This window comes from Nonomuraea sp. NPDC048882 (assembly GCF_040649755.1).
GTDB lineage: Bacteria > Actinomycetota > Actinomycetes > Streptosporangiales > Streptosporangiaceae > Nonomuraea > Nonomuraea maheshkhaliensis.
Genome location: NZ_JBEZGB010000004.1, coordinates 282,017 through 339,687, shown reverse-complemented (window position 1 = coordinate 339,687; position 57,671 = coordinate 282,017). Strand labels below are relative to the sequence as shown.

At 71.7% G+C, this 57,671-nt stretch carries 44 protein-coding genes and 1 pseudogene (2 of these 45 running past the window's edge); 27 read left to right on the top strand and 18 right to left on the bottom strand.

Annotated features, from left to right (window positions below; genetic code table 11):
• The 6 genes from AB0C27_RS15910 to AB0C27_RS15885 form a co-directional block, all read left to right on the top strand.
• A protein-coding gene (locus tag AB0C27_RS15910; RefSeq protein ID WP_357843850.1) for an ABC transporter ATP-binding protein crosses the window boundary here: on the top strand, window positions 1-1,351 show its 3' portion. The gene continues 383 nt to the left of window position 1, outside the view; the window shows 1,351 of its 1,734 coding nt (coding positions 384-1,734); the start codon falls outside the window, past its left edge; the stop codon is at window positions 1,349-1,351.
• Window positions 1,352-1,466: 115 nt separating this feature from the next.
• A complete protein-coding gene (locus AB0C27_RS15905) occupies window positions 1,467-1,898 on the top strand; it encodes an Hsp20/alpha crystallin family protein (protein ID WP_357843847.1) in 432 nt (143 codons plus the stop codon).
• A 56-nt stretch (window positions 1,899-1,954) separates the two neighbouring features.
• Window positions 1,955-2,266, top strand: coding sequence for a MerR family transcriptional regulator (locus AB0C27_RS15900; protein ID WP_357843844.1), 312 nt, complete (start codon window positions 1,955-1,957; stop codon window positions 2,264-2,266).
• A gap of 130 nt (window positions 2,267-2,396) precedes the next feature.
• Window positions 2,397-3,938 carry a gamma-glutamyltransferase gene (locus AB0C27_RS15895; protein ID WP_357843841.1) on the top strand — a complete coding sequence of 514 codons (1,542 nt, stop codon included), beginning with the start codon at window positions 2,397-2,399 and terminating at the stop codon, window positions 3,936-3,938.
• Between the two features lie 23 nt (window positions 3,939-3,961).
• Window positions 3,962-4,495: a hemerythrin domain-containing protein gene (locus tag AB0C27_RS15890; RefSeq protein ID WP_357843838.1), complete on the top strand. Its 534-nt coding sequence runs from the start codon at window positions 3,962-3,964 to the stop codon at window positions 4,493-4,495.
• Between the two features lie 33 nt (window positions 4,496-4,528).
• Window positions 4,529-4,852 (top strand): DUF5709 domain-containing protein, encoded by a 324-nt coding sequence (locus AB0C27_RS15885; protein ID WP_357843835.1) that lies wholly within the window; start codon window positions 4,529-4,531, stop codon window positions 4,850-4,852.
• Here AB0C27_RS15885 and AB0C27_RS15880 read toward each other — a convergent pair.
• Window positions 4,845-5,495, bottom strand: coding sequence for an HAD family hydrolase (locus AB0C27_RS15880; protein ID WP_357843832.1), 651 nt, complete (start codon window positions 5,493-5,495; stop codon window positions 4,845-4,847). The two genes, AB0C27_RS15885 and AB0C27_RS15880, sit on opposite strands and share 8 nt — an antisense overlap.
• Window positions 5,496-5,661: 166 nt before the next feature.
• Between AB0C27_RS15880 and AB0C27_RS15875 the strand changes: the two genes are divergently transcribed.
• Complete coding sequence (locus AB0C27_RS15875; RefSeq protein ID WP_357843829.1) at window positions 5,662-6,255, top strand: Uma2 family endonuclease; 594 nt, start codon at window positions 5,662-5,664, stop codon at window positions 6,253-6,255.
• Here the strand turns inward: AB0C27_RS15875 and hrpA are convergent.
• Together hrpA and AB0C27_RS15865 are read right to left on the bottom strand one after the other, a co-directional pair.
• Window positions 6,245-10,117: an ATP-dependent RNA helicase HrpA gene (hrpA, locus tag AB0C27_RS15870; protein WP_357843826.1), complete on the bottom strand. Its 3,873-nt coding sequence runs from the start codon at window positions 10,115-10,117 to the stop codon at window positions 6,245-6,247. The two genes, AB0C27_RS15875 and hrpA, sit on opposite strands and share 11 nt — an antisense overlap.
• 93 nt (window positions 10,118-10,210) lie before the next feature.
• Window positions 10,211-10,579 (bottom strand): VOC family protein, encoded by a 369-nt coding sequence (locus AB0C27_RS15865; protein WP_357843824.1) that lies wholly within the window; start codon window positions 10,577-10,579, stop codon window positions 10,211-10,213.
• Window positions 10,580-10,638: 59 nt separating this feature from the next.
• Between AB0C27_RS15865 and AB0C27_RS15860 the strand changes: the two genes are divergently transcribed.
• Window positions 10,639-11,076, top strand: coding sequence for a MarR family transcriptional regulator (locus AB0C27_RS15860; RefSeq protein WP_357843821.1), 438 nt, complete (start codon window positions 10,639-10,641; stop codon window positions 11,074-11,076).
• 10 nt (window positions 11,077-11,086) lie between these two features.
• On the opposite strand, the gene ppgK is transcribed toward AB0C27_RS15860, so the two are convergent.
• Window positions 11,087-11,839 carry a polyphosphate--glucose phosphotransferase gene (gene ppgK / locus AB0C27_RS15855; RefSeq protein ID WP_357843818.1) on the bottom strand — a complete coding sequence of 251 codons (753 nt, stop codon included), beginning with the start codon at window positions 11,837-11,839 and terminating at the stop codon, window positions 11,087-11,089.
• A gap of 119 nt (window positions 11,840-11,958) precedes the next feature.
• Here ppgK and AB0C27_RS15850 point away from each other — a divergent pair, with 119 nt between their 5' ends.
• A complete protein-coding gene (locus tag AB0C27_RS15850; RefSeq protein ID WP_357843815.1) occupies window positions 11,959-13,119 on the top strand; it encodes a TIGR03118 family protein in 1,161 nt (386 codons plus the stop codon).
• 150 nt (window positions 13,120-13,269) lie between these two features.
• The gene (locus AB0C27_RS15845) at window positions 13,270-13,923 is read left to right on the top strand and encodes a TenA family protein (protein ID WP_357843812.1); all 654 of its coding nucleotides are present in this window, start codon (window positions 13,270-13,272) and stop codon (window positions 13,921-13,923) included.
• Between the two features lie 58 nt (window positions 13,924-13,981).
• On the opposite strand, the gene AB0C27_RS15840 is transcribed toward AB0C27_RS15845, so the two are convergent.
• Window positions 13,982-14,560 (bottom strand): HAD-IA family hydrolase, encoded by a 579-nt coding sequence (locus tag AB0C27_RS15840; RefSeq protein ID WP_357843809.1) that lies wholly within the window; start codon window positions 14,558-14,560, stop codon window positions 13,982-13,984.
• A 109-nt stretch (window positions 14,561-14,669) separates the two neighbouring features.
• On the opposite strand from AB0C27_RS15840, the gene AB0C27_RS15835 reads away from it, so the two are divergent.
• Window positions 14,670-15,488, top strand: coding sequence for a DUF4253 domain-containing protein (locus tag AB0C27_RS15835; protein ID WP_357843806.1), 819 nt, complete (start codon window positions 14,670-14,672; stop codon window positions 15,486-15,488).
• Between the two features lie 63 nt (window positions 15,489-15,551).
• Here the strand turns inward: AB0C27_RS15835 and AB0C27_RS15830 are convergent, their stop codons facing one another.
• Window positions 15,552-16,385, bottom strand: a complete 834-nt coding sequence (locus AB0C27_RS15830; protein WP_357843803.1) for an SAM-dependent methyltransferase — start codon at window positions 16,383-16,385, stop codon at window positions 15,552-15,554.
• A gap of 182 nt (window positions 16,386-16,567) precedes the next feature.
• Window positions 16,568-17,824: a Scr1 family TA system antitoxin-like transcriptional regulator gene (locus AB0C27_RS15825; RefSeq protein ID WP_357843800.1), complete on the bottom strand. Its 1,257-nt coding sequence runs from the start codon at window positions 17,822-17,824 to the stop codon at window positions 16,568-16,570.
• Between the two features lie 221 nt (window positions 17,825-18,045).
• Here AB0C27_RS15825 and AB0C27_RS15820 point away from each other — a divergent pair, with 221 nt between their 5' ends.
• The 6 genes from AB0C27_RS15820 to AB0C27_RS15795 all read left to right on the top strand — a co-directional run bounded on the left by AB0C27_RS15820 (window position 18,046) and on the right by AB0C27_RS15795 (window position 23,619).
• On the top strand, window positions 18,046-18,768 hold the full coding sequence (locus AB0C27_RS15820; protein WP_346114870.1) for a hypothetical protein: 723 nt from the start codon (window positions 18,046-18,048) through the stop codon (window positions 18,766-18,768).
• Between the two features lie 125 nt (window positions 18,769-18,893).
• Entirely contained in the window at window positions 18,894-19,553 is a 660-nt protein-coding gene (locus AB0C27_RS15815) for a hypothetical protein (protein WP_357843797.1), read from the top strand.
• On the top strand, window positions 19,550-19,765 hold the full coding sequence (locus tag AB0C27_RS15810) for a hypothetical protein (RefSeq protein ID WP_357843794.1): 216 nt from the start codon (window positions 19,550-19,552) through the stop codon (window positions 19,763-19,765). Before AB0C27_RS15815 ends, AB0C27_RS15810 begins: the two co-directional genes overlap by 4 nt.
• An 84-nt stretch (window positions 19,766-19,849) precedes the next feature.
• Window positions 19,850-20,611, top strand: coding sequence for a hypothetical protein (locus tag AB0C27_RS15805; RefSeq protein ID WP_357843791.1), 762 nt, complete (start codon window positions 19,850-19,852; stop codon window positions 20,609-20,611).
• A complete protein-coding gene (locus tag AB0C27_RS15800) occupies window positions 20,608-21,783 on the top strand; it encodes an NAD(P)/FAD-dependent oxidoreductase (protein ID WP_346114540.1) in 1,176 nt (391 codons plus the stop codon). Before AB0C27_RS15805 ends, AB0C27_RS15800 begins: the two co-directional genes overlap by 4 nt.
• A 51-nt stretch (window positions 21,784-21,834) precedes the next feature.
• The gene (locus AB0C27_RS15795) at window positions 21,835-23,619 is read left to right on the top strand and encodes a hypothetical protein (RefSeq protein WP_357843787.1); all 1,785 of its coding nucleotides are present in this window, start codon (window positions 21,835-21,837) and stop codon (window positions 23,617-23,619) included.
• A gap of 65 nt (window positions 23,620-23,684) precedes the next feature.
• On the opposite strand, the gene AB0C27_RS15790 is transcribed toward AB0C27_RS15795, so the two are convergent.
• Window positions 23,685-25,607, bottom strand: a complete 1,923-nt coding sequence (locus AB0C27_RS15790; RefSeq protein ID WP_357843784.1) for a Xaa-Pro dipeptidyl-peptidase — start codon at window positions 25,605-25,607, stop codon at window positions 23,685-23,687.
• 212 nt (window positions 25,608-25,819) lie between these two features.
• Here AB0C27_RS15790 and AB0C27_RS15785 point away from each other — a divergent pair, with 212 nt between their 5' ends.
• The 3 genes and pseudogenes from AB0C27_RS15785 to AB0C27_RS15775 all read left to right on the top strand — a co-directional run bounded on the left by AB0C27_RS15785 (window position 25,820) and on the right by AB0C27_RS15775 (window position 27,343).
• On the top strand, window positions 25,820-26,479 hold the full coding sequence (locus AB0C27_RS15785) for a FadR/GntR family transcriptional regulator (RefSeq protein ID WP_357843781.1): 660 nt from the start codon (window positions 25,820-25,822) through the stop codon (window positions 26,477-26,479).
• Between the two features lie 179 nt (window positions 26,480-26,658).
• A pseudogene (locus tag AB0C27_RS15780) lies at window positions 26,659-26,928 on the top strand (DNA-processing protein DprA); the annotation flags it as partial.
• Entirely contained in the window at window positions 26,834-27,343 is a 510-nt protein-coding gene (locus AB0C27_RS15775; RefSeq protein WP_357845273.1) for a DNA-processing protein DprA, read from the top strand. The pseudogene AB0C27_RS15780 and the gene AB0C27_RS15775, both read left to right, overlap by 95 nt.
• A 55-nt stretch (window positions 27,344-27,398) precedes the next feature.
• Here AB0C27_RS15775 and AB0C27_RS15770 read toward each other — a convergent pair whose 3' ends face one another.
• The gene (locus AB0C27_RS15770) at window positions 27,399-28,130 is read right to left on the bottom strand and encodes a hypothetical protein (RefSeq protein ID WP_357843778.1); all 732 of its coding nucleotides are present in this window, start codon (window positions 28,128-28,130) and stop codon (window positions 27,399-27,401) included.
• A gap of 212 nt (window positions 28,131-28,342) precedes the next feature.
• Between AB0C27_RS15770 and AB0C27_RS15765 the strand changes: the two genes are divergently transcribed.
• Complete coding sequence (locus AB0C27_RS15765) at window positions 28,343-28,588, top strand: hypothetical protein (RefSeq protein ID WP_357843775.1); 246 nt, start codon at window positions 28,343-28,345, stop codon at window positions 28,586-28,588.
• A 120-nt stretch (window positions 28,589-28,708) separates the two neighbouring features.
• Here AB0C27_RS15765 and AB0C27_RS15760 read toward each other — a convergent pair whose 3' ends face one another.
• The 6 genes from AB0C27_RS15760 to AB0C27_RS15735 all read right to left on the bottom strand — a co-directional run bounded on the left by AB0C27_RS15760 (window position 28,709) and on the right by AB0C27_RS15735 (window position 37,188).
• Window positions 28,709-29,230: a nuclear transport factor 2 family protein gene (locus AB0C27_RS15760; RefSeq protein WP_357843772.1), complete on the bottom strand. Its 522-nt coding sequence runs from the start codon at window positions 29,228-29,230 to the stop codon at window positions 28,709-28,711.
• Window positions 29,231-29,687: 457 nt separating this feature from the next.
• On the bottom strand, window positions 29,688-30,050 hold the full coding sequence (nirD, locus tag AB0C27_RS15755) for a nitrite reductase small subunit NirD (protein ID WP_357843769.1): 363 nt from the start codon (window positions 30,048-30,050) through the stop codon (window positions 29,688-29,690).
• Window positions 30,047-32,476 carry a nitrite reductase large subunit NirB gene (nirB, locus tag AB0C27_RS15750; RefSeq protein WP_357843766.1) on the bottom strand — a complete coding sequence of 810 codons (2,430 nt, stop codon included), beginning with the start codon at window positions 32,474-32,476 and terminating at the stop codon, window positions 30,047-30,049. Before nirB ends, nirD begins: the two co-directional genes overlap by 4 nt.
• On the bottom strand, window positions 32,473-33,867 hold the full coding sequence (locus AB0C27_RS15745; protein WP_357843763.1) for an FAD-dependent oxidoreductase: 1,395 nt from the start codon (window positions 33,865-33,867) through the stop codon (window positions 32,473-32,475). The genes nirB and AB0C27_RS15745 overlap by 4 nt, the downstream gene beginning before the upstream one ends.
• Window positions 33,864-35,876, bottom strand: a complete 2,013-nt coding sequence (locus AB0C27_RS15740) for a molybdopterin-dependent oxidoreductase (RefSeq protein WP_357843760.1) — start codon at window positions 35,874-35,876, stop codon at window positions 33,864-33,866. The genes AB0C27_RS15745 and AB0C27_RS15740 overlap by 4 nt, the downstream gene beginning before the upstream one ends.
• Window position 35,877: 1 nt before the next feature.
• Window positions 35,878-37,188, bottom strand: coding sequence for an MFS transporter (locus AB0C27_RS15735; protein ID WP_357843757.1), 1,311 nt, complete (start codon window positions 37,186-37,188; stop codon window positions 35,878-35,880).
• 203 nt (window positions 37,189-37,391) lie between these two features.
• Here AB0C27_RS15735 and AB0C27_RS15730 point away from each other — a divergent pair, with 203 nt between their 5' ends.
• Window positions 37,392-37,682, top strand: coding sequence for a hypothetical protein (locus AB0C27_RS15730; RefSeq protein WP_357843755.1), 291 nt, complete (start codon window positions 37,392-37,394; stop codon window positions 37,680-37,682).
• 65 nt (window positions 37,683-37,747) lie between these two features.
• On the opposite strand, the gene AB0C27_RS15725 is transcribed toward AB0C27_RS15730, so the two are convergent.
• Window positions 37,748-38,221, bottom strand: a complete 474-nt coding sequence (locus tag AB0C27_RS15725; protein WP_357843752.1) for a GNAT family N-acetyltransferase — start codon at window positions 38,219-38,221, stop codon at window positions 37,748-37,750.
• Between the two features lie 103 nt (window positions 38,222-38,324).
• Between AB0C27_RS15725 and AB0C27_RS15720 the strand changes: the two genes are divergently transcribed.
• The 4 genes from AB0C27_RS15720 (at window position 38,325) to AB0C27_RS15705 (ending at window position 43,275) form a co-directional block, all read left to right on the top strand.
• Entirely contained in the window at window positions 38,325-40,244 is a 1,920-nt protein-coding gene (locus AB0C27_RS15720; RefSeq protein WP_357843749.1) for a hypothetical protein, read from the top strand.
• A 106-nt stretch (window positions 40,245-40,350) separates the two neighbouring features.
• The gene (locus AB0C27_RS15715) at window positions 40,351-41,814 is read left to right on the top strand and encodes a PLP-dependent aminotransferase family protein (protein WP_357843745.1); all 1,464 of its coding nucleotides are present in this window, start codon (window positions 40,351-40,353) and stop codon (window positions 41,812-41,814) included.
• Between the two features lie 85 nt (window positions 41,815-41,899).
• Window positions 41,900-42,877 carry an aldo/keto reductase gene (locus tag AB0C27_RS15710; protein ID WP_357843742.1) on the top strand — a complete coding sequence of 326 codons (978 nt, stop codon included), beginning with the start codon at window positions 41,900-41,902 and terminating at the stop codon, window positions 42,875-42,877.
• Between the two features lie 83 nt (window positions 42,878-42,960).
• Window positions 42,961-43,275, top strand: a complete 315-nt coding sequence (locus AB0C27_RS15705; RefSeq protein WP_181306868.1) for a hypothetical protein — start codon at window positions 42,961-42,963, stop codon at window positions 43,273-43,275.
• A gap of 461 nt (window positions 43,276-43,736) precedes the next feature.
• Here the strand turns inward: AB0C27_RS15705 and AB0C27_RS15700 are convergent, their stop codons facing one another.
• Window positions 43,737-49,931, bottom strand: coding sequence for an RHS repeat-associated core domain-containing protein (locus AB0C27_RS15700; protein WP_357843739.1), 6,195 nt, complete (start codon window positions 49,929-49,931; stop codon window positions 43,737-43,739).
• A 2-nt stretch (window positions 49,932-49,933) separates the two neighbouring features.
• Window positions 49,934-54,004 carry a LamG-like jellyroll fold domain-containing protein gene (locus AB0C27_RS15695; RefSeq protein WP_357843736.1) on the bottom strand — a complete coding sequence of 1,357 codons (4,071 nt, stop codon included), beginning with the start codon at window positions 54,002-54,004 and terminating at the stop codon, window positions 49,934-49,936.
• Window positions 54,005-54,310: 306 nt separating this feature from the next.
• On the opposite strand from AB0C27_RS15695, the gene AB0C27_RS15690 reads away from it, so the two are divergent.
• Window positions 54,311-57,671, top strand: the 5' portion of a protein-coding gene (locus AB0C27_RS15690) for a hypothetical protein (protein ID WP_357843733.1). It continues 557 nt past the right edge of the window; the window shows 3,361 of its 3,918 coding nt (coding positions 1-3,361); it begins with the start codon at window positions 54,311-54,313; the stop codon falls past the right edge of the window.

Sequence of the window (57,671 nt, the reverse complement as noted above, 5' to 3'; positions counted from 1 at the left end):
CGGCGGCATGCAGGCGGTCGTCACCTCCACGGCCGCCTCCATCGTCTCCAACCTCACCACCGTGATCGCCACGATCGTGGCCATGGTCGCGCTCGACTGGCGGCTGACGGTGGTCTCGCTCGCGCTGCTGCCGGTGTTCGTGTGGATCAGCCGCAAGGTCGGCTCCGAGCGCAAGCGCATCACCGCCGAGCGGCAGCGCAAGCTGGCCGGCATCGCCTCCATGGTGCAGGAGTCGCTGTCGATCAGCGGGATCCTGCTGGGCCGGACGATGGGCCGCTCCGCCGAGCTGACCGAGCGCTTCGGCCGCGCCTCCGACGAGCTGGCCGAGCTGGGGGTGCGCACCAGCATGGCCGGGCGGTGGCGCCAGTCGTCGATCCAGCTCGTCATGGCCGCGATGCCGGCGATGATCTACTGGGCCGTCGGCCACACGGGCGCCATCTCCGTCGGCACGCTGGTGGCGTTCACGACGTTGCAGGCCGGGCTGTTCCGGCCGATGGTCTCGCTGCTGCGGCTCGGGGTCGAGGTGCAGACGTCTTTGGCGCTGTTCGGGCGGATCTTCGAGTATCTCGACCTGCCGGTGGACATCCGTCCCGGCACGCGCGAGCTGACCTCCGTACGCGGCGAGGTCCGGTTCGAGAAGGTCGACTTCTCCTACGGCGACGCCCCCACGCTCACCGGCGTCGACCTCACCGTTCCCGCGGGCTCCAGCCTGGCCGTCGTGGGCGAGACCGGCTCGGGCAAGACCACGCTGAGCTACCTGCCGCCCCGGCTGTACGACGCCACCGGCGGGCGGGTCACGATCGACGGGGTGGACGTGCGGGAGCTGACCTTCGACACGCTGAGCGACGCCGTCGGGGTGGTCTCGCAGGAGACGTACCTCTTCCACGCCTCGATCGCCGACAACCTGCGTTTCGCCCGGCCCTCCGCCACGGACGAGGAACTGGTGGCGGCGGCGCGGGCCGCGCGCATCCACGACCACATCGCCGCCCTGCCCGACGGCTACGACACCGTGGTGGGCGAGCGCGGCTACCGCTTCTCCGGGGGCGAGAAGCAGCGCCTGGCCATCGCCCGCACGCTGCTGCGCGACCCGCCGGTGCTGATCCTCGACGAGGCGACCAGCGCCCTGGACACGCAGACGGAGAAGGCCGTGCAGGAGGCGCTCGACGCGCTGGCCAGGGGGCGTACGACGATCACGATCGCCCATCGCCTGTCCACCGTCCGCGACGCGGACCAGATCGTGGTGCTCGATCACGGGCGGATCGTCGAACGCGGCACCCACGCCGAACTGATGGCCCGCGGCGGTCACTACGCGGCGCTGGTGAGCCGCGACCAGCCGCTCGAACTCGTCTGATCCTCCGTGCCCTTCCTCCTCCACAGAGAACTTGCCAGCGTTCCTAGACGGAGGTAACCTGTAACTGAAGTTGGAGGTTACCTCCACCAGAGTAGAGAACAAGGAGGGTGAAAAAATGCTGCTGACCTCGATCGATCCCTTCTTCCAGGAGTTCGAGCGGCAGTTCGACCGGCTGATCCGTCCGACGTTCGGCAACGGGTCCGCCCTGATGCCGATGGACGCGCTCCGGCGCGACGACGACGTGCTGCTGCGCTTCGACCTCCCCGGCATCGACCCCGACTCCATCGAGGTCACCATCGACCGCGGCGTCCTCACCGTCAGCGCCCGGCGCGAGGAGGAGATCACCGACGAGGAGCGGCCGTTCGTCCGCGAGCGCACGATGGGCTCCTTCACCCGTCGCGTCTACCTGTCCGAGCACCTCGACAGCGACAACGTCGACGCGGGTTACGCCAACGGCGTGCTCACCGTCCGCATCCCCGTCCTTGAGCGGGCCAAGCCGCGCAAGGTCGAGATCCAGCGCGGGGAGACCAAGGCCATCAAGGCCTGAGATACGGCCACGGGGGCGGGCGACGGCCCGCCCCCTCGCCATGAGGAGAGCACGACATGCCCGACCTGCCCATCGACAACGAGCACGCCCCCCTCTACTCCCTCGGGCAGGTGGCGGAGATGCTGCAGGTCCAGCACGCCTTCCTGCGACGGCTCGACCAGCACGACGTCATCAGGCCGAGCCGGTCGAGCGGCGGGCAGCGGCGTTACTCGCGCCGCGACATCGTCATCGTGCAGCACGTCTCCCGGATGGCCGAGGAGGGGATGACGCTCATCGCCATCCGCCGCATCCTGGAGCTGGAGCGGGAGGTGGCCTCGCTGCGCCGCCGGCTCGACGAGGCCCTCGCCAGGCTGGGCGAGCAGGAGTGACCCTGAGCCCGCGCCGATGCGCGGGCTCAGGCGCGTTCGCGGACCGATTCGGGCCGTACTCCCTCATAGAGGTGCGGGCGGCAGACGCGGGCGTCCGGGGACGGGCGTTCAGGCGCGTACGCTTCTGAGCGTGCACAACACCAGATACGCGCCCTCCGGCATGGTGTGCAGCGTCGACCACCTGGCCTCGGCGGCCGGGCTGTCGATGCTGGAGCGCGGAGGGTCGGCCGCGGACGCGGCCATCGCGGCGAACGCCGTCCTCACCGTCGTCGCCCCCCACATGTGCGGCCTGGGCGGCGACCTGTTCGCCCTCGTCCACGACGGCGGGGTGAGCGCGCTCAACGCCTCGGGCCGTGCGGGGTCGGGCGCCGATCCCGTCCGCCTGCGCGCCGAGGGCCACCGGCGCATGCCTCATCTGCACGACGTCAGATCGGTCCCGGTGCCCGGCTGCGTGGACGGCTGGGCCGCGCTGCACCAGCGGCACGCCCGCCTGCCCATGGCCGACCTGCTCGCCCCGGCGATCCGGCTGGCGGAGAGCGGCTTCCCCGCCTCGCCGCTGATGGTGGCGGGCGCGCTCAACGCGGCCAGGCGGCCGGGCGGCTCCGACTTCGCCGCTGTACGCGCCGCGGGCGACCGCCTGACCAGGCCCGGTGTGGCCCGCGCGCTGCGGGCGGTGGCCGAGCGCGGCCGTGACGGCTTCTACCTGGGCGAGTTCGGGCAGGGCCTGATCGACCTGGGCGCGGGCGAATACTCCGAGGCCGACCTGGCCGCGCCGGGCGCCGACTGGGTCGAGCCGCTGAAGACGCGCGCGTACGGTCACGACGTCTGGTCGATGCCGCCCAACTCCCAGGGCTACCTGCTGCTGATGTCGCTGGCCATCGCCGACGGCCTCGACCTGCCCGATTTCCCGCACCATCCCGCCTGGGCCCATCTGCTGGCCGAGGCCGCGAGGGTGGCCGGCCACGACCGGCTCGACCTGCTGCACGAGGGCGCCAAGGACCTGCTCGACCGCGACGAGATCGCGCGGCGGCGGGCGCTCATCGACCCCCGTTCCCGGCTGCGGCTGCGCGCTCCCGCCGAGCAGGGCGACACGACCTACCTGTGCGCGGTCGACGGTGACGGCATGGGCGTGTCCCTGATCCAGTCGAACGCGTCCGGGTTCGGCAGCATGGTGTTCGAGCCCCGTACCGGGATCAATCTCCACAACCGCGGCATCGGTTTCTCCCTCAAGCCCGGCCATCCCGCCGAGTACGGGCCGGGCCGGCGCCCGCCCCACACGCTCACCCCCGCGCTGATCACCCGCCGCGACGGCACGCTCAGGGCGGTCGCCGGCACGATGGGCGGCGACGCCCAGCCGCAGATCCTGCTGCAGGTCATCACCCGCCTGCTGCGGCACGGCGAGCAGCCTGGCCCGGCCCTGGCCGCCCCGCGCTGGCGGCTCGGCACCGGCGGCACCGGGTTCGACACCTGGGAGGCGCCCGACGACGCCGTGCTCGACCTGGAGGAGGGCGGGAGCTGGGCCGACGGCCTCGGGGCGCTCGGGCACCGGGTGGCGGCGCTGCCGTACGGGAGCTCGTTCGGCCACGCCCACGTGATCGACGTGCGCCCGGACGGCATGCTGGCCGGGGCCGCCGATCCCCGTTCGCTCGTCGGTTCCGCGATTGGACGATGAACGCCGGGGTAGCGAGCGACCCCATGGCTGACGTCATCACTCTCATCACGCAGGACCACAGGGTCGTGGAAGGCCTGTTCGACCGGCTGAAGAAGAAGGAGGGCGACCGGCACGCCTTGGTCGCCGAGCTGCGCGCCCTCCTGATCGCGCACGCGCGCGCCGAGGAGGACCGGGTCTATCCGGGCATCGACGCCCATCACAGCGTCGAGGAGCACAAGGAGGCCGAGATCCTGCTCGACTCCCTGGTCCGGGCCCGGCCCGGCACCGCGGAGTTCGACCAGGCGCTCGACGACCTCGTCGAGTCGATCAACCACCACGTCGAGGAGGAGGAGACCAAGCTCCTGCCCTCGCTGAAGAAGTCGGCCGACGCGGCGGAGCTGGAGCGGCTGGGCACCGCGTTCGAGCAGCGCAGGGCCGAGGAACTGGCCGCGCTCGGCTCCCCCGCCGAGCCCTCCAAGGCCGAGCTGTACGAGCAGGCGCGGCGGGCCGACATCCCCGGCCGGTCGCGGATGGACAAGGAAGAGCTGTCCGAGGCGCTGGGAGAGAACAAGTTCTAGGATTCCGGCCCGTACCCAGGGTAGGGGTCGCATATGACCGAACATCCTCCGGACCGGTACGGATTGAGCGACGAGCAGGAGATCGAGGTCGCGGAATGGACCGACGATCTCGGCCGACGCCACGAGATCGTCGAGGACGACCCCCAGCACCGGGACACCCTCGACGAACGACTGCGGCGTGAGGCCCCGGAAAGGCTGCGCGCGCCTCGCCCCAAGTACCGGCTGACCCAGCCGGACGAGGGGCTCGAACCGGACACGGAAGACGAGGAGATCGGGGAGGACGTGAACGGCGACGCCGACGACCTGTCGGCGGAGGAGCGCGCGATTCGCATCGACCCCGACGAAACCCTCACATGAGCCGCAAGGCGGGCAGGATCGCGTGCAGGTCATCGGCGATCACGTCGGCGGCCTGCGCCTGCGGGCGCTCGGCGTGCAGGAATCCCCAGGGGCCGCGGCGCAGCAGCGCGGTCCGCATGCCCGCCGCGGCGGCCGGGAGCACGTCGTTGTCGAGCCGGTCGCCCACGTAGAGGATCTCGGCCGGCTCGCGCCCCGCCACCGCCGCCACCTTGGCGAAGAAGCCGGGCTCTGGCTTGGCCACGCCCCATCCGTCGGAGGTGTGCACGGAGTCGACGGGCAGGTCCATGGCCACCAGCGCGTCGAAGGCCCGGCGCGGCTGGTTGCCGGCGATGATCACCTGGTATCCGGCCGCACGGATGGCGGCCAGCGCCTCGCGCACGTCGGGATAGAGGTCGTCGGCGTCGAAGTGGTTACGCAGCCCGTCGGGGTCGTCGCGCTCCCAGGCGGCCTCCTCGGCGACGAGGTCCACGCCGGGGCGGACGAGGTGGAAGGCGTCGCTGTGCGGGCGGTCGAGGGCGGCCATGCCGCCGAGCGCGCCCATCAGCAGGAAGTGGCTGACGCCGAGCCGCTCGGCCCAGCGTGACCAGATGCGTCCCTCGCTGATCAACGTCTCGCCGACGTCGAACACCACTGCCTTGACCATCGCTCCCCCTGATTCCTTCACCGGACAAGTCCGGCATTACCTCCAAGCAGGATCATTTCACGTGGTCGGAGCGCGATGCGAAGGCCGGTTCGAGTCGCACGATCCGGCTCTTGATGAAATACTTAGCGTGCCCGTTCGAACACGAAGGGATAGTTCGATGGTAGCCATGATGATCGAATCTCCGGCAATCCAGCCCGAGGAGAGCAGCGAGCACATGCCACAGACCGGAAGAGATTTGTTCGATGTCCTACCCCCCCTCCCCGGCTTCCGGGCCGAGGTCATCGAAGGGAACCTGCTAGTGAGCCCGGCCGGCAGCCCAGAGCACACCTTTGCCGCAGTGCACCTGTACAACGCCTTGTCGCCACTGTGTCGCGAGCGAGGCTGGCTCAGCGCGCCCGGTGGCCTCACCACATGTGTCGAAGGCACCCGAGACGCTTATGTGCCCGACTATCTGGTGGTGCCTGCCGACTGTCCGCGATGGGGGAATGAATACCTGTCATCCAAGGTGATCATGGCAGCCGAGATCGTCTCCCCCGGCAGCGTTTGTATCGACCGCCAGGAAAAGCCACGTCTCTACGCGTTCGGCGGAGTGCCGATCTATCTCCTGATCGATCCCATCGCGAAGACGCCGACGGCCACCGTCTACAGCAATATCACTGACGGCGTCTATCTCAGGATGGCCCCGGTGTCCTTGGGGAAGCCGCTCAAGCTGCCCTCCCCCATCGACTACGAGCTCGACACCTCGCTGTTCATGGGGTGAGCTTCTCCATCGCCTTCGCGATCCGCTTCTCCGACACGGGGGTCGGGGTGCCGAGCGTCTGGGCGAAGAAGCTCACCCGCAACTCCTCGATCATCCACCGGATCTCCACCACGTCCGGATCCGTACGCCGCGCCGGATGCAGTTTGCCCAGCACATCCTGATAGTCGTCCTCGACCTTGTGCACGCGGTCCATCCACTCCTGGTCCCGCCACGGCTCCTCGGGGAGCTTCGACAGGCGGCGGTCGATGGCCCGCAGATAGCGCAGGATGTCCGGCAGCCGGCGGCTGCCCGTGGCGGTGACGAAGCCCGCGAACACGAGCCTGCCGAGCTGGCCGCGTACGTCGTCGGTGGCCGCGCTCGGCCGCAGCGCGTCGAGGCGGGCGCCCGCCTCGTGCCAGACGCTGAGAATCTGCTCCACCCTGGCCAGCACGTCGCGTGCCGTGTCGTAGAGGTGGGCGCGCACGTGCTGGTAGAGGCGGTCGAAGCCGACCGGGTCCCAGGCGGGGCCGCCCACGTCGAGCATCAGCTTGTCGACCGCCGCGTTGACCACGTCGTCGAACAGCGCCACCGCGCCGCCGTGCGGGCTGCGTGACAGCGCCAGCTTGGCCTGGTTGGACAGCCCGCCGAGCAGGGACTTGGCGGGGTTGGTGACGTTGAGCATGAGCAGGCGGCGCACGCCGGGCCAGTGGGAGCGGCGCTGCTCGGCCTGGGTCTCGAAGATCTTGATGGAGACCGAGTCGCCCGCGTCCACCAGCGCCGGATAGCCCTTCATCCGGCCCTGTTCGAACACCTTGGGCAGGGTGCCGAAGCTCCACGTGTGCAGGCCGGTCTGCTCCAGGTCGTCGCCGGCCTGGGAGAGCGTCTGGCGCAGGCGCGGCGCGAGGCGGCGCTTGAGCGCGTCGAGGTCTTTGTCCTCGGCCACCGTGCGCTTGCGCTCGTCGATCACCCGGTAGGTGATCCGCAGGTGGTCGGGCACCTGGTCGAGCTGCCACGCCTCGCGCGGCACGCGGACGCCGGTGAGGCGCAGCAGCTCGCGCTCCACGGCCGCCAGCAGTGGCTCCCCGCCCTGCGCGACCCCCGCGAGCACCTGCTTGGCGTAGTTGGGGGCGGGGACGAAGTTGCGGCGCAGGTGTTTGGGCAGCGACCGGATGAGCGCGGTGATGAGCTCTTCGCGCAGCCCGGGGATCTGCCAGTCGAAGCCGTCGGAGTTGACCTGGTTGAGCACCTGGAGCGGCACGTGGACGGTGACGCCGTCGGCGTCGGCCCCGGGCTCGAACTGGTAGGTCAGCTTCATCCGCTGGCCGAGCTGTTTCCAGGTGTCGGGGTAGTCGCGGGCGCTGACGTCGGCGCCCTCGTTGACCAGCATCTCGGGCGAGAACGCGAGCAGGTCGGGCTGCTCCTTGCCGGCCTTCTTCCACCAGGAGTCGAAGTGGCGGGCGGAGACCACGTCGGCCGGCACCCGCTGGTCGTAGAAGTCGTAGAGCGCCTCGTCGTCGACCATGATGTCGCGGCGGCGGGCCCGGTTTTCCAGCTCCTCGACCTCGCCGAGCAGCCGGCGGTTGTCCTTGAGGAACTTGTGGTGGGTGTCCCAGTCGCCTTCGACCAGCGCGTGCCTGATGAACAGCTCACGCGACAGGTCGGGGTCGATGCGGCCGTAGTTGACCTTGCGCCCGACCACGAGCGGCACGCCGTAGAGGGTGACCTTCTCCAGGGCGATCACGGCGCCCTGGTTCTTCTCCCAGTGGGGCTCGGAGTAGCTGCGTTTGACCAGGTGTTGCGCCAGCGGCTCGACCCAGTCTGGCTCGATCTTGGCGTTGACCCTGGCCCAGAGGCGCGAGGTCTCGACCAGCTCGGCCGACATGAGCCACTGCGGCTGTTTCTTGGCCAGCGTGGAGCCGGGGAAGACGGCGAAGCGGGCGTTGCGGGCGCCGAGATACTCCTGGATCGGCCTGCGGCCGTCCTGGCCGCGCTGCTTGTCGATGACGTCCTTGACGCCGATGTGCGACAGCAGCCCGACGAGCAGGGACACGTGCACCTGGTACGGCGGCGCCGGCTGGCTGTTGGGCTGGGCCCCGAGCGACTGGCGTACCTGGCTGTAGATGTCCTGCCACTCGCGTACACGCAGGTAGTTGAGGAACTCGGACTTGCACAGCCGCCGGAACGCGCTGGACGACAGCTCCTTCTGCTTGTCGCGCAGGTAGTTCCACAGGTTGAGGTAGGCCATGAAGTCGGACTCGGGGTCGGCGAAGCGGCGGTGCTTCTCGTCGGCCTGCTGCTGCTTGTCGGCGGGCCGCTCGCGTGGGTCCTGGATGGACAGCGCGGCGGCGATCACCATGACCTCGCGCAGGCAGCCGTTCTTCTCGGCTTCGAGCACCATGCGGCCCAGGCGCGGGTCGACCGGCAGCTGGGCCAGCTTGCGGCCGACGCCGGTGAGGTTGCCGTGGGCGTCGAACGCGCCCAGCTCGTGCAGCAGGTTGACGCCGTCCTTCACCTGGCGGCGGTCCGGCGGCTCGACGAACGGGAACGCCTCGATGTCGCCGAGCCCGATCGAGGTCATCTGGAGGATGACGGAGGCCAGGTTGGTGCGCAGGATCTCGGGGTCGGTGAACTCCGGCCGGGTGAGGAAGTCCTCCTCCTCGTAAAGCCGGATGCAGATGCCGTCGGAGGTGCGCCCCGAGCGGCCCTTGCGCTGGTTGGCGCTGGCCTGCGAGATCGGCTCGATGGGCAGGCGCTGGACCTTGGTGCGGTGGCTGTAGCGGGAGATGCGCGCGAAACCGGGATCGACCACGTATTTGATGCCGGGGACGGTGAGCGAGGTCTCGGCCACGTTGGTGGCCAGCACGACGCGGCGGCCGGTGTGACGCTGGAAGACGCGGTGCTGCTCGGCGGCGCTGAGCCGGGCGTAGAGCGGCAGCACCTCGGTGTTGCGCAGCTGGGCCTTGCCCAGCGCGTCGGCGGCGTCGCGGATCTCCCGCTCGCCCGACAGGAACACCAGGATGTCGCCTGGACCCTCACTGATCAGCTCGCGGCAGGCGTCGACGATGCCCTGCGTCTGGTCGTCGTCGTCGGCCAGCGGCCGGTAACGCACCTCGACCGGGTAGGTGCGGCCGGACACCTCGATGATCGGCGCGTCGTCGAAGTGGCGGGAGAACCGCTCGGGGTCGATGGTCGCGCTGGTGATGATGACCTTGAGGTCGGGGCGCTTGGGCAGCAGCTGCTTGACGTAGCCGAGGATGAAGTCGATGTTGAGGCTGCGCTCGTGGGCCTCGTCGATGATCAGCGTGTCGTACTGGTCGAGCATGCGGTCGTTCTGCAGCTCGGCCAGCAGGATGCCGTCGGTCATGAGCTTGACCAGGGTGCGCTCGCTCGCCTGGTCGGTGAAGCGCACCTTGTAGCCGACCACCTCGCCGAGGCCGGTGCCGAGCTCTTCCGCGATGCGCTCGGCGACCGTGCGGGCGGCGATGCGGCGGGGCTGGGTGTGGCCGATCAGCCCGCGCACGCCCCGGCCCAGCTCCAGGCAGATCTTGGGGATCTGGGTGGTCTTGCCGGAGCCCGTCTCGCCGGCGATGATCACGACCTGGTGGTCGCGGATGGCCGCGAGGATGTCGTCCTTGCGCTGCGAAACGGGCAGGTTTTCTGGATAGGTCACGGTCGGCACGGCCGCGCGTCGCCGTGCCAGCCGTTGTTCGGCCCGCTCCACGTCGGCGAGGATCTCCGCGACGATCTTGTCCCGGGTGTCCCGGGAGCGGACCCGGCGCATGCCGTCGAGCCTGCGCCGCAGGCGCCGCTGGTCGCGGGGCATGAGGTCGGGCAGGCGGGATTGGAGCTCGGCTATCGGAGAGGACAACGAAGGTGTTCCCATACTGCTTTCAGGATATTTGAGCTCCGCATCCTCGGAGCCAACCGCCCATGGTGCCCGACGGGAGCGGCCGCTCGCATCTCAATATCGCCGAGTCTAGCGATCGTGAATGGTGATCACGTAGCCGTCGGGGTCGGCGAAGCTGAACGTACGCCCGAAGGGGCTGTCGGCGGGCGGCGCCACGATCGGCACGCCGGCCGCCTGGAGGTCGTCGTGCAGGCGCTGCGCGTCCCCGGCCGCGGCCGTCCCGAGCCAGAGCACCACGCCCGTGCCGGGGCGCTCGGGCAGCTCCACGCCCGGGAGCGGTTCGCGGACGGCGAAGGGGATGGGCTCGGCGGCGAAGACGACGGCGTTCGGCGGGCCGCCAGGGGCCCGCTTCAGGCTCAGGCGCTTCTCGTAGAACTCGGCGGATTGGGCGAGGTCGCGGACTTGCAGGGCGACGAAGTCGATTCCGGCGACGGACATGGCGCTCCCTTTTCGATGTCAGGACTTTGACATGCAGGAGCATATGTCAGAATGTTGACATGACGCAAGAAGACCTGGGCCGCAGCATCGGCTACCAGCTCAAGCGGGCGCAGGCGGCCCTGCGGGCGGCCATGGACGGCGCGCTGCGCCCGCACGGGCTCACCACGCCGCAGTACTCGTGCCTGGAGCAGCTCAGGCTGTGGCCGGGGCTGTCGAACGCGGAGCTGGCGCGCGGGACGTTCGTGACCCGGCAGTCCATGAACGTGCTGCTGCGGAGCCTGGAGGAGGCGGGGCTGGTGGAGCGGCCCGCGACGGCTCCTTCCGGACGCGCGCTGCCCACGCGCCTGACGGAGGCGGGAGCGCGGGCCCTGGAGGCGGCCAAGGCCGACGTGTCGGCGATCGAACGCCGCATGACGGCGGCCATGGACCCGGCCCAGGCCCAGAGCTTCGTGACCCAGCTCGCCGCGATGGCCGACACCCTGTCGACACCCCCTTGAGCCCGGTCGCTCAGGCGCGGCTGACCGTTTTCTGGCGGGTGGGCGTCTTGGCGGCCGCGGCGTGGGCGGCGCCGATGATGCCGGCCTCGTTCTGCAGGCCCGCGGGCACCACCGGCGTGTCGAGGTGCACGAGCGGCAGGAACTTGTCGGCCTTCTTGCTGACCCCGCCCCCGATCACGATCAGCGAGGGCGAGAAGAGCATCTCGACGTGCCGCAGGTATTCCTGCACCCGCCCGGCCCACTTCTCCCAGCTCAGCTCGTGCTCCTCACGCGCCCGCGCGGAGGCCCGGTGCTCGGCGTCCTTGCCGTGCACCTCAAGGTGCCCCAGCTCGGTGTTGGGCACCAGCACGCCGTCCACGAACAGCGCGCTGCCGATGCCCGTGCCGAACGTCAGCACCAGGACGACCCCGCGCCGGTCGCGCCCCTCCCCGAACCGCATTTCGGCCAGGCCCGCGGCGTCGGCGTCGTTGAGCACCGTGGCCCCGCCGAACAGCCGGGCGGCGTCCACGCCGATCCACGAGCGGTCCACGTTCGCCGCGGACTTGATCACGCCGTCCGCCACGACTCCGGGGAAGGTCACCCCAACGCGCCCCTTCCAGCCGAAATGCTCGACGATCGAGGCCACGACATGGGCCACGGCGTCGGGTGACGACGGCTCGGGGGTCGGGATGCGCAGCCGGTCTTCCAGCAGCTCACCGGCTTTCGTGTCGACCGGGGCCCCCTTGATGCCGGAGCCGCCGATGTCGATGCCCAGGACGTTCATGGTTGTGCATCTCCCCCGCCTGGCGCGGAACACTCCCGTCCGGCCAATTCCGGCCCCGGCTGAACCCGCCTCCCGCCCGCCGCGTATCCCCCGTCACAAGCGCTAACTAGGAGGCTCGGATGCGGCCACGCATCATCACACTCTGCGCTGTTGCGGTCGTCTTGGGAGCGACTCTCACCACTCCCGCACACGCCACCACCAGGACGCGATTCGACGTCATCAACCTTGTGTCGGACGTCAAGGGCAAAGCCCCTGTCACCGACCCCAAGGTCGTCAACCCTTGGGGCCTGGCCATGGGCAAGACACTCTGGGTGTCGAACACCGGCACCGGAAGCGCCACCGTCTACTCCGGCACGGGCCGGAAGGAGAAGACGGAGGTGGCCATTCCGGGCGGAGCCCCGACGGGCCAGGTGTTCAACCCGGGCGAAGGCTTCACCGTCAAGGGCAAGCCCGCCTCGTTCATCTTCTCCAGCCCGAGCGGCGCCATCTCCGGATGGAACGCGGAGGTCGACCCGGCCAACGCGATCATCGCGGCCTTCACCCGGGGCGCCGACTACAAGGGGCTGGAGCTCGTCCAGACTGAGGACGACGAGGCGTTCCTGCTGGCGGCGGACTTCGCCAGCGGACGCATCCACGCCTTCGACGAGGACTTCAGGCGCATCCGCCTGGCCAGCTGGCAGTTCAGGGACCGGGAACTGCCCGAGGGCTACAACGCGTACAACGTCGCGGTGGCCAACGGCAGCGTCTGGGTGTCCTACGCCCTGCGTGACCCGGCCACCGGCAAGCCGGCCTTCGGCAAGGGCAAGGGCTTCGTCAGCCGCTTCAACGCCACCGGCCGCCTGACCGGGCGCATCTCCAGGGTCGGGCTGAACGCCCCCTGGGGCATCACCGCCGCGCCCAAGGGCTGGCGTCAGTACGCCGGCGCGCTGCTCGTCGGCAACTTCGGCGACGGGACCGTGCACGCGTACAAGCGCAACCAGCACCTCGGCGCGCTCACGAACTCCGACGGCAGGCCGATCGTGCTGCCCGGCCTGTGGGACCTCGAACCCGGCACCGCGGCCACCGGCGGCGAGAGCTCGCTGTGGTTCTCCGCCGGCATCGACGGCACCAAGCACGGCCTGATCGGCGTGATCGCGCCGCAGGGCACGAAGGTCAGTTCCAACGGGGCGGCGGGCACGCCGTCGAGCCGCCCGTCGAGCCGCCCGACGCACCCGTCGGGGCACCGGACGAGCGCTCCCGACACCCCGTCGTCCTCCCAGAATCCGTACGGCGGGTACTGACAGGGCGCTCGGACGCCGCCGCCCTCGGCCAGGCGGGAAGCGCAGCTCGCCGGAACACGGCGGGGGGCGGCGGTCACTCGGGGTTTCCGGCGCGGTCGGCGCGAGCCGCGCCGGAAACGACCCCGGCCAAGGCCCGTTACAGTCGGGGCCGTGAGTGAGCGAATCTTCAGCGAGTGGCTCAGGCGGCAGTGCGAGGCCGAGTGGACGGCGGTGGTGACCCACCCGTTCGCGATGGCGATCAACGAGGGAACGGTGCCCGACGAGGCGCTGCGGCGCTATCTGGAGCAGGACTTCCAGTTCGTCGACTCCTTCACGGCACTGCTCGGGGCAGCGGTGGCCGCCGCCGACACGTTCGAGGCCCGGGTGCCGTACGGGAAGTTCCTCGGGCAGGTGGCGACCACCGAGGAGAAGACCTATTTCCACCGGGCGCTGGCCGAGCTGGGCGGGAGCACCGACGCTCCGGCGGAACCGGTGACGGCGGCGTTCGGACAGTTGATGGACGAGGTGCGCGCCTCCCAGGACTACCTGCTCATCGTCACGGTGTTGTGCGTGGCCGAGTGGTGTTACCTGGGCTGGGCCTCGCGGGCCCGTGAGCCGCTGCCCGAGCGTTTCGTGCACCGGGAGTGGATCGAGCTGCACGAGGGCGCGGAGTTCCGCGCCTGGGTGGCCTTCCTGCGCGGCGAGCTCGACCGTCTGGGCGCCGACCTCGCGGAGGAACGGCGCCAGGAGGTGCTCGGCGTGTTCCGCCGGGCCGTGGAGCTGGAGCGCGCCTTCTTCGACATGGCCGCCGACCAGACAGGCTGACCGGCCGGAACGTGACCGCTGCCGGGCCCGTGAGGGCCGCAGGGGCGGGCCGGGGCGGTCAGCCGAGGACCGCCGCCAGGTCGTGGAATGACCGATAGTGGACGCCGGTCATTCCGAGCGCCCTGGCGGCTTCCACGTTCGGCAGCCGGTCGTCGACGAACAGGCAGCGTTCGGGCGCGACCCCCGCCCGCTCGGCGGCGATCTCGTAGATGCGCGGGTCGGGCTTGGCCATGCCGACCCTGGCGCTGCTGACCACGTCGTCGGCGAAGTACGTCAGCCCCAGCCGGTCGAGGTGCTCCTCCAGGGTGTCCATGGCGTTGGTCACGATGATCACCGGCACGTGCTGCTGCGCCCTGGCCAGCAGCTCCCTGACCTGCTCGTCCACCCAGAACTCGACCTGGATGAACTCCGCCACCGCCGCGCGGGCCCGCTCGTCCCCGCCGAGCGCCACGGCGATCGACTCGGCCCACTGCTCCTCGGTGGCCTGGCCGAGCGTGGGCGGCATGATCAGCTCGGGGTCGAAGGCCGTCTTCATCAGCGGCAGGCCGTAACGGGCCTCGATGTCGGCCTGGGCCGCGTGGTCGAAGTGGCGGAGCACACCGTCGAGGTCCGAGAGGACCGCGTCAAAGGGGAACACAGCTCACCATTCTGCCCCGTAAGGGGAGTGATAGGACCTGTCACAGGTGCTGAAGGGACCGTCGGCACTACCATCTCCGAGACAGGGTTCGGTATCGGAACGGTAGGGCATGAGCGATCTCCGGCTGCCACGCGAGCTGTGCCAGCTGTTCGCCGACGGAGGCAAGGGGCGGCGGCTGCCCGTGGAGCTGCCTCCCGGTGACGTCGTCTGGCCTGACCCCGGCTACACCGGGCACGGGGAGGCGTCGCGGCCGGCGTTCTGGATGAGCGACGAGCCGGTCAGCGGCGCCGCGTGGACGCTGATGCGTGAGTGGCATCCGCACAGCGGCCTGTGGCCGCTGCTGCTGGACGAGTCGACGCAACCGTGGGGGATCGGGCAGATCATCCCGGACGATCCCCGTCAGATCGAGCACTTCACCGCCGAGGGGTTCATGACCGAGGTGTGGCAGGAGTGGGTGGCCCGGATGCCGCAGGACGCGCTGGAGGAGCTGGAGCCGTACGGCGCGATCTGCCCGGGACCGGCGGCCCCCGGTGTGCTGAAGGCGGACCCCGAGGCGGTCGCGGACTGGCTGGCGGGCGAGCTGGCGGTCAAGGGGATGCCGCTCGGCCTGGTCGCCGCGGACAGGAGCGCGGACGCGCTGACGATCATGGGCTGGCAGGGGGCGCTGCACCACAACGAGTGGATGGTGCCGATGGCGGCCGTGGTGCGCAGCTGGGAGGACAGGTTCGGGGCGCGGGTGGTGAGCGTCGGCTTCAACACGCTCGACCTGAGCGTGGCGGCGCCACCGGTCGATGCCGAGCACGCGTTACAGGTGGCGGCCGAGCACTGGGCGTTCTGCCCGGACAACGTCGTGCAGGGGCCCGGCGACCTGCAAGGCTATGCCGAGCAGATCATCGGCGCGCACGCCTGGTCCTTCTGGTGGGACTGACCCTCCAACGACTGGCCCTCCGACGACTGGGCTTCCGACGACTGGGCTTCCCACCGGCTGGGCTCAGGGGATCCGCGCCACGGCGCCGTAGCCGCCGGACGCGCCCGGTTGTTCCGCACCCTCGACGTCCTGGCCGTCGGGCCGCCAATCCGGAATCCACACCAACCCCGGATCGACCAGCACGAGACCTCGAAGCAACGCCTCCACCTCCTCCCTGGTACGAATCGCGTGACCGGGAAGCGTCATCGCCAGCAGGTCGTGCACGGCGGGCAGCAGTTCCGGCGGAATGGCGTCGAACGTGGTCTGCAGCAATGACAGGAAGCTGCCTTCCTGAACCGCCTGTCTTATCCGCTTGATCACGTAATGGAAATACTCGTCGTCGTTCAGGCTGTGGGTCGACAGCAGCAGCACGGCCACGGGCCGGTCCCAGTCGAGGAACGTCTGCAGGACCCGGTCGTCGAGCAGTTCGTCGATCTCGCGGATGTCGCCTTCGACGACGCGTACGAGATCGGTGACGGGCTCGATCGTCGCCCGGGCGCCGGCCAGCACCATGGGGTCGTTCTCCACATAGACCACGCGGGGCGCCGAGACGCGCGCGGCGTCACGGGCCACGTCGTGCAACTGCCCGCCCGGCGGCAGGCCGCTCGGGACGCCACTCCCGACGATGACGAACTGGTCCACGCCTGCGCCCGCCAGATGGCGGACCACACGACGCAGATAGCCGAGCACGGCACGCGCGGCCGTCGTCGTGACGGGTGCGGCCAGGTCGTAGCGGCGCACGGCGTCTCGATCCGCCTCGAAGTGGTTCTTCCCACCTGCGGCGGCGTCGAGAATCCGGGTGATCCTCGCTTGGGTCATGTCCAGCTTCGCCAAGTTTCGGATGGCACGCTGACGCATTGAGTGTTGCCCCTTTCCCCTCGCCCACTATCTCGGGAAAAGTTGTCCTTTCGGACCCCACTCGATGACCCAGACCATATGATCCTCGCTACACCGGGAAAGACAACCGGAAAAGCCATTGGTTTTGGGTATATGTGCGTCACCATTCCGACGCATAAATGATCTCCCAAGCGGGAAGCAGATCATTTCCCCAGCGAACGCGAAAGCCTTTCGCGATGGTGGTTGAGCATCTCGAACGTCTCGTCGCGGGTGGTCGTCGTCACCGACAGCTTGGTGAAGGCCTGGTGGTAGGCCTCGACCGCGGCCGAGTCGGTGTGCAGCGTGTCGGACTCGATGCCGTGGGCGCAGGCGACGTCGGGCTCGAACGCCTCGGCGAAGCGCCAGAGGGTGAACGGGCCGGTGCGCGGCACGTAGGCGGGATCCTCCATCGGCACCACGTGCAGCGAGACGTTGGGCCGCTTGGCGTGCTCGATCAGCACCTCAAGCTGGCGGAGCTGCACGTGCAGCCCGACGATCGAGCGCGTCAGCACGCTCTCGTCGATCACGGCCCACACCACTACGCCGCTCTCGCGGGCGACGGCCTCCTGACGGGCCAGTACGAGAGCGAGCGCCTCGTCGACCGTCTGCTGCCCGAGCGTCGCCGGCCCGGCCACGGTGATGGCGGCCCTGGCGTACTCCTCGGTCTGCAGCAGCGGCGGGACGAACTGGTTGTGGTAGGTGCGAATCACGGTGGCCCGCTGTTCGAGCGCGTAGCCGGTAGCCAGCCAGACGGGCACCGACTGGGCGTCGTACCAGGCGGCCTCGCGCTCGCCCCTGGCCAGGGAGAGCACGTATTCGCGGATCGGCGGGACGGAGACGCCGTAGACGGTCAGCAGGCGCTCGACGGTGATCGGCGCGGGCGCGATGCGGCCCTCCTCGATGGCGGGGATCGCCGCCGCGCCCTTGCCGACCGCGGTCTCGACCTGCTCGACGGAGAGCCCGGCGGTCAGGCGCAGCCCGTGCAGCCGCTTGCCCAGCGCCCGCCGCTGCGGCCCGCTCAGCGGCGCGACCGCCTCGGGGATGTCGGACGTGGGCTCGGGCTCCTCGGGCAGCCCCTCGGCCTTGCGGGCCAGCTCGACCACGCCGCGCAGCACGGCGAGTGAGCCCTCCGACAGACCGGAGGCGGACAGGCCGATGGTGGCGGCCCGCAGTTGCAGGTCCTCGACCGAGCCCGACTCGAGGAAGTCGTCGCCGACCAGCCAGCCGACGCTCACCTGAAGGCAGGTGGCCAGGGCCCGGAGCACCTGGAGCGTCGGGTTGGTCTGCTTGCCCGTGCGCAGCTGGCTGACGTAGGCGCGGGTGATCGGGATGCCCGCCTCCGTCAGGGCGGAGGCCACCTGCGCGCCGGTGAAGCCGCGCTTGGTCAGCGCGAGATCGAGCCGCTCGGCGAAGTTCGCCACGGCACACCTCCTACCGCCCGTGAACGTTCTCAGCGTAAGGGACGCGAGCCCCAGTGTCCCCTGCCATGCGGGCAAGCTCTGCCACGCGAGCAGGTATCAACTTATGCGCAAACTGTCAGTTGACATACTCGCACACATAAGCAGACTATCGGAGCACGTGGTAACTGAGGCTTAACAGCCAAAGGGTTCTGAAGAGATCCCCGGCAAGGAGGTGGCCAGACGTGACCATGGATACCCCGGACGCTTCCCGGTTGACGGAAGATCCGGTCTCCACCGGGCAGGAGCTCGTCGTCCAGCGCATCTGCGCGCGGGTCGCCGGGCCACTGGCCGGCGACGGCGTACGCGTCGCGAGCCTGCCGCTGGGCGGGGTCCAGGTCTGGCTGGACGACCCACGTCACCGCTGGCGCTTCTACCACCGGATGGCCCGCGAGCTGCGGCTGTCCGGCTGGCACACGGAGACCGGCCCTGACCGGCTGCTGTTGCTCGGGTGGAGTGCGGTCTGCCTGAGCCACCGGGTCAGGATGCTGGGCGCCGCCCTCAAGGGCCGGCTGGCCGACTTCGACAAGACGGCGTTCACGGCCGTCATGGTCGCCACCCGGCTCCGTCACGACGGGTTCCCAGCCGAGGACCTGCCGGCCGAGGTGGAGGCGCGCTGCGCGGATTCGCTGCGCTGGCCCGCCCGCCTGGCCGATCTCGACGGCCTGGAACGACGGTCGTCGCTCGAGCCCCTGCGACTCCGGCTGGCCCAGGTGGCCGGCCTGGAGGTCAAGGTGAGCCGTCGCTGCGGCGAGCATCTCACGCTCGCCGGCAAGGTCGCACGTACGGTGTCCGGTGGTGCGGGGCCGGCCCGTCCTCGTGCGGCAGGACCGCGGGCGGGACTGACTGAACGCATGGTCTGCGTCAGCGTGCCGAACGTGGCGGGAAGCGCGGTGACGGCGCGATGACGTTGACGCCTCTGTGCGAGCACCCGGTCGCCCCGGTCCCGACGGCCGTGACACGGCCCCGGCGACCGGCTCCGGCGACCGTGGCGCGCCGGAGGCGTCCGGCCGGCTCCCCCGGCCGGCCGAGCGTGCTCGCGCTCGGCCCGGCCCTGAACTGCCCGGACGCGCCGGCGGTCATCACGGCCGCGTCCCGGCAGGCGCCGCGGGGAGAACGGCCGGTTCAGCAGCACACACCGGTGCAGGACCCGCTGTCTCAGGACAGATCGGTCCAGGACGCATCGGTTCCAAACACACCGGTGCAGGTCGTACCGGTGCAGGATGCACCTGTTCAGGACGGACCGGTGCAGGACATGGGCGGCGCGATCTCGTTCGCCGCCTCGCTCGCCGCCATCGCGGGAATGGCGGCGGCGCCCTCAGCGCCGGCCCCGGCGCTATCCCACCCCCCCGGCACCGTGAAGCACGTGCCCGACCTGGTCGGCACGGTGCTGATGGCCAGCGCGGTAGCGGCTGGCGTGCTGGCCATCTCAAGGGATAGCACCTGGGGTCGGCTTTTCTCCCGCCCGCTGGGCCGTGCGGGCGCGTCCGCCGGGCCGCCGCCAGGATCCCCGGAGATCCCGCGGCGGCGCCGCGCGGGCAGCCCCCGGCCGCGGCAGGCCGTGCCGCCGGCCGCAGTTCCGCTCGCCGCCACGGCGCAGGTGCGGGTCGCCGTGGCGTCGGGACGTGAGCAGCGGCCGGCCGCCTCCCAACACTCCTTCCCGTCGACCAGCGACCACCAGGAGCCATCATGATCACCGACGAAGTGCCCAGGTCACGACCACACGAAGTGCACGCGCGGGGCGTACGGCCCGGCGCGCCACCCCCGGCCTGGGGCGAAGACCAGGTCGCCGAACCGCCGCCCGCCGCGCCTGCGCGCACCGTGCACCGGCTGCGCCGCATCCGGCAGGTGTCCGTCGAGGCCATCACCGAGATCGACCAGGCGCTGCGGCACCGCGCGTCCTGACCTTGCCCGTCTTCCAGCTCTGCTCGTCTTCCAGCACTGCTCGCCTTCCCAGCACCGCTCGCCTTCCCGCACAGGAGGACATCCATGCGCACCCGTCCGGGGCATCCCGTGAGCCGCGGCAGGGTCGGCGTCGTCGTGGCGCCGGCGAACCCGTCAGCGGAACCCGAGCTGACCCGCCTGCTCGGCTCGCGTGCGGACATGCACGTCGCCCGCTTCCCCGTACGGCCAGGGCTGCCCATGGCAGACCGGCTCGAAAGCTACAACGCGGACCTGCCCTCCATGGTCAACGCCTTCGACGGCCTGCGGCTGGACGCGATGGTCATGGCCTGCAGCGAGCCCCGATATCTGCTCGGCCCCGACGGGGACAAGGAGCAGTGCGACCGGCTGACAGCGGCGACCGGAGTGCCGTTCGCCTCGGCCACGCTGGCCACGCGCGAGGCGATGGAACACGTGATGGTCCACGACATCGTGCTGATCTCACCGCATGAGCCGTGGGTGACGGAGCTGGCCGAACGGTTCTGGAAGACGGCCGGCATGAACGTCACCCAGATCGTCCAGGTACGTGCTCGCGAGGGCTACTCCTCCTACGCGGTCACCCCCGACGAACTGATCACCCAGGTCGAGCTGGCGGAACCGCCGCCCGACGCGGCGCTGCTGTTCACCGGCACAGGACTGGGCACGCTGTCCGTGCTCGGCCCGCTGGCCGACGGCAACGACAGGACCCTGCTCACCTCCAACCTCTGCACCGCCTGGTGGGCGCTGTCCCACGCGGTCGGCCGGCACGTGAAGCTCAGCCGGGTGCCCTACCGCCGTCCCATGGCTTCGCAGGGGAGGCGCACGGCATGAACGGCGTCATCGTGGCCGGAGCCGGTCCCGCCGGGCTGACGGCCGCGCTCTCCCTGGCCAGGGCCGGGATCCCGGTCACCGTGCTGGAGCGGGAGAACGAACTGCCCAGGCAGGCGCGCGCGTGCACGTTTCACCCCGCCACACTCGACCTGCTCGACTCCTTGGGCGTGGCCTCCCGGCTCGTGGCCGGCGGGCGCGTCGTGGACCGGGTGCAGTGGCGCGACCGGTCCGGGATCGTGCTCGCCGAGATGGGCATGAACCGGCTGGACGGCCTGACCCGGCATCCGTTCAGGATCCACGCCGACCAGTCCGCGCTCACCGCGCTGCTGCTGGAGGCGCTGAACGTCTACCCGGACGTGGACGTGCGGTTCGGCACCCAGGTGGACGGCGTCGCCGAGGGCGGCACAGGGATCCGGGTCCGCGTCGGCCACACCTGGACGCGGGCCCGGTACATGATCGCCGCCGACGGCGCCCACAGCACCGTGCGCGGCTCGCTGGGGCTGTCCTTTCCCCGCTCCACCTGTCCCACGCAGGCGCTGCGAGTGTTCACCGACTCGCCGCTCGACCGGCTGCTGCCGAGCCTGGCGCCGCTGACGTACGTACGGGACGTGCAGCAGTCGTGCACCCTGCTCGGACTGCCCGACCACTGGCGGATCATCTTCAAGATCCCCTGCGAGGCGCACGAGCCGCTGTCGCCGTCGAACCTGTCCCTGCTGGTCCGCCGGGCCCTGCCGGGCGCCAGCGAGCCGATCAGGGTGACCGGCGCCGACCGGTTCGGGCTGTCGAGGGGGGTGCTGACCTCGTACCGGTGCGGGCGGGTGCTGTTCGTGGGCGACGCCGCGCACCTGACGTCCACGATCGGCGGGCTGAACATGAACGCCGGCATCCACGACGCCGCCGAGGCCGCCCAGGTCATCGCGGCCGTGATCGGCGGCTACGCGCAGCCCGCCGCGCTGGAGGCGTGGGCCTGGCGGCGCCGCTCGGTGCTGCTGCACCGGGTGGTCCCGCGCGGCGAGACGCGGCTGGCGGGCGTGCGCGAGCACGACAGCGCCAGGCTCGCGGCGGCCATGGCCGGGCTGCGGGCCATCGCCGGCGATCCCGACGCCACCCGCGCGTACCTGGCGCAGGCGTCACTGCTGGACATCGCGCCGAAACCGGCCGGGAGGACCTGACGACCGAGAGCACGCACCAGTCCGCGTACCGATAGGAGGAGGTGACACCGGATGTGGCGAACCCTGTCCGACGACGCCCGCCAGGCCATCCGAGACCTGTGCGACAAGCACGGAGCCCGCCTCTACGACTACTGCCGCACCGAGCTCGCCGCCGGCGACGCCGAGCAGGCGGTGGCGGGCGCCGTCATGACGGCGCACCTGTACGCGGACCGGGTGGTCGATCCGGCCCTGCGCCGGCCCTGGCTGTACGCGGTGGCCAGGGCACACCGGGCGGTCGTGGCCAAACCGGCCAGCATCGGCTCGTGGTCGCGCCCCGGCCGCATGTCGGAGCTGCTGCCCGAGGCGCTGCTGTCCCTGGATCGGCCGCAGCGCGAGCTGCTCGACCTGTCCGTACGGCACGGCCTGGCCGACCCCGAGCTGAGCGCGCTCTTCGAGTTGCCCGAAGCCGAGGTGCGCGCCATCGTCGAGCGGGCCGCGGCCGGCCTTGAGGAGTGGTTCGCCGCGATCGTCGCGGCGCGCTCCCGCGACGGCTGCCCCGACCTGACGGCACGGGTGGGCGAGTGGGTCACGGCCCCCGGCCGGCGGGCCAGGGCCAGGATCGGCCGCCACATCCAGTCCTGCGCGACCTGCCGGGCCGCGCCCAGGACCATGACGGCGGCGGCACTGCTGCGCCGCCTGCCGATCGCGGCACTGCCCGGCACACTGCCCAACCGGCTGGCGTCAGCGCAGCCTCTGCCCGGCGAGGGGCCACTCTGGCGGGCCGACGGCTTTCCTGTGCAGGCCCGCACACTGGTCGAGACCGGCTCCTCGTCGCCGGCTCCACCGGTCGCTGAGGTCACGCCACCTACCCCGGTCGCCGACCCCACGGCGGCGACCCAGGGAAAGCCCTGGTCGGCGGCGGGCGCGGCCGCCGCCGACCAGGAGCACCCCATCGCACCCGCCGTGCGCGGGCGGCATCCGTTCACGCCGCCGAGCCGTACCAGGGCCTTCCGCGGCGGCGCGAACGGCGACAAGCTCGTCTACTCCTCCGTCGTCAAGGGCGAGAGCAACGGCGTGCACCACGACGACAGCGCGGTCATCCGCTACGGCGGCATCACCCTGTCCGGCGCGGAACGGCTGACGGGCGGCGGGGGCGCGGGGAACGACCCCGGGCAATGGCAGGAGTACTGGCGGGACAAGCCCGAGGACGACGATCCCGATCAGGGCACGCCGATCAGGGCCGTGGCCAGGCTGGGGCTGATCCTCGGCGTGGGCCTGCTGGCGGCGGGCCTGATCTGGGCCGTCATGAACGCCCGCGAGCACCCGGCCACGCTCACCAAGGCCGCGGCGCAGACGAGCGTGCTGCTGGAGGAGCCCTCGCGGTGGGTGGCCGAGGTCACCACGGGCAACGCGGCCGGCGGCTCGCAGGAGAGCACCGCCGGGTCGGCGCTGAAGGCGGTGCCCAGGAAGTCCGCGCTGCCCAGGCCGGAGCCGCCGGCGGCCCGGCTGTCGCCGGCGTCGGTGTCGCTGGGGCAGGGGCGCACCGGGTCGTTCGCGCTGGCGTGCACCGGCCGGTGCGAGATCGTGTCGGCCTCGGGCACGGACGGCATCGCCGTGTCGGGGAACCGGTTCCGGATCAAGGAGACGGCCGGGGCGCGCTGCGAGGACGAGTCCGTCGTACGACGCGGGGAGATCGTGGTCAGGTGGGCGGGCAGGACCACCGGGGACGGCCGCCACACCGGCGGGACCACCGCCGGTGGGGGCACGCTGCGCCTGAAGGTGTCCTGGACGGTCGAGCGGGGTGACGGCGTGCTGACGCTCGACGCCCGCGACGGGACCCACTGGCGCGACTGCTGAGGCGGGCCACTTGGGCAGGGGCTTGTGACAGCCCCTGCCCCGCGCCGGTGTTTTGCGCCGGCGTTTTAGAAGAAGTGGAACCCGGGCTCAGGCTCGGGCAGGTCCAGCTTCTCCGGCCCGCGGAACCTGGAGGTGTCCTTGGGCACGTCGGGCAGCGGCGTGCCGAGCACGAACGGCACGGTCACGCTGCTCCTGGCCAGATCGACGGTGACGTTCGCCCCGGTGCCGGTCTCGGAGCTGTACGTCGAGTCGGTGCCGGCCACCACCAGGCCGATCCTGTGGCCCTTCTTGAAGGTGTAGTCCTGCGGCAGGGTCAGCCACTTGACGGTCCCGTACGTGCCAGGAGGCAGCGGCTTGCCCTGGCTGAGCGAGTCGCGGTTGCGCACGTCGATCCAGCCGCGGGCGACGATCTCCAGCGGGCGGGTGGCCACGTTGGTGACGACCTTGCGGTAGCAGGCGTCGTCGTCCGCGGTGCTCTCGCCGTGGCAGTCCTCCTCGGTGAGCGTGGTGATGCCCTGGCCGCGGCGCCAGTCGACGCGGGTGTCGTCGCCGAAGTCCACCAGGAGCGCGGTCAGGTTGGAGGCCGGCTTGTCCAGCTTGACCCGCAGGTCGGCGGTGGGCGTGCCGGACAGGCGCAGGCTCAGCGGCAGCTCACCGGTGGTGAACGCCACCCGCCCCGGGTGCGGCTGGCCCACCTCGGCCACCATGTCGGTCTCGCTCATGGCGACGTCGGTGAACGTGGCAGTGCTGTTCCTGGCGCCGGGGCGCAGGCCGAGCGAGCCGTCGGCCGAGGGCCGGAGCGACGCCTTGAGCGCGTACGGGGCCGGCCAGTCGCGCTGCGTGATCCACTGCGCCGGGCCGATCTCGACGTCCGCGCGCGGCTCGTTCGTGATGCCGTTGCGCACGCCGTGCAGCCAGCGGTCGAACCAGCGGTGCAGCGTGTCCACCCACAGGTCCCTGCGGCCCTCGAAGTCGAACGGGTCCACGTGCTGGGTCTGGCCGACCCAGATCTTGCGCGGCACGTTCCTGTCGGCCAGGGCCTTCCACCAGGTGGAGAAGTTGTCGGGCTTGACGTTGAGGTCGTTGACCGTGTGGATGACGAAGACGCTGGCCCTGACCTTGGAGACGTCGCCGAGCAGGCCCTTGATGTAGTCGCGCTCGGCCCAGAACCCGTTGTAGTCGCCGGTGTCGTCGCCGTCCTCGGCGTCCATCTTGTCGCGTACCGGCCGGCACTTGTCCTCGGGGTCGGTGTCCACGTAGTTCGCCAGCCAGGAGGCGTAGTCGTAGTTGTAGATGACGCCGTTCGAGCGCTGGTACTTGTACCAGGAGCTGATCGCCGAGATGGGGACGATCGTCTCCAGGCCCTTGACGCCGGTGGCGGCGACCGCGTTGGCGAGGGTGCCGTCGTACGACTTGCCGATCATGGCGGACTTGCCGGTGGTCCAGTCGGCCACGGCCGGGGTGCCGTCCGGCTTGAAGGCCTTGGCGCGGCCGTTCAGCCAGTCGATGACGGCCTTGCCGCCCAGCACGTCGGCCTTGCCGCCGATGTCGGGGCAGCCCTCGGACCTGGTGGTGCCGAGCATGTCGACGTTGAGGACGGCGTAGCCGCGGGGGACGAAGTAGTTGTCATAGAAGAGCGGAAATTTCGTGACATTTCCGGCGGCGTCGTAGACCTTCCGCTCGCCTTCGTTGCCACGACCCGAGTTGTCGTAGTACGGGCTCTCGTCGATGATCACCGGCACCCTGAGCCTGGGGCCGGACTCCTTGGGCCGGATGATGTCCACCCTGACCTTGTCGAGATTGCCGTCGAGGTCGCTGTCGACGGTCGACTCGACGTACACGTGCTCGCGGACGGCGTCCGCGTAGGAAAAAACGGGCTGTGTCCGGCCGTTCTTGACGGTGATCGCGGGAGCGGCGGCGGCCTGGGCCGGCGTCGCTATCGCGAGGGTGAGCGCGACGGCGAACAGGGCCGGGCGTAATTGTGACACGCGTGACCTCCGTGAGGGTGTGCTGGAGCCAGAACGCAATCTCTCAGACGGTCTGACACGTGGCAAGAGGGCCCAGTCGTGAACGCAGTAGTGAGGGCGGTGGAGAAACCCACCCACGAGCCCAGCCATGGGCGCGATGAAGATCCGAGCCGCCGGGCCCGCTCAGGAAGCGTCTAGGGTGGATGTCCGATCAGCCGTTGAGGAGAGGGTGCATGCGTAACGTCGCTCGGACCTCGCTCGTGGACGCCGCCATCGCCGAACTCCGCAGGGAGATCGCCGAAGGGGTGTGGCCGGTCGGCACCAAGATCCCCTCCGAGAGCCGGCTCGCGGAGAGCCTGGGCATGAGCAGGCTGTCGGTACGCGAGGCGGTGCGGGTCCTCGCCCACGCGGGCCTGCTGCACACCCGGCAGGGCGACGGCACCTACGTGACGGCGACCGACGAGTCCCAGGTCGCGCTGCGCCGCCGCCTCGACACCGCCGCCGCCATGGACATCATCGACGTCCGGCGCGGCCTCGACCTCGTCGCCGCCCGGCTGGCGGCCGGCCGCCGCACGGAGGCCGACCTGACCGCGATGCGCCAGGCCCTGTCCCGCAGAGACGCGGCCGGCCGCGCGGGCGACCTCGACGGCTTCGCCGACGCGGACGTGGACTTCCACCTGCTGGTGGCGGACGCGGCCCACAACGCCCTGCTCGGGGACCTCTACCGGAGCATGAGCGACGCGCTGCGCGACAGCGTACGAGACCAGGAGCAGGCGGCCCTGGAGCCCGACCCCTCCCACGAGGCCCTGCTACGCGCGATCGAGGCCGGCGACCCGGCCCAGGCGGTCGCCGTCTCCATCGCGATCCTGGACCAACAGGAACGCGACCTCTGACCCCTCCGGTTGCGTTCCCGGCACCCGGACGACACGCCACCATAGGCACAAACGTTCGACGCCCTGACTGACGTGACGACGACCGGGACACTACGCTGCGAGGATGAGCAGGTGGGACGGCAGGGAACGCGCCGCGCTGGTGGCGCTGCTTCGGCGTACCACCACCGAGAAAGGCGAACGTGAGTCCGTGCGGCGGCTCCGACGAGACATCGCCCGTGGTCTTGCTGCGCGAACGGCTGGGACCTGACGACCTGTTCTCCGATCCGGTGGAGGAGGCGATCGCCCAGGCGCGGGAGGACATCGCCTCCTGGGAACGAGACGGCATCCAGGTCATCGCCTTGGGAGACGAACGTTATCCGCAGCGGTTGCGCGACGTGTTCGATCGCCCCGCCCTGCTGTTCGCCCGGGGGACGCTCCTCGACGAGCACGACGGCGTCGCCGTGGTCGGTTCCCGGGCGGTCCTCGTCAGAAGGCCGGTCGCTGGCGTCCCAGCTGGCCACCCGACTCGCCGAACGCGGTCTCACGGTGGTCTCGGGCCTGGCGGCCGGCGTCGACACGGCGGCCCACCAGGCGGCACTCCGTGCGGGTGGCCGGACGGTGGCCGTCATCGGCACCGGGATCCGCAGACACTTTCCTCCTGAGAACCGCGACCTTCATCGTGAGGTAGCCGAGCGTGGGGCCGTGCTCTCGCCGGAGCCGCGGAGGTCACCGTCGTGGTCATCGCGCGCCGCATCCGTACGGACAATCCAGGGATCGCCGGTGGAAGCATCCCTTCGGCAGGTTCTCGCCGATCGCGAATACTCCGTGGACATCTGTCCGGTCACCGGAGGCGAATGCCGGCAGCCGGGGCCGCCCCATCGGTGAACCGGGATGCGCCCGGATGGGTGCTGCTCGGGGCGCATCCCGGTCGTTCGGGTGGTCAGCCGGGGATGGCGATGGTGTCCGCCTGATCGTTGAGTGGTGGGTCGGGGTCTGGGTTCGGGCGGCGACGGAGGAGATACGGGAGGCGCAGAGCGGTCAGTGCCAGCAGGGCGCCGGCGGACGCGGCGAGGAGCAGGGTCCAGGTGGGGACTGTGCTGCTTTCGCCACTGGACGGGGTCGTGGCGGGTTTCTGGGCGGGTTTCTGGGCGGGTACGGCGGCCGGGGCGTCGCCGAACAGCGGGGCCGGGGGGCGGATCGTGTCCCAGTACTTGTCGGCCTCGGCGCCCAGGTTGGCCACCAGGTCCTTCGGTACGGGGTTGATGCGCAGGGAGCCGGGGACCGTCAGGGTGCCCACCTCGTACGGCTGGAACGGGCCCTGGACGGCCTCCACCTTCCACGTGCCCTCCGCCAGCGCCACGGCCGTCGCGTAGTGCGCGGCCTCGGGCAGGACCTTTCCGTCGAAGGTCACGCTGGTGCCGTCGGAGCCGGTGAAGCGGAGGGCCACGGGGTTCATGGCTCCCTGGTACGGGTGCGTGCCGTGTTGCAGCACCCAGAAGCCCAGCGTGTACGACTCGCCGCCCTCGAAGCGGGCCGGGGACGGATCCAGGTACGTCACCGCCCAGCCACCGGAAGCCGAGGCCGGGACGCCTCCACCGGTCGAAGCCGCGGCCGGGACGCCCGCGACGGCCAGTGCCGTCACCAGGGCCAGTGCCATCAGTGCCCTTCTCATGGGGACCACCTCCGGTCTGCATACACCGCAGGCCGCCCCGAGGTTCCCGCCCCGCCCGGGAAAGCCGTCCCGCGGAACGGCCCGACGCCCGACGCCCGACTCCCGACTCCCGACGCCCGACTCCCGAAAGGAAAGTGCGCTATTTCCCGATAGGGCGCGCACAATGGAAAGAGAAAGGCGAGAATTCGGCGAGGAGCGAGGAGGCTTGCGCCGTGCCCGCCGCCGGACGCGAATATCTGACCGCGATGCTCGACGTGCTCGTCTACGAGAACCTCTTGGTCGCCTGGCGCCGGATGCCGCTCGGCGGGTACATGATCGTCTCGCATGAAGGCGAGGAGATCAGGCTGACGGCGCAGCAGGCGGACATGTGGACACGCGGCGCCTTCGCCGTCTACCTGGCGCTGGTGGATCAGCGCCGCATCCGCCCCCGCATCCCCGGCGACACCGCCCCGAATTGATCCCCCGCCACACCGCCAAAAAACTGCCCGTTCCGCGGCCCGCGTGCCCTATCTTGTAATGCCGATTTCCGACCGGACGATATACCCCGGGTCAGGCAAAGCCGTTTTTCCGCGCGCGCGTCAAGACGCCTGGTTGTTCATGAACTGCGAGATCTTCCACTCCTCGCCGTCCTTGCTGAGCAGGAACAGCTCCCGGTAGTCGTCGTCGCCCTGCTTGCTGGTCGAGCGGACGAAGGCGTCCTGGTCGCCGGCCGTACGCGACTGGTCGATCGTGTGCGTGGCCTGCTTCATGTCCTGCGAGCCCTGCAGCTTCTGGAACAGGGCGCGGATGGCCTGGCTGCCCTCCGCCGTGGCCTGCCCGTCCACCGCGACCACCGCGTCGTCGGCGAAGGAGCTGACGACCTGGTCGAGGTTGCCCGACTTGAGGGCGTTGAAGTAGCCCTGGACGGCCGACTCCGCCTGGCTGCCGCCGGCGGTGTCGGACGGCGATGCGGTGCCGGGCGACATCGAGTCCATGTCGGTGGGCGTGCCGGGGCTGGCCGCCCCCTTCATCGCCTGGGTGTTCGCGGAACAGCCCGCGATCAGGAGTGCGGGCACGACAGCGGCCAGCAGGAGTGCCCTGTGCTGAGAAATCTTGGTCATGGCCGCTTGATGCCCCCGCCGGTCGGCGGCGAATGCGCGGTTTAGGCACTTCGCACAGCCTCTTTACCGGGTCCGGGTATTACTCACGGTAACGCTTCACCGGAATTGGAGAGACCGGTCAGTGCCGCGATCGTTGCCACCTTGATACCCAGTGGGCATGGCAGCGCCGATACCGTCCATTCAGTGCCGCGAATCCAGGCGAATCCTGAGCCTCTCCCCCAGCGCGAAGACGCCGAACGTTGTGACAACGTCGAGTCGGGACGGCGCTGCGTGCTTCCAGCGGCTCACCGCAGCGCACATGTCTACCCCCCGGTAGAGGTGGGCGCCGTGGAGACCAGAGCCTAGCCCGCCGCCCGCACCCGCTGCAGCAGAACGCAGACGCCGGGTGGCGCCAGGACCGTCGTCACGGCCCCGGCGCCACCCGGCGTCCCCTTCTCAAGTTCTCCGGCGCGTCTCCCTAGACGCCGGCCTCCACGAGTACGCCGGCCTCCACGAGTTGACGCACGGTGACCTCGACGTGCCCACCCTCAGCCCGCACGGCGTAGACCGGCACCGACACGCTCTCGTCATCGAGGCAACGCCCGGTCACGAGCGAGAACACCTGCTTGTGCAGCGGCGAGGCGACCGTCGGCTCGCCGCGCCTGGTGCCCACGATGCCGCGCGAGAGCACGTACGCCCCGCTGAACGGGTCGAGGTTGGACAGCGCGTACAGGTCGCCCTCGTAGGTACGGAAGATCGCCACCTGGACGCCGTCCACCAGGGCGCAGACGCCGCGTTCCGGCAGCAGGGCGTCGTAGGCGCAGATCGGGGTCCAGCTCATGGGGCCATCACCGGCTTGATCTGGCCGCGCTCGCTGCCGAACACGATCGACGGGTCGGGCACGCCGGGGGCGTTGACGAAGCTGACGAACCGGCTGAGCTTCTCCGGGTCGTCGAGCGTGGCCTGCCATTCGTCGGCGTACGTGGCGATGTGGTGGTCCATCTGCGCGTCCAGGTCGGCGCAGATGCCGAGCGAATCGTTCATGATCACCTCACGGAGGTAGTCGAGGCCGCCGTCCAGCGACTCGAGCCAGGTGGCCGTGCGTTGCAGCCGGTCCGCGGTGCGGATGTAGAACATGAGGAACCGGTCGATGGTCCTGATCAGTTCGTCGGTGGTCAGGTCGGTGGCGAGCAGGTCGGCGTGGCGGGGCTTGAAGCCGCCGTTGCCGCCGACGTACAGGTTCCAGCCCTGCTCGGTGGCGATGATGCCGAAGTCCTTCGAACGGGCCTCGGCGCATTCGCGGGCGCAGCCGGAGACGGCCGACTTCAGCTTGTGCGGCGAGCGCAGGCCGCGGTAGCGCAGCTCCAGCGCGATGGCCATGCCCACGGAGTCCTGGACGCCGTAGCGGCACCAGGTCGAGCCCACGCAGGACTTCACCGTACGCAGCGCCTTGCCGTACGCGTGCCCCGACTCGAACCCGGCGTCGACCAGCCGCCGCCAGATCTCCGGCAGCTGCTCGACCCTGGCGCCGAACAGGTCGATGCGCTGCCCGCCGGTGATCTTGGTGTAGAGGCCGAAGTCGCGGGCCACCTCGCCGATCACGATCAGCTTGTCCGGCGTGATCTCGCCGCCGGGGATGCGCGGGACGACCGAGTACGTGCCGTTCTTCTGGATGTTGGCGAGGAAGGCGTCGTTGGTGTCCTGGAGCGCGGCCCGCTCCCCCTCCAGCACGTGCCCGTTGTGCAGCGAGGCCAGGATCGAGGCCACGGCCGGCTTGCAGATGTCGCAGCCGCGGCCCTGCCCGTGCTGATTGATGAGCTCGGAGAAGGTGGTGATGCCGCGCACCCGTACGATGTCGAACAGCTCGGCCCGCGAGTACGTGAAGTGCTCGCACAGCGCCTTGCTGACCTCGACGCCCGACTTCTCCAGCAGCTGCTTGAGCATCGGCACGCAGCTGCCGCAGGTCGTCCCGGCCCGCGTGCACGACTTGATGCCGGGCACGTCGGTGACGCCCTTGTCGGCGATGGCCGAGCGGATGTCGCCCGCGCACACGTTGTTGCACGAGCAGACCTGCGCCTCGTCCGGCAGGTCGAGGCTCGCGCCGGCCCCGCTGAACAGCAGGTCGGACGGCGCGGCGGGCAGTTCCTTGCCGACGAACGGCCGCAGCGAGGTGTACGGCGATGCGTCGCCCACGCAGATGCCGCCGAGCAGCGTCCGCGCGTCGTCGCTGATGAACAGCTTCTTGTACACGCCGCCCACCGGGTCCATGTAGGTGACGTCGAGCGCCCCCTCCATCGCCCCGAACTGGGCCACCTCCACGCCCAGCAGCTTGAGCTTGGTGGACAGGTCGGCGCCCTCGAACGCCGCGGAGCCGCCCATGATCCGGTCGGCGGCCACCTCGGCCATCGTGTTGCAGGGCCCGACGAGCCCGTAGACCATGCCGCCGGACAGCGCGCACTCGCCGACCGCGTAGATGGCGGGGTCGGAGGTCCGCATGGCGGAGTCGACCACGATGCCGCCGCGCGGGCCGACGTCGAGCCCGGACGACCTGGCCAGCTCGTCGCGCGGCCTGATCCCGGCCGAGAACACGACGACCTGCGCCTCCACCAGGGTTCCGTCCGGCTTGCGCAGCCCGGTGACCCGGCCCTCCTCGTCGGCGACGACCTCCTGCACGCCCGCCCCGGCGTGCACGCTGAGCCCGAGCCCCTCGATGTGCGACTTGAGCACCGAGCCGCCGCCCTCGTCCACCTGGCGCGGCATGAGCCAGGGGCTCATCTCGACGATGTGCGCCTTGAGCCCGAGCGCCCGCAGCGCGTCGGCGGCCTCGAGGCCGAGCAGGCCGCCGCCGACGACGACGCCCTCCACGGCGTCCTTGGCGGCCACCCTGATCGCGTCGAGGTCCTCGATCGTGCGGTAGACGAACGCGTGCTCGGCGCCCGGCACCGGCGGCACGAACGGCGCGGAGCCGGTCGCCAGCACGAGCACGTCGTAGGGCTCGGCGCCGCCGTCGGCCATGAGCACCTGGCGGGCGTCCCTGTCGATGCCGGTGACGCGGGTGTTCAGCCTGGTCACGACGCCCGCGGGCACCTCGTAGGTGAGGTCTTCGACGGTGGTGCCCGACAGGTAGGAGGTCAGCGCCACCCGGTCGTAGGCGGGGCGCGGCTCCTCACCGATCACGGTCACGGTACCGGCGAAGCCCCTGCTCGTGAGCGTCTCGACGAGCCGGTGAGCGGTCGGGCCGTACCCGACGACGACGATCCTGTTCACACGGAGATCCCTTCCTGCTCGCACAGCCAGCCGACGATGCCCTCCACGGCGTCGCGGCAGGTACCGCATCCGGTCGTGGCCCTGGTCGCGGCCGCCACTCCGGCCACGTCCCGCGCCCCGGCCTCCCAGCACGCCCTGATCTGGCCCTTGGTCACGTTGTTGCACCGGCAGATCGTGGCCGCGTCGGGCATGAGCGTCGGGCTGTCGGTCACGGGCGCCGACGACAGCCCGGGGAACAGCAGCCCGGCCCGGTCTCCCGGTACAGGACCGCCACGGTCGAAGAGCTGAGTGAGCGTGCCGACGGCGTCGCTCTCGCCCAGCAGGATCGCGCCGACCAGGCGGCCGTCGCGGATGACGAGCTTGCGGTAGGTGCCGCGGGCCCGGTGGCTGAAGCGCACCACCTCGGCGTGCTCCTCGCCGAGGTGCGTCTCGCCCATCGCGGCCAGCTCGACGCTCTTGGCCTTGAGCCGGGTGACCAGCCGGGAGCCCCGGTAGCGGGCCTTGCCGCCGGTGATGACCTCGGCGGCCACCACGGCCTGCTCCCAGGCGGGGGCGACCAGGCCGTACACGGTGCCGTCGTGCTCGGCGCACTCGCCGATGGCGAAGATCGACGGGTCGTCGGTACGCATCTCGTCGTCCACGACGACGCCGCGCCGCACCTCCAGCCCGGCGTCGGCGGCCTGCTTGGTCACGGGACGAACGCCGCAGGCGAGCACGACCAGGTCTGCCTCGACCAGCTCTCCGTCGTCGAGCCTGACGCCGCTCTCCTCCACCCCGGAGGCGCTGACGCCGGTACGGATCCGCACGCCGAGCCCGGCCAGCGTCTCCTCCAGCACCACGCCGGCCTCGCTGTCGAGCTGGCGTTCCATGAGGTGGTCGGCCAGGTGCAGGAGCGTGACGGGCAGGCCGCGCCCGGCCAGGCCGCGGGCGGCCTCGATGCCGAGCAGGCCGCCGCCTACGACCACGGCCCCGCGGGCGTGCTCGGCCGCCTCCATGATCCGCTCGCAGTCCTCCAGCGTGCGGAACGGGATCGCCCGCTCCACGCCGGGGATCGGCGGCACGATGGCGTAGCTGCCGGTGGCCAGGACCAGCAGGTCGTACGGCTCGCGCCGCCCGTCCTCGGTCACGACGTGCCTGGTCTCCCTGTCGATGTGAGCGACCGCGCTGCCGAAGGCGGCCGTCACGTCGTGGGCGTCGTACCAGGCGGGGTCGACCAGCCGGACCTGCTCCGGCCTTGAGCTGCCTGCCAGCACGTTCGACAGCAGAATGCGGTTGTAGGGCCGGCACGTCTCCGCGCCGAACACGGTGATCTTCATGTGCGGGTCACGGGCGCGTACCTCGCTGATCAGCCGCGACCCGGCCATCCCGTTGCCCACGACGACGAGCCTCATGAGTCCCTCTCCACCCTGACGGCGCTGACCTTGAACTCCGGCATCCTCGACGTCGGGTCCAGGGCCGGGTTGGTGAGCCGGTTGGCGCCCTCCCAGTGGAAGGGCATGAACACGGTGTCCCTCCTGATCGCGTCGGTGATCCTGGCCACGGCCTTGGCCTCGCCGCGCCTGCTGGTGACGCGCACGACGTCGCCCGGGCCGATGTCGAGCTGCTCGGCCAGGTCGGGGTGCAGCTCGACGTACGGCTCGGGCGCGGCCTGGACGAGCGGGGCGATCCTGCGGGTCTGCGCGCCGCTCTGGTAGTGGGCCAGCACCCGGCCGGTGCTCAGGTAGAGGGGGTAGTCCCCGTCGATCTCCTCGGCCGGCGGCCGGTGCTGGACGGGCACGAAGTTGGCCCGGCCGTCCGGAGTTGCGAAGGAGTCGAGGAAGGGCCTTGGCGTACCCGGGTGATCGGGGTCAGGACAGGGCCAGAAGACGCCGGTCTCGGCCGTGATGCGCTCGTACGTGATGCCGGAGTAGTCGGCCGGGCCGCCGGCGCTGGCGCGGCGCAGCTCGTCGAAGACCTGGACCGGCTCGGTCTCGAAGGAGTGGCCGAGCCGTTCAGCGAGGGCGGCGATGACGTCCAGGTCGCTCCTGACGCCCTCCGGCGGGGCGACCGCCTTCTGTCGCAGCAGGACGCGGCCCTCCAGGTTCGTCATGGTGCCGCCCTCCTCGGCCCACTGGGTCACGGGGAAGACCACGTCGGCCAGCGCCGCGGTCTCCGACATGACGAAGTCGCAGGTCACCAGCAGGTCGAGGGCGGCGATGCGTTCGGCCACGTGTTCGGAGGCCGGCGCGGAGATGATCGGGTTCGAGCCGAACAGCAGCAGCGCGCGCGGCCCCTCCCTGGTGCCGAGGGCGTCGAGCAGCTCGTACGCCGACCGCCCAGGCCCCGGGATGTCCTCGGGATCGATCCCCCAGACCCCGGCCACGTGCGCCCTGGCGGCCGGATCGTCGATCTTGCGGTAGCCGGGGAGCTGGTCGGCCTTCTGCCCGTGCTCCCTGCCGCCCTGCCCGTTGCCCTGCCCGGTCACGCACCCGTACCCGGAGCCGTGCCGGCCGGGCAGCCCGAGCGCGAGGGCCAGGTTGATGTACGCGGTGACGGTGTCGGTGCCCTTGGCGTGCTGCTCGGCACCACGCCCGGTCAGGATGTACGCCTTGTCCACCGCCGCCATGGCCCTGACAGCCTGCCGCATCTGGTGCACGGGCACGCCGGTGATCCGCTCGACCCGCTCGGGCCACCAGGCGGACAGCGAGGTGCGCACCTCCTCGAACCCGGTGGTCCTGGCGGCGACGTACGCCTCGTCCACGAGGTCGTCGGCGACGGCCAGGTGCAGCAGGCCCAGGGCCAGCGCCAGGTCGGTGCCGGGGGCGGGCTGGAGGTGCAGCCAGGCCAGCTTGGCGGTCTGGGTGCGGCGCGGGTCGATCACGATCACCCGCGGGCCCGTCACGTGGCGGACGAAGGGCGGCATGGTCTCGGCGATGTTCGCCCCGGCCAGCAGCACGACGTCGGCCTCGGCCAGGTCGGTGATCGGGAACGGCATGCCCCGGTCCATGCCGAACGCCCTGATGGAGGCGGCGGCGGCCGAGGACATGCAGAACCGGCCGTTGTAGTCGATCTGGCTGGTGCCGAGCGCGACCCGGGCGAACTTGCCCAGCGAGTACGCCTTCTCGTTCGTCAGCCCGCCCCCGCCGAACACGGCCACGGCGTCGGGGCCGTGTTCGGCGCGGATGGCGGACAGCCGGTCCGCCACATAGTCGAGCGCGACGTCCCAGGCCACGGGCTCGCCGTGGAGGAGGGGCGTGGTCAGGCGCTCGCCGTTGGTGAGCAGTTCGCCCGCCGTCCATCCCTTCTGGCACAGCGCGCCCGAGGCGTTGGCGGGAATGTCGGTCCTGGGGGTGATGGCCACCCCCGGGCCGATCTCCATGCCGCACTGCAGCGCGCAGTACGGGCAGTGGGTCGCCGTCACGTCAGACCCTGGCATGGGCGAGGCTCGCCACCACGTTGACGCCGACCTTGCGGGTGTAGCACCACCAGGTCAGGGCGAAGCAGGAGACGTAGAAGACGCCGAAGGCGAGGAAGGCGGGGGCCGGGGTGCCGGCCGCGGCGAACGCCATCCCGAACGCCCGGTTGATGAGGAACCCGCCGAGCGCTCCGACCGCCGAGATGATGCCGATGGCGGCCGAGGCCTGGCGCTTGCCGTACAGCAGGGCCTCCTCGCCCTCGCCGCGCTCGGCCACCGCCTTGGCCTGGAAGATGGCCGGGATCATCCGGTACGTGGAGCCGTTCCCGACGCCGGAGGTGAGGAAGAGCACCTGGAAGGACAGGAAGAACAGCCAGAAGTTGCCCGAGGTGCTGGCCGCCCAGACCAGCAGCACGCCGCCGCCCATCGCGGCGAAGTTCCACAGCGTGACCGGCGCGCCGCCGAGCCGGTCGGCCAGCCAGCCGCCGACGGGCCTGATCAGCGACCCGATCAGCGGCCCGGCGAAGGCCACCGCGGCGAACGGCGCGCCGGGGAACAGGCTCGCGCTCAGCAGCGGGAAGGCGGTGGAGTAGCCGATGAACGAGCCGAAGGTGCCGATGTAGAGGAACGACATGATCCAGGTCTGGGCCTTGCCCGCCACCGCGAGCTGTTCGCGTGGGTCGGCCTTGGCGCTGGTCAGGTTGTCCATGAAGAACCAGGCGCAGATCGCGGACACGACCACGAACGGCACCCAGAACCAGCCGGCCGCGGCCAGGCCGAGCGAGCCGATCACCAGCGGCATGACGAGCTGGACCGAGCTGACGCCGATGTTGCCGCCCGCCGCGTTCAGCCCGAGCGCGACACCCTGCCTGCCGCGCGGGTAGAAGTAGGTGATGTTGGCCATGCTGGAGGCGAAGTTGCCCCCGCCGAACCCGGCCAGCGCCGCGATCACCAGGAACAGCCAGTACGGGGTGCCCGGATTGCCCACCGCCACGCCGAGCAGCACGGCGGGGATGAGCAGCAGCAGGGCGCTGACCACGGTGAAGTTCCTGCCGCCGAACCTGGCGGGGCCGAACGTGTAGGGGACCCGCAGCACCGAACCGATCAGGTTGGGCAGGGCGACCAGCCAGAAGAGCTGGTCGGTGGTGAACTCGTACGACCCCAGCTTGGTCGCGACGATGCTCCACAGGGTCCACACGGTGAAGCCGAGGTGTTCGGCAACGATGGAGAAGATCAGGTTGCGCCGTGCGACGCGCTTGCCTGAACTCTCCCAGAATGCTGGGTCATCGGGATGCCACTCGGCGATCCAGCGCGCCATCGACCTCTCCTACGCTCGGCGTTCCGGATTCACCACGGTAGGAAGGGCTCGTTACGCACTTTGACCCTGCGTGGCCGTGAGTTCGTTACGGGTGATTCACCGCGGTAACAAGCTCCGCACAAGCGTCACGTACGAAACATGCCGGTAATGATCGGTTACCTGTCCTCGCCTGGGGTAACAGCACTCACAGCAAGGGGGGAAACATGATCAAAAAGCTGCATCAGATGGGCGTGCGTTCCGGACACGCGTACACCGCGGGGCTGGCGTCGATCGCTCTGTCCTTCGGAACCTGGTTCATGTCCAAGAACACCGAGCGGGCCGGGCTCGACCGGGCCGACCGATGGGGGATCTTCATCGGGGAGTGGGCGCCCACGTTCTTCGCCCTCGGCGTCGCGCTGCGGATCGAGGAGACGCACCGCGACATGCAGGAAGGCGAGATGGGCGTGTTCGAACAGGCTGAGAGCACGCGGAGCCGGTCACACGCCGGCGTTTGAGCGGACGCGTCACGCGGGCCACGCCGTCGTGCGTGACCCGCGTGACGCGCGTCTGTACAGAAGTCTCAGTCGCGAAGAGTCGCCAGGCGGAGCAGCGGCTCGTCGGTCAGCCGGTAGCGGTACCAGTCGTCCTGGTTGACCGCGCCGAGCTTCTCGTAGAAGCCGATGGCCGGGTTCCAGTCGAGGACCGACCACTCCAGCCGCTGGTAGCCGCGCTCGGCGCAGATCTCGGCCAGCCGCCTCATGAGGGCGACGCCGTGGCCGCCGCCCCGGTGCGCGGGGCGTACGTACAGGTCCTCCATGTAGATGCCGTGCACGCCGCGCCAGGTCGAGTAGGTGAGGAACCACAGCGTGAAGCCGGCCACCTCGCCGTCCTGCTCGGCGATGTGGGCGAAGGCGGCGGGGTTGTCGCGGAAGAGCGTGTCGTGCAGCTGTTCCTCGGTCACGCGCACCTCGTGGGCGGCCTTCTCGTAGGCGGCGAGCTCCCGGATCATGCCGATGATCTCGGGGACGTCGGCGGGTGTGGCAGGACGAATCATGTCGTTCAGCGTACGGGCCCTTGAAACGTGCGCGGTTTCTTAGAACAGTATTCGGAGGGCCATGCCGACGCTCAATAAAGGTGACCGACAGGGGAGCGGAATCGTGAGCGTTGCGGAAGGGCTTGGCGTGCGCCCGCCGTGTGCGGAGCTCAGGCTGTCCCTCGTGCTGGGCGAGCGGGCGTTATATGTGAACGGGGACCTGCGCACCGCGCGGCGCTGGTTCGACGCGGCCTACCTCCAGGCGCAGGCGTGCGGAGACCCGCCCGCGCTGGCACGGGCGGCACTGGGGCTGGGCGGGATCTGGGTACGCGAGCACAGGACCGCGGCCGAGTCGGAGATGGTACGCGCCCGCCAGCGGCACGCGCTGTCGCTGATCGACCCCGGCTCCACGCTCGCGCAGCGGCTGCGGGTACGGATGTGCGGCGAGGCGGACTACCACAGGGGCGCCCACGACGAGATCCTGCGCCTGCTGGAGCAGGCCAGGGGCGCCGGGGACGCGGAGCTGCTGGCGGAGGCGCTGAGCCTGGCGCACCACTGCCTGCTCGGCCCCGAGCACGGGCAGCTGCGCAAGGAGCTGGCCGCCGAGCTGATCGGCCAGGCGGCCGTCACCCGGCGCAGGGGCGACCTGCTGATGGGGCTCATGTGGCGCACGGCCGATCTGTACCTGGCCGCCGACCCGCACGCGGAGCGCTGCCTGGAGGAGCTGCGCGGCCTGCTGGACGAGCAGCCCCACCTGGCGGTCGGCTACGTGGCCGCCGCGATGCGGGTCATGCTCGCCATCAGGGCGGGCCGCTTCGAGGAGGCGGAGCGGCTGGCCGGCGAGTGCTACGAGCTCGGCGTGACGGCGGGCGACGTGGACGCGACCGGCTGGTACGGCGGCCAGCTCGGCGCCGTCCGCTGGTACCAGGGCCGCGTGGCCGAGCTGCTGCCCGCGATGGCCGACCTGGCCAGCTCCCCCACGCTCAGCCCCATCGACAACTCCTACCTGGCCGGGCTGGCGCTGGCCGCGGCCGTCTCCGGCGACCGCCGCCAGGCGGCCGGCCACCTCGCCCGGCTGCGCGGCCGGGACCTGGGTGCCCTGCCGAGCTCCAGCACGTGGCTGCTGTCGATGTACTGCGTCGTGGAGACCGCGCACCTGCTCGGGGACGCCGAGACGGCCGCCCGCGCGTACACGCTGCTGAGCCCGTACGCGCATCTGCCGATGGTGGCCAGCCTCGGCGTGGCCTGCTTCGGCTCGACACACCACTCGCTGGGCATGGCCGCGCTCACCCAGGGCGACCTCGACCTCGCCGTACGGCACCTGCGCGCGGCCGTGCACGACAACCTGGCGCTGAGCCACTGGCCGGCCGCCACGCTGTCGCGCTGCCGGCTCGGACAGGCGCTGGCCCTGCGCGACGGCCCCGCGAGCGAGGCGGCGCGGGCGGAGCAGGCCGCCGCCGCGCGGGAGGCCAGGGAGCTGGGCATGGTGCTGCCCGCCGCCGCCGGGCGGGCCGGCGGCGCAGGCGGCCCGTGCCGGTTGCGCCGCCACGGGCGGCACTGGCAGGTCGAGCTGGGCGGGCGGGTGGCGCTGGTCGATCACAGCGTCGGCATGGGTCACCTGGCCACGCTGGTCGGCAACCCCGGGCGCGAGATCCCGGCCGCCGACCTGGCGGCGGGCGCGTGCCGGCCGGCCGGGCAGGGCGATTCGGCCCAGCCGATGCTCGACGACCTGGCCAGGGACACCTACCGGCAGCGGCTGGCCGAGCTGCAGGAGGAAATCGACGAGCTGGAGTCGATGCACGACCTCGAACGCGCGGCGGCGGTGCGGCTGGAGCGCGAGTGGCTGATCAGCGAGCTGGCGGCGGCGACGGGCATCGGGGGGCGGGCGCGGCCGTTCGCGGACGGCGACGAGCGCGCCAGGATCGCCGTCGGCAAGGCGATCAGGCGGGCGCTGGCCCGGATCGAGGCCGTGGACGCCGTGATCGGCGAGGAGCTGCGCGCGTGCGTGCAGACGGGGGTGCGCTGCTCGTACCGGCCGCGATGATCCCTCGTATGGGTCCTGCGTCTGGGTGGTGGATGGAACGCCGGTGGAACGGGATGGCACGCCTGAGGGGAGGGGCCACGTTCCGACATTCACTGGGGGATCATCCATGCGTCATCCGCAAGGGCTCAACTTCGCGATCACTCTCGACCGCGACCTGCCGGAGCCGCTGCAGGAGCAGCTCGCCGCCCAGCTCCGCGCCGCCATCCGGCACGGGCGGCTGGCCGCCGGCGCCCGACTGCCGTCCACCCGCACCCTGGCCGCCGTACTCGGGACCTCGCGCGGCGTGGCCCTGACGGCGTACCAGAGGCTGCTGGCCGAGGGGTATGTGAACGGCCGCCACGGCTCCGGCACCTACGTCGCGCGCCCCGCCGCCGGCCCGCCGGTCCGGGAGCCGGAGCGTTCCACCGAGACGGTCATCGACCTGCGCGCCGACCTGCCCAGCACGCAGGGTTTCCCGCCGGCCGAATGGCGGGCGGCCTGGCGGCGGGCCGGCGAGCGGGCCGCGCTCCTCGGCGAGCCGCCCGCCGCCGGGCTGCCCGCGCTGCGCGCCGCGATCGGCGCCTACCTGAGCGGCACGCGCGGCCTGGTGCTCGACGGCCACGACGTGATCGTCACCGCCGGGGCCGCCGGCGCGCTCGCCCTGGCCGTGCGGGCGCGGGGCGGGCCCGATCCCGTCATCGCCCTGGAGGATCCCGCGCCGCCCTGGCTCAGGGGCGAGCTGGCCCGGCTCGGCACCGTGCTGCCCCTTCCCGCCGACGGCTCGGGCGCCCGCCCCGACCTGATCCCCCGCTCCTGCGACATCGTGGTGGTCCTGCCGGAGCGCGGCGTCCCGTACGGCACCCGCATGCCGCTCGACCGCCGCCGTGCCCTGGCCGCGTGGGCCCGCGACAGCGGCGGGCTGGTGCTGGAGCCGGCCTTCGACGGCCGGTTCGGCGCCGCGCCCGACCCGCTGCCCAGCGTGCTGGCGCTCGGGGACCCGTGGTGCACCGCCATGACGGGCTCGTTCCGCGACCTCCTGACGCCGGCGCTCCGGCTGTCGTTCGCGGTGCTGCCGCGCCGACCGGCCGGAGAGCTGGAGCGGGACCTGAGCACGGGCACGGGCGCGGGCGTTACGGGCGTTACGGGCGTGAGCATGGCAGGCGCGGGCCCGGCGGGCGCGGGGTGGGAACGGGCGGCGGTCACGTGTCAGCTCGCGCTCACCGAACTGCTGGCGTCGGGCCGTGTGGCCAGGCGGGCGGAGCAGCTCTCGCTCCTGTACGGCGCCAAACGAGCGCTCGTCCGCCAGGCACTCGGGGCGTACCCGGGCACCCGCCTGCTGGGCACGCACTCCGGCGCCTCGGCCGCGCTCCTGCTGCCCTCCTCCGTCCCGGCCGAGTCGGTGGTCCGGCTGCTGCGGGCCCGCCGGGTCCACGTGGCGGAGCTGGCCGCGTTCCACCATCCCGGGCGCCCGCCCCGCAACGGGATCGCTTTCAGCTTCGGGCACCTGGACGGGGTCACGCTGCGCCGGGCCGTGCACACGATCGCGCGCACGCTCGACGATCACCGCCTGGCCCGCAGGACTGCCGCCTGACCGGGTCCCGGACGGCCCGGGTACGAGGCAGCACCCACGATCCGCGACACTGGGTGCTGCTCACGTACGAGAAAGGGTGACGACCATGGAACAGCGCGTGTTGGGACGTACCGGACGCCAGGTCGGCGTGGTCGGCCTCGGCGCCTGGCAGCTTGGCGCCGACTGGGGCCAGATGACGGAGGACGAGGCGCTGGCCACGATCCAGACGGCGGTGGACGGAGGCGTCACCCTCATCGACACCGCCGACGTGTACGGCGACGGGCGCAGCGAGCGCATCATCGGCCGCTTCATCAAGGACCACCCGGGACTCTTCGTGGCCACCAAGATGGGCCGGAGGATGGACCAGGTCCCGGAGAACTACGTGCTGGAGAACTTCCGGGCCTGGAACGAGCGTTCCCGCCGCAACCTGGGCATGGACACGCTCGACCTGGTCCAGCTGCACTGCCCGCCCAGCTCCGTGTTCTCCTCTGACGCCGTCTACGACGCCCTGGACACGCTGGTGTCGGAGAAGAAGATCACCGCGTACGGCGTGAGCGTGGAGACCTGCGAGGAGGCGCTGACCGCCATCGCCCGCCCCGGCGTGGCGACGGTACAGATCATCCTCAACGCGTTCCGGCTCAAGCCGCTGGAGCGGGTCATCCCGGCCGCGCGGGCCGCCGGGGTGGGCATCATCGCGCGGGTCCCGCTGGCCAGCGGGCTGCTGTCGGGCAAGTACGACGAGAACACCACGTTCGCCGACAACGACCACCGCACCTACAACCGGCACGGCGAGGCGTTCGACGTCGGGGAGACCTTCTCCGGCGTCGACTTCGCCACCGGCCTGGAGGCGGTGCGCCGCCTGGCTCCTCTGGTGCCCGAGGGCATGACGATGGCCCAGTTCGCGCTGCGCTGGGTGCTCGACCAGGAGGGCGTCTCGATAGTCATCCCCGGCGCGCGCAACCGGGCCCAGGCCGCCGGCAACACCTCCGCCGCCGCGCTGCCGCCGCTGGACGCCGCCACGCTCGACGCGGTGCGCGACGTCTACGACGAGCTGATCCGCCCGCAGGTGCACGACCGCTGGTAGCCCATTGACGCCGCCGCCCACTTTTAGGAAACTTTCCTAAGCATTCTCGCCCGCTCCACCCTTCCCCCCCACGAGGAGCCATCATGCACGCGAGAAGAAGATGGGCGGCCGGCGCCGCCTCGGCCACCCTGACCACCGCCCTGCTCATCGCGGCCTCCCCCGCCGCCTCCGCGACACCCACCGGATGCACGGCCCAGTTCGCCACCGAGACGCGCGGGGCGTACAGTCTGTGCACCTCGGGCACCGGCGAGCACCGCATCCGCGTCCTGCAGCGCCACTTCCTGCCGGAGGTCGGGCTCATCCCGATCGAGGGCCCGTGGCAGCCCGTCGGCACGGTGTCCTACACGGGCATCACGCCGCACACGACGGTCAGCATGTGGGTGGAGACCCGGGGCTGACCCGCACGGATTGAGATCCGGCCCGGACCAGCAGAGGCACCGTCAAGCGGCGGCAGGTCTGGTGGCCTCTCGGCCACCGCCACCCATCTCGCTGTCCGGGCCGGACCCTCCGCCGGGGAACAGCCGTCCCCGGGGATGCGTACCTCCACATTCGCCCTCCTGAGGCACTCAGGCAAGAGGGGAACAGGGGCCGCTTTACAGAAGTGCCCGCCGCGCTCATGATGAGGCCACGCGCGCGTCTCGGGGCACCTCGGGTGGACGCGCTGCTCAACGGGGTTCCTCTTCGCGGGCGTGCCCGGCGACTTCGTGCTCTGCGCGGGCCGGGGCGTGGTGCCGCCGGCGTTGCGGCAGGTGTACCTGTACTCGATCCGCTCGGGCGCCTCGGTGGCCTGCCCGGTCTGAGAAAGCGAACGGCGGCCGGATGAGTGGTCATCCGGCCGCCGCTCAGAGCGGGCGATCCGTCAGCGGATGCCCAGATCCGTCCACTTGAGGAGATAGCCGGAGTTGACGTTGGCGTTGAGCCAGGCACCGCCGAGGCTGGCGCGGGCGCCGACCCCGTAGCTGGCCTGGATCGAGTGGTTGACCTCCATCTTGTCGTTCACCTCGGCCGAGAGGCCCTTCACGCCGCCGCCGGCGCCGACGAACAGCTCGGGACCGACGTCCACCGATCCGGTGATCCCGTTGTTGACCTCGACGGCGTTCTCCGTGCTCAGCCTGGCGACGACGGCGACGCTGGCTCCGGCGCCGAGCTCCACGCCGACCTTGGCGCCTCCACTGACGGTCACCCCTTGGTTGTCCCAGTTGACGCAGGCGTTGACACCGACCGTGACGATGACGCCCTTCGTCGACTCGACGCACACCGAGCCCGACTGGTATTTCGCCAGGTTCGTGACCTCGATCAGGCCGTGGTCGGCCATCGCCTTCTGGACCCGTTCCGTCTTGCGCTGCTGCGCGAGCCGGGCCGCCTGCCAGCTCGTCAAGCCGCTGGCCGGGCCCCGGCCCGGCTTGTGCAGGCAGCCCCGGTAGCACTCGCCGTCCGGCGCGTTCCTGGTCTTGCCTCGGGCCAGGCCGACCGCGCGGCCGGTGACCCGGCTGGCCGGCCCCCGACCGGGCTTGTACCGGCAGCCGCGGCTGCACTCGCCGTCCGGGGAGTTGGCCGTGCGGCCCGTGGCCGGGGCGTACGGCCGGTAGTGCAGGGTGCTGGCCGGGCCGGTGCCCGGCTTGTACGCGCAGCCCCTGTCGCACTCGCCGTCGGGCGCGTTGCGGAAGGCCAGGCCCTCCGGGTCGCTGAAGGTGACCGGGTTCTGGCCCGCGTAGGCGTACGGGGCGAGCTGCTGCGGGTCGCCCGGGTGCAGCAGCGGGTCGGGGGACAGGAAGACGCCGGTGGCGGTGTCGTAGTCGCGCACGCCGAGCCTGGTCAGCCCGGTGGCGGCCTCCTTGGCGCCGTTGACGAAGGCGCGGTCGCCTGGCCAGGACGGCGGCTGCGCGCCGCGCGGGACGCCGAACGGGTCGAAGCGGCGCTTGGAGGTCGCCCACGTGGCCGCGTTGACGGCCAGCTCGGGTGTGCCGTTGCGGTCGGCCATCAGGTAGCTCACCCCGGCGGCCGTACGTGCCGCCATGGTGCTGTCGCCGTGCCGGTAGAACCGGGTGCCGGTGAGCTTGCCCGACGCGGTGTCCAGGCGGAGCGTGCCGCCGGGCAGGTGGAGCGTGGCGCCCGCCTTGTCCCGGCTGATCAGCAGGCCGCCGTCGGGGGCGTACACGCGGTCCACGCCGCCGTCCGCCGCGCCCTGCTCGCTCACCTCGGTCATCAGCCCTTCGGCGTCCCAGTCCAGGGTGCGCTCACCCGCGGCGCTCCGCCAGCCGACGACGTTGCCGGCGGCGTCGTGCTCGTAGGTGTCGGTCCTGTTCCCCGCCGGGCCGGTGACCTCCACGGACGTAGGGGCGTGCGGACGGGCCTCGCCCGCGCCGGGGTACTCGGTCCTGCTGACGGTGTCCTGGGCGCCGCCGAGGCCGTGCCTGGTCTCCGTCAGCCGCCTGCCGATGTCGTCGTAGGTGAAGCCGGACCAGTAGGGCGCGGGGCCGCCGGTGGCGCCGGGCCCGGCCGCGCAGTCCGCCGGCGGGGTCCACGCCTCGGTGAGCCGCCGGTAGCGGTCGTAGCGGAAGCACTGGACGTCGCGGGCGGCGCCGGCCAGGGCGTCGTCGATCTTCGTCACGTTGCCGGCCGGGTCGTACTCGTACGTGGTGTCGTCGACCTTGAGCGCGCCTGCCTTCTCCTGCTCCACCAGGGAGCGGGTCAACCGCCGGGTGGCGGGGTCGTAGTACTGCGAGTGCCAGATCAGCGGCTGGTCCTGGTCGCCGAGGTGTAGCTGGGTGGGCTCGCCGAGCTCGGTGTAGGCCGTCTTGCTCACGTACTTGGCCGCCCCGCTGACGGTGTTGAGAGCCCCCAGGCTGTCGTAGGTGTAGACGAGGGTCTCGGCGCGCAGGTCGCCGATGGCGGGCATGGCGACCGAGGCGGTGCTGCCGTCGGCGAGGAAGGTGCTGGTCGTGGTGTACGTCCCGACCAGGCCGCCCTCCGCCGGGGGGATGACGATCGACTGACCGGTGATGCGGTAACCCGCGTCGTAGCCGGTGATGGCGTTGACGTAGGCGTTCGCTCCCGCGTACCTGGTCACCGAGGTGAGCCGGCCCTTGGCGAGCGTGTCGTACACCCATTCGGCGAGCGTCGGGCCCTGCGGGCCGTCGCGGCGGGTGGCGACGCGGCGGCCGAGGTCGTCGTAGACGTGCGCGATCGTCCGGCCGCGCGCGTCCGTCGTGCTCACCAGCCGGCCCGCCGCGTCGTAGGCGTGCTCGGTGTGCCCCTTGTCGGGGTCGTGGGAGCCGGTCCTGCGGCGCCGCGCGTCGTAGTCGAAGCGCCATTCGTTGCCGTCGTCGTCACGGATGGAGGCGAGGTCGCCTGCCTTCGTGTACGTGTAGCGGGTGGCGGTGTAGGCGCCCGACGGCTTGTCCGAGTCGTACTGGCGCAGCTCGGTGGTCTGCCCGCGCGCGTCGGTGTAGGTCGCCGTGGGCGTGTCGCCCGAGGGCGGCGTCACCGCGACGTGGTCGCCGCCGTACTCCGTCCTCGTCTCGGACTTCTTCTGGTTGAACGCCTCCAGCTTGGACAGCACCTCGCGCCCGGCGCCGTCGTACTCGGTGACGGTCTGGCTGGGAATGAGCGTGTCGTCCTGGGGCGCGAGCAGCGCGCCGCCGGCCGCGCCCGCCACGTGGTAGGCCGCGTTGGCGCGGGTCACCAGGCCGCGGGCGTTGTAGTGGGTGTCGGTGACCACCCTGCCGCCGCCCCAGGTGGGTTCCTGGGTCTGGCGGGGCCGCAGGAAGCCGTCGTAGAGGGCGTAGGCGGCGACGTGGTTGCCGTTGGCCCGCATGGACTCGGTCGCCACGTAGGTCGCGCCGTCGGGACGGACGACGTAGGTGTGGCGCGTGTTCGGGCTCTGGTTCGCCGCCGCTGACCTGCCGGGCAGCCACACCGCCGCCAGCCGGCCGAGCGCGTCGTAGCGCAGGTCGGTGCGCCGCTGGTTGGGGTCGACGACGGTCTCGGCGACGCCGAGCAGCTGGTGCATGGTCGTGGTCGTCGCGTGTCCCAGCGCGTTGGTCGTGACCACGGTCCGCGGCAGGCCGGTGGCCGGCGTGTAGACGGTCGTGGTCGCGCGGTCCAGCGCGTCGTGTGCGGTGAGCACCCGGCCGTAGACGTCGTGAGTGGCGCGGCTGGTCGTCACCCAGCGCAGCTCCCCGTTCTCGTAGGATTTGACCTCCTCGACCTTGGTGACGTCACCGGCCGTGACCTGGCCGAGGTCCTTGCCGTCGTAGTAGGTCCGCACGTCGGAGATGCCGTCCTCGGGGAAGCGGGGCGTCGCGTCGCACGCCGTCCCGTACGTCCGCACCCGGCTCGGCAGGGAGAGCAGCCACGCGCCGGTGTCGCGGGCGTAGGTGGTCTCGGTGCAGCGGTCGTCCGCGGCGATGGAGGTGTCGCCGCGGTCGTTCACCTTGACGGGCTGCCCCGCGTCGTCGTACGCGGTGCGCGTCTCGGTCTCCCGCCACCCGCCCGCGGCCAGCGCCGTGCGGGTGGTCGTCCGCTCCACCAGCACCCGGTGGGCCTTGAGCGGGCCCTGCGTGGCGGTCAAGCGGGTCAGCGGGTCGTGGATGGCGTGCGCCACCACCGGCCCGCCCGCCCCGTTGTAGGTGGTCTGCTCGCGCAGGAAGCCGGCGAGTTGCGGGTCGTCGGCCAGCGTGCCGCCGCGCGAGTCGGTCACCGACGCCGAGCGGGTGCCGCCGCCCGCACGCCGGTCGCCGTTCATGCCGCGGAAGAACTGGTAACGGGTGGCGTTCTCCTTCGCGTCGCCGGGGTTACGCGGGTCGCCCTGGCGTACGCGCACCTTCTCGTAGCCGCGCCAGCCGGTCCACGAGCGGTACTCGGCCTTGACGAACGGGTCGTCGTTGTACGCCCAGGCGGCGCCGCCCTCGTAGTCGTAGCTGGTGTACTCGGTCGCCGCGCCGCCGGTCCGATCGATCCTGGCGACGTTCGCCACCACGTACTTGTGGAACCAGTCGTCGATCGGGCCGCTCAGCTGCGGCGCCCACCGTACGGGGAAGCAGCGCTTACCGTTGTCGTCGGGAACGGGCAGCGCGTTCGCGGCGCACTCGCCGGAGCTGTAGGTGACCACCGTCTGCCCGCCCGACTCGTTGTTGACCGCGTACAGGCGGAACTTCTTCATCGGCGGCAGGCCGTCGGGCGTGGAGTCGACCCGGTTGGGCAGGGCGACGCCGTCGAAGGTGACGGGCGGCAGCGCGGCCTGCCCGCCGGCCAGGCCGGTGCGGGTGACGGAGCTCAGCCACAGGGCCGGGCTGGTGCCGTCGTCGGGCTTGGGGTAGGCGTGCGTGAACGTCCAGCGATCGACGTCACGGTAGGCCGTGCCGTCCCAGACCTGGCTGGTGACGGCGGACAGCCGCTTGGTGGTCCAGAAGGTCGGGGTCCACTGGTCGCGGCAGGTCGCCGCCTCGCAGTTCAGGTCCCAGGGGACGTCCGGCCAGCTCTCCTTGGTACGGGCGGCGCAGTCGGCGCCGGGCAGGCAGCGGTCGGCGGGCGTGAAGACCAGTTGCGCGGGGGCCTTGGTCACGCCGTCGCGGGTGCCGTACTCGATCCTGGCCAGCGTGCCGGCGCGGGTGTAGACCACCTTGTCGGCGCCGAGGTTGGCGCCGTAGGCGTTGTCCTCCTTGGTGTAGAAGTAGGTCATCGTGTTGCCGTGCCGGTCCACGACGCGGTCGAGGTTCCACCGCCACGCCTGCGGGCAGCGCGAGGCGGCGAAGGTGGCCGCCGCGCACGGCTCGCCGGGCTGGTTGCCGTAGACCGGGACCGTCCAGGCCGACTGCGTCTCGGCTCGCGAGCCGAAGAAGTACTGGGTGCCGTCGACGGTCGTGACCTTCCAGTGCTCGCCGTCGTCGTCGCCGTTGGGCGCCCCGGTGAGCCGCTCCACCCGGGTGCCGTCGTCGTCCTTGGGCCGCCAGGCCCGCTGGCCCTCGTCGTAGACCAGCGCCCCTGAGTGGCCGCTGAGGGACATGGTGGCGTTCTGCCCGGCCCAGCACTGGTCGTAGGTGGACGGGCTGCCGCCGCCGGTGTCGTCCGCGCACGTCTTGTAGCGCCGCTCGACGAAGCCCGGCCACAGATTCCAGCCCTCCCCCAGCCAGGACGTCTGGTTGTTGGTGGTGGCCACGCGGCCGTCCACGGCACTGGAGGTGTAGGACACCGACAGGTCCGGCTGGAGGCCGCCCGGCACGTCCGGCGCGGCGAGCGGGTAGCTCCAGGAGAAGTCGCCGGTCTGCAGCGACACGTCCCACGAGCCCGACGGCGCCAGCGAGGTCGCGGCGTAGTCGCCGGAGCCGCCCGACGGCGCGGCGGCCAGGGCCAGCGTGGCGTCCTGCGCCCCGGCCTCGGCCAGGGCGCGCAGCCTGCCGTTCTTCACGTCGTTGCGGCTGCGCAGCGCGGACGGGCGGCACCGCGCGGACCCGGCGTCGGCCGGCGCGCAGTCCGGGATGCGCAGCAGCCGCAGGCGCGAGGCCCAGTCTCCGCCGTACGCCTGGCGGAACGCGGAGTAGTCGACGGTGAGCGCGACCTGGCCCGTCGTGCTCTGCCCGTCGCTGCGCCGTACGCGTAACAGCAGCCCGGGGACGCCGGCCGCCTCGGCCTGCGCCCGGTCGAGCACCTCCACCCGGACGGCGCCCACGCCGCCGGCGGCGCTCTTGCGCGTCGTGCCGGGCACGACCTCGGGGGCGGCCACCGAGACCGGCAGGTCTCCTGCCTGCTGCTCCCCTCCCCCGGCGGCGGGAACGGTGACCTCGGCCGTCCCGGCGGCGGGCCAGGCAACGGGCGGGGTGCCGGTCATGGCGTGCTTGGCGACGTTGTCCTCGCCCACCGGCTTGACCGGCACCGCCACGACGGGGACCGGCGGTTCGCTCTGCGGCGGGGTGGGCTGGACGTCGGCGCGTGCCCCCACGGCGGACGCCGGCTGCGCCGCCGTGATCGTCAGTGAGGCCGGTAGCAGGAGTAAGGCGGCCAGCGCCGCCCCCGCCCGGCGAAGACGCCGGGCCGGTGACTGAGAGTGAATCATGCTCACGCTCCCCAACGGGTGATGACGTATCCCAAGGTCCGTACGGTGGTCTGGCCTTCGCAGCCCGCGTCGTCGGACTCGAAGCGCTCGCCGGTCTCCGTGTCGCGGCAGGCGTGGATCAGCGTGCTCAGCGCGTTCGGCGGCGGCTCCGACCAGACGTTGCCGATCCAGAAGACGGTGGTCGCGCCCTCGCAGGTGCTGCCCAGGTCGAGGTACTCGTCCTCGCCCGCGCGGCAGCGCAGCAGCCCCCTGGCGCCCGGAGAGTCACGCAGCGTCACCAGGCCGAGCGAGGTGCCGACCCGGTAGGTGGCGCCGGGCGACCTGGCCTCGGCGATCCGGCCGCGGGGCCGGTCCTGCTGGGCGTACTGGTTGAGGTGGGCGTAGGGCAGGGTGTAGCCGAGCAGCCGGTCCACGGTGTTGTTCTCGCAGTTGTCCGCCGGGGAGTCGAAGTACTGGCCCGTGATCGGCGACCGGCACCGGTAGACCGCCATGGTGGTGACGCCGTCCGGCGGGTCGGCGTAGACGGAGCCGAGCTCGGCCAGCGGGGTGCCGTGCTCGCACTCCGGGTCGGTGGAGGTGAAGGTGTCGATGCCGGTGCCGGCGCAGGCGTACAGCTTGTGGGTGCCCGGGGCGCCCTCGGGTGCGAGCGTCCCGAGGGAGATCTCCAGGTAGTAGCCGGGCGGCACCGGCCCGGTGCTGGTCAGGCGCTCGAAGTCGTGGTCGGCGTACCTGCTGAGCTGGCCGGGGTAGGCGGAGTCGCGGCGTACGACCGGGTTGTAGTACTCCTCGCGGATCTGGTCGTCGGTGCGGACGCCGTTGTGGACGCGTACGTTGTCGATGAGCCCGATCCACCGCTCGGCGGGCGCGCCGGCGATCTTGGACCGGCCGATCTGCAGGCCGCCCGACGACGGCCAGCCGCCGGTGAACGGCACGTCGCCGTCGATCTCACCGTTGACGTACAGCCGCAGCCGGCCTGCCGCGGCGTCGCGCACCGCCGTGAGGTGCGTCCACTCGCCCGCGACGGCGGGCCCCGCGGACTCCGCCCGGCTGAACCCCGTGCCGTCGGCGTCCGCGTTCGGCACGCTGATGCTCCACTTGCCGCTTTCGATGCGGTATTTGAGGCCGAAGCCGCTCCCGCGCACGCCGTCCTGGGTGAGGATCGCGCGGGTGCCGTCTCCCGTCCGGTCGAGCCTGACCCACGCCGAGACCGTGTAGCTGGCCTCGGTACGCAGGACGGCGGCCGCGGTGGACAGGTAACCGGTGCCGTCGAGCCGCACCGCGCTCCCGAGCTTGCCGTCCGCCCAGGTGACGCCGCCGGTGGCGGTCATCGAGCGGTGGTTGCCCGACAGGTCCGCGCCGGAGCCCTCCAGCGGCCACAGCCCCTCGTCGGTTGCCGGTGCGGTGGCGAGGTCGTGGATCTCCGCCTCGCCGAGCACCCGGTCGTACAGCCGGACCTCGTCCACGCCGCCCGGCCAGAAGTCGACCGGCTGCCCGTCGTGCTTGGCCCTTCCGATCTGCACCGCCCCGTCCGCGTGCCACGGCGTGGCGTGCGTGGCCGTGGCGGCCCGCGCGCCGTTGACGTACAGGCGCATCTCCTTGCTCGCCAGGTCGAACACGCCGGTCAGGTGTGTCCAGACGCCGGCGGCGGCCGGGCCCGACGCCACCGCCCGGTCGGCGGGCGGCTGCAGCTCGTCGCGCCGCAACATCGAGAAGGCCCAGTTGCCGCTCATCGTGTACTGCAGGTAGAAGCCGCTGCCCGTCTTGGCGTCCTGGCTGACCGCCGTGCGGTAGCGGCCGTCCGCGTTCTCCAGGCGCACCCACGCCGAGACGGAGAAGCTCTGGTCGGTGCGTACGGCGGAGCCGCCCGAGGCCGACACGTGGCCGGTCGAGCCGTCCATGCGCAGCGCGTCGCCGTGCCGGCCGACGCCCCACGCCGCGCCCTTCGGCGCCGAGCCGGTGTTGGTGACCGTGCCGTCCCTGCCGCCGCCCGACACGTCGGGCACCCGGACGTCTGAGGTCCTGCCGTCCATCCGCCAGTGGCCGACCGGCGGGGTGCCCCGGCCCACGGCGAAGTGGTACTGCTTGCGGAACTCGACCGCGCCGACGTTCCCCGCCCGGTCGATGCTCTGCACGTACAGGTCGTGCGGGCCGGCGTCGGGCGGCGTCAGCAGGACGGAGGCGCTGCCGCCCGGCCGGTCGGCGTTCGCGAAGGCGGGCGGGGCGTTGTCCAGGCGGTACATGAAGCGGGTGACGTCAGGGACGCCGTTCGCCGACAGGGTGAAGGCCGCCGTCCGTCCGGCCGCTCCGCCGATGTCGTCCTCCGGGTAGGTGGCCGAGCCGACATGCGGCGCCCGGTCGGGCGCGTCCTGGTCCACCGTCACGTCGCACCACTGGCTGAACGGCCCCCAGTCCAGGCCGTCCGAGATCCGGGCCCGGTAGGCGATCTTGCTGCCGTTCGTGAAGGCTCCGGTGGGGAGGGTGATGCTGAACTGGCTGCCGGACGGCTTCTGCAGCGTGGTCGTGTCGCCCTTCTTCCCGCCGAAGCGGACGTACCACTCGAACTGCACCGAAACGGCCAGGCCGTCGGGGTCCGCCGCCGTGGCGCGCAGCGTCGGCGTGGGCGTGAAGACGTACGGCTCGTTCGGCTCGACGGCGCAGGCGCGGTTCTCCGCCGACAGGCCGGCGGGCGCGCCGGGGACCCGGTTGTAGCCGACGACCAGCGTGGCGCTGGAGGCGAACCGCTTCCAGGCCCACCCGTCGTTCTCGTCGCCGGCCACCAGCGCCACCGTGGTCGTGGGGCTGGAGGCCCAGACGGCGTTGCGTACCGCGATGACGGCGTCGAAGCCCAGGTTGCGGGCGGGGCAGGCGGCGCTGTAGCCGTAGGCGACGTTGTGGCTCCCGAGCACGATGCCGCGCCAGGGCTGGTTGTTCCAGGTCAGGCCGCTGTCCACCCGCCCGGCCTCCTGGGCGTGCACCCACCTGGGCTCACAGGAGTAGGAGTGCACCTCGGGGATGTTGAACTCCGCACTGCGGATGACCGCGCCGAACAGCGGCGAGACGTCGAACTGGAAGTAGGCGCGGGCCGCGTCGATGTCGCCACAACGGGAGTCGATGCACCGGCCGATCTTGGCGAAGCCGTCGCCGTCGCCGCCCCAGGCGCGGGTGTTGCCCATCCCCCGGTAGACGTTGCCCCAGCCGGCCGGGCCGCTGCCCCAGTCGGGGTCGATGAACAGCGGGAACTGAGCCTTCGGGTCGGTGAGCAGTTCCTGGTCGGGGGTCAGCGTGAGGTGGTCCGCGCCGGCCTTCACCTCCACCGGGGCCCGCCTGCCGCCGGACTCCGCCATGGCGCGGGCGGTACCGCCGCCGGAGGCGTCCCACATCGTCGCGGGTGCGGCCTGGAAGGCGACGCCGCCGTCCTTGCCGGTCGCCACCAGCGCGCCGGTGCCGGTCTCGCGTACTTTGACGCCGGCCGTCTTCATCCCGAACCTGATCTCGGCGAGCCGGGGGTCGCGCGCGGCCTCGGCCGTCCTGACCACCAGCACGTGCGTGAAGCCGCGCGGGGTGGCCCGCACGGTGAGGTCCACCTCAGGCAGCACCTCACGGTAGGTGGCGGTGTCGCCGTCCAGCACCGGCTCGGGCAGCTTGCCGGGCCAGGTCAGCTCGACCCTGGCAGCGCTGTCACCGAACCGGACCAGCGGGCCGTCGCCGCCTCCGCTCAGCCGCAGCGGCGTGGCCGCGACCTCCGGGGCCACGTCGCCGTCCTCGGTGACGCGCAGGTCGAGGTCGAGCGGCGCCCATGCGCCGTTCTTGCGGCCTCTGACGGGCTCCGCGGTCAGCTCCGCGGTGAAGGTCCCGTCCGGGTTCGCGTACACCTTGCGGGCCGGGCCGGTCTCCTCCGGCACCTCGACGCGCTTGCCCGAGGCGCGCGCCCGCTCCGCCGGCGACGGGTCACGCGCGATGCTGTCGTGCGCCCTGCCGCCGGTCGCGCCGGCCAGGTCCCCGGCCGCTGCCAGCGGGCCCGCCAGCAGCGCCGGGACCAGTAATAAAGCCAGGACGCCGTGCCATGAAGCCATGTAACCCCCAGGTCATGACCGTTCCGCCGCATGCGGACGGAACGACGAATGGATCGTGGACAGCCGTCCGCTCGTGCACGCCCGCTCAAGGCTCGGCGCGGGCACCGCTCAGCCCCTCAGAACGGTGGTCGTGCGGCGGATCAGCCCGATCATGACAAGCCCTAGAATTGTCCGAAATGCCTGCTGGTCAGGGCCGGACAATTCAATAGCGCAGGTCAGGCGATCGACGCGGGTCATCCACCGCGAGCGCCATGGTGATCGGCTCTGAACGCGGACAGGTCAGTCGAGAAGACAGGGTCGTGGAGCATGAACGCCGAACGACGGGCCGGCCGGCCCGAGAAGACGATCGATCCCAGCGCCGGGCCGATGGAGCGCTTCGCCTGGGAATTACGGCGATTACGGGAAGAGGCTGGTTCGCCCAGCTATCGGAGTCTGGCCAAGCAGGCCCACTACTCCGCCAGCACGCTCGCCGAGGCGGCACAGGGCCGGCGACTGCCCGGCCTGGAGCTGGCCCTGGCCTACGTCGAGGCGTGCGGCGGCGACCGCGCCGAGTGGACGGCGCGCTGGCAGGCCACCGCCGAGCTGGTGGCCGCCGCCGCGGTGCCGCCGGCGGGCGAGGAGTGCCCGTACCCGGGGCTCGCGGCCTTCCAGGAGCGGGACGCGGGCTGGTTCTTCGGGCGCGGCGAACTCGTGGCCCGGCTCACCCGGCAGGTCACGGGTGAGGCCGGATCCGGGCTGACCGCGGTGTTCGGGGCGTCGGGGAGCGGGAAGTCGTCCCTGATCAGGGCTGGTCTGCTGCCCGCGCTGCCGCCTGACTGGCGTGCTGTCGTGCTCACGCCCGGTGAGCATCCCCTGGCCGAGCTGGCCAGCGCCGTCGCGCCGCTGACCGGCACGGACGCGGCGACGCTCGCCAAGCGGCTCGCCGAAGCTCCCCAGGAGCTCGAACCACTCTGGCCCGGTGACGGTTTCGGGGGCGGCTCTGGGAACGGATCAGGGGACGACCCTGGGAATGGCCCTTCTGACGGCCCTTCTGACGGCCCTTCTGACGGCTCTGCGGACGGTCCTTCTGGCGGTCTCGCTGATGGTTTTGCCGGGGATGCACGTCTGTTGCTGGTCATCGACCAGTTCGAGGAGGCGTTCACGCTCTGCGCGGACGTCGCCGAGCGCGGGGCGTTCATCCGCGCCGTCGTCCGCGCGGCCCGCACAGGCCCCCGAGTGGTCATCGCCGTCCGGGCCGACTTCTACGCGCACTGCTCCAGCGACCCCGAGCTCGTCGCCGCGCTGCGTGAGGGGACGCAGGTGCCGATCGGCGCGCCCGGCGAGGCCGAGCTGCGCGACATCATCACGGGCCCCGCCGCCAAGGCCGGCCTCACCGTGGACGCAGACCTGGTCACCACGCTGATCGCGGACGCCGCCGGCCGGCCGGGCGCGCTGCCCCTGCTGTCCCACGCGCTGCGCGAGACCTGGCGCCGCCGCCAGGGACCGGCCCTGCGTCTGGCCGACTACCAGGCCGGCGGTGGGGTGCACGGCAGCATCACGCAGGCCGCGGAGGCGATCTATCTGGGCGGCGACGCCGTCCGCCGGCGGATGATGCGCATGATCTTCCTCCGCCTGACCGCGCTCGGCGAGGGCACCGAGGACACCAGGCGCCGCATCGCCCGTACCGAGCTGAGCGGCGTCGGACCGCCGTCCGATCTGGACGTCCTGCTGGAGGAGCTGGCCCGCGCCCGCCTGATCGTCCTGGACCGGGACACGGTGGAGGTGGCGCACGAGGCGGTGATCTCCGCCTGGCCCCGATTACGGGACTGGCTGCTGGACGGCCGCGCCGACCTGCGCCTGCATCGCGACCTGACCAGGGCCGCGGCCACCTGGCAGGAGCTCGGGCGCGACCGCGGCGCGCTGATGCGCGGCGGCCGGCTCGCCGCCGTGCGCAGCTGGGCCGACCGGCGGCCGGAGGACCTCAACGAGCTGGAGACCGACTACCTCACCGCCAGCACCGCGGCCGACCGCAGGCGCGGGCGGCTGGCCCGGCTGCTCGTCACGACCATGGCCGTGCTCCTCGCGGTCGCCGTCGCCGCCGCGACGACCGCCCTGCGCGCCCAGGACTCGGTCAGGGATCAGCGGGACGTCGCCCTGTCGGAGAAGGTCGCGGGCGAGGCCGCCGCCCTGCGGAAGGTGGATCCGGCGCTGGCCGCGCAGCTCAGCCTGGCCGCCTACCGCCTGGCGCCGACCGTGGCCGCCCGGAGCAGCCTGATGAGCGGATTCTCCGCCCCCTTCGCCACGAGGACGGCGATGAACGTCAACGCCTTCGCCTTCACCGGGCGCACGATGGCGACCGGCGGCGACGACCGGGTCATCAGGCTGTGGGACGTGAGCGCCCCGCACCGGCCCGTCCTGCTCACCGCTCTGGCCGGCCAGCCCGAGGACGTCGAGTCGATCGCGTTCACCGCCGGAGGCCGGATCATGGTGACCGGGACCTACGACGGCGGGGTGCGGCTGTGGAACCTGGCCGACCCGCGCCGTCCCGCCCTGTTCGCCGCGTTCAAGGCCCACGACGAGGCGGTCTTCCGCGCGATGCCGACCAGGGACGCGCGCACGATCCACACGGTGAGCGCCGACGGGACCGTACGCGTCTGGGACGTGTCGCAGCCCGCCAGGCCGGTCCGGCTGGCCGAGCTCACCGGTCACAAGGCGGGCATCTTCACCGCCGCGCTCAGCTCCGACGACCGTACCCTCGTCACCGGCGACTCCGACGGCAGGACCAGGGTCTGGGACGTCGCGGACCCGCGTCACCCCGCCCCGCTGGCCTGGCTGCCCACGCGGGAGGGCCAGGTCACCGGCGTGGCGCTGGCCCCGGACGGGCGCACGCTCGCCGTGTCCGGCTACGACCACATGACCGCGCTGTGGGACCTCACCGACCGCGACGACCCGAAGGCCCTGACCGAGCTCGCCGGGCACGCCGCGCCCGTCCAGGCGGTGGCGTTCAGCCCGGACGGGCGGACGGTGGCCAGCGGCGGCTGGGACTACACGGTGCGCCTGTGGGACGTCTCCGACCTGCGGCGCCCCCAGCCGTACAGCACGCTCTCGGGGCACACGAACACCATCTGGGGGCTCGCCTTCAGCCCGGACGGGAGCTACCTCACCTCGTCGGCCGCGGATGACATCGTGCTGGTGACGGACGTGCCAGGGCCCGTCCTGTCGGGGCACGGAGGCGCGCTGTCGACCGCCGACCTCAGCCCTGACGGGCGCACGGCCGTGGTCGGCAGCGAGGACTTCTCCGCCCGGCTGTGGAACGTGAGCGACCCCGGCCGTCCCGCGCCGCTGGCCCCGCTGCCCGGCCACACCGGCCAGGTCAAGGCGGTCGCGTTCAGCCACTCGGGCCGGCTGGTCGCCACCGGAGGCATCGACACCCGGGTGGACCTGTGGGACGTCGCGGACCCTTCTCATCCCGTCCTCCTCGACCGTTTCGAGACCGGCGGCGACGTACGGGGGCTGGCGTTCCTGCGGGGGGACGCGCTGCTGGCGACCGGCGGCGGCAGCACGCTCGGGGTCGAGCTGTGGCACGTGTCGGACCCGCGGCACGTGCGGCCGGCCGGCACCCTGAAGGAGAACATGGGGGCGCTGGCCATCTCCGCCAGTTCGAGCGGGCCGCTGCTCGCGGTGGTCC

Bases quoted from the DNA above. Each gene is read 5' to 3' on its own strand.
- AB0C27_RS15905 (WP_357843847.1), top strand. From the start codon at position 1,467: ATGCTGCTGACCTCGATCGATCCCTTCTTCCAGGAGTTCGAGCGGCAG.
- AB0C27_RS15900 (WP_357843844.1), top strand. From the start codon at position 1,955: ATGCCCGACCTGCCCATCGACAACGAGCACGCCCCCCTCTACTCCCTC.
- AB0C27_RS15890 (WP_357843838.1), top strand. From the start codon at position 3,962: ATGGCTGACGTCATCACTCTCATCACGCAGGACCACAGGGTCGTGGAA.
- AB0C27_RS15885 (WP_357843835.1), top strand. From the start codon at position 4,529: ATGACCGAACATCCTCCGGACCGGTACGGATTGAGCGACGAGCAGGAG.
- AB0C27_RS15880 (WP_357843832.1), bottom strand. From the start codon at position 5,495: ATGGTCAAGGCAGTGGTGTTCGACGTCGGCGAGACGTTGATCAGCGAG.
- AB0C27_RS15875 (WP_357843829.1), top strand. From the start codon at position 5,662: ATGATGATCGAATCTCCGGCAATCCAGCCCGAGGAGAGCAGCGAGCAC.
- hrpA (WP_357843826.1), bottom strand. From the start codon at position 10,117: ATGGGAACACCTTCGTTGTCCTCTCCGATAGCCGAGCTCCAATCCCGC.
- AB0C27_RS15865 (WP_357843824.1), bottom strand. From the start codon at position 10,579: ATGTCCGTCGCCGGAATCGACTTCGTCGCCCTGCAAGTCCGCGACCTC.
- AB0C27_RS15860 (WP_357843821.1), top strand. From the start codon at position 10,639: ATGACGCAAGAAGACCTGGGCCGCAGCATCGGCTACCAGCTCAAGCGG.
- ppgK (WP_357843818.1), bottom strand. From the start codon at position 11,839: ATGAACGTCCTGGGCATCGACATCGGCGGCTCCGGCATCAAGGGGGCC.
- AB0C27_RS15850 (WP_357843815.1), top strand. From the start codon at position 11,959: ATGCGGCCACGCATCATCACACTCTGCGCTGTTGCGGTCGTCTTGGGA.
- AB0C27_RS15835 (WP_357843806.1), top strand. From the start codon at position 14,670: ATGAGCGATCTCCGGCTGCCACGCGAGCTGTGCCAGCTGTTCGCCGAC.
- AB0C27_RS15830 (WP_357843803.1), bottom strand. From the start codon at position 16,385: ATGCGTCAGCGTGCCATCCGAAACTTGGCGAAGCTGGACATGACCCAA.
- AB0C27_RS15810 (WP_357843794.1), top strand. From the start codon at position 19,550: ATGATCACCGACGAAGTGCCCAGGTCACGACCACACGAAGTGCACGCG.
- AB0C27_RS15805 (WP_357843791.1), top strand. From the start codon at position 19,850: ATGCGCACCCGTCCGGGGCATCCCGTGAGCCGCGGCAGGGTCGGCGTC.
- AB0C27_RS15800 (WP_346114540.1), top strand. From the start codon at position 20,608: ATGAACGGCGTCATCGTGGCCGGAGCCGGTCCCGCCGGGCTGACGGCC.
- AB0C27_RS15795 (WP_357843787.1), top strand. From the start codon at position 21,835: ATGTGGCGAACCCTGTCCGACGACGCCCGCCAGGCCATCCGAGACCTG.
- AB0C27_RS15785 (WP_357843781.1), top strand. From the start codon at position 25,820: ATGCGTAACGTCGCTCGGACCTCGCTCGTGGACGCCGCCATCGCCGAA.
- AB0C27_RS15770 (WP_357843778.1), bottom strand. From the start codon at position 28,130: ATGAGAAGGGCACTGATGGCACTGGCCCTGGTGACGGCACTGGCCGTC.
- AB0C27_RS15760 (WP_357843772.1), bottom strand. From the start codon at position 29,230: ATGACCAAGATTTCTCAGCACAGGGCACTCCTGCTGGCCGCTGTCGTG.
- nirD (WP_357843769.1), bottom strand. From the start codon at position 30,050: ATGAGCTGGACCCCGATCTGCGCCTACGACGCCCTGCTGCCGGAACGC.
- AB0C27_RS15745 (WP_357843763.1), bottom strand. From the start codon at position 33,867: ATGAGGCTCGTCGTCGTGGGCAACGGGATGGCCGGGTCGCGGCTGATC.
- AB0C27_RS15735 (WP_357843757.1), bottom strand. From the start codon at position 37,188: ATGGCGCGCTGGATCGCCGAGTGGCATCCCGATGACCCAGCATTCTGG.
- AB0C27_RS15730 (WP_357843755.1), top strand. From the start codon at position 37,392: ATGATCAAAAAGCTGCATCAGATGGGCGTGCGTTCCGGACACGCGTAC.
- AB0C27_RS15725 (WP_357843752.1), bottom strand. From the start codon at position 38,221: ATGATTCGTCCTGCCACACCCGCCGACGTCCCCGAGATCATCGGCATG.
- AB0C27_RS15715 (WP_357843745.1), top strand. From the start codon at position 40,351: ATGCGTCATCCGCAAGGGCTCAACTTCGCGATCACTCTCGACCGCGAC.
- AB0C27_RS15710 (WP_357843742.1), top strand. From the start codon at position 41,900: ATGGAACAGCGCGTGTTGGGACGTACCGGACGCCAGGTCGGCGTGGTC.
- AB0C27_RS15705 (WP_181306868.1), top strand. From the start codon at position 42,961: ATGCACGCGAGAAGAAGATGGGCGGCCGGCGCCGCCTCGGCCACCCTG.
- AB0C27_RS15700 (WP_357843739.1), bottom strand. From the start codon at position 49,931: ATGATTCACTCTCAGTCACCGGCCCGGCGTCTTCGCCGGGCGGGGGCG.
- AB0C27_RS15695 (WP_357843736.1), bottom strand. From the start codon at position 54,004: ATGGCTTCATGGCACGGCGTCCTGGCTTTATTACTGGTCCCGGCGCTG.